Below are 48,476 nucleotides of genomic sequence, written 5' to 3'. Positions count from 1 at the left end.
TGTTCCCCCTCACGGGGCGGCGGGGGGGGGGGCCGGCGGGGGCCGGGGGGGTTTGGGGTTTTGGTTGGCTCCGGGGTGTTGTATCCGAACGAAACCGCGCCATGCCGGATCGCCGCCCGGACTCCGCCTCGGCTCGACCGCCCTCATGAAACAGGCCTTAAGCTGGACCGGTGACCGACCGCCTCGACGCCGAAACGCTGGCCTTCGCGCACCGGATGTTCGACCTGGCCCGGGCCGGCGCCACCGAGGAGTTGGCCGCGCAGCTCGACGCCGGCCTGCCCGTCAACCTCACCAACGACAAGGGCGACACGCTGCTGATCCTGGCGGCGTACCATGCTCACCCGGACACGGTGGCCGCCCTGCTCGGTCGCGGCGCCGACCACTCCCGGGCCAACGACCGCGGCCAGACCGCGCTGGCCGCCGCGGTCTTCCGCAGCAGCACCGAGGCGGTCCGTGCGCTCCTCGCCGCCGGCGCCGACCCGGCCCACGGCACTCCGTCGGCCCTGGAGACCGCGACGTTCTTCGACCTGCCGGAGATGGTGGAGCTGCTGCGCGCCGGCTGACACCGACGCCGACATGCCGGTATACAGGGTCGGTGGAAGATCCGCTGCCCGAGCAGATGCGCGCCGCCAGCATTTCGCTGTTGGCCGCGCTCGACCCCGCCGTCCGCGAGAGCGCCGTGCACCCGTTCGACGACGAGTCGGCCCGACGCTGGTTGGAATACCGGCCCCGCCCCCGTCCCGGCGTCTGCCTCGCCGAGCTCGACATCGCCGGCCGCAAGGCCGCGCACCGGCTGCTGGCCACCGCGCTCAGCCCCTCGGCGTACGCGCAGGCGATGGCGATCATCTCGCTGGAGGAGGTGCTGGACCGGGCCGAGGACTGGCAACGCGGACGGCACAGCGGTGACTACTGGGTGGCCGTCTTCGGCGATCCGGCGCGCGACGACCGCTGGGCGTGGCGGTTGGAAGGACACCACCTGTCGGTGAACATGACAGTGGTGGACGACCAGGTCTCCCCCGCGCCGATCTTCTTCGGCGCCAACCCGGCCACGGTCCGGTACGCGGGCCGTCCGGTCTCCCGCCCCCTCGGTGTCGAGGAGGACCTGGCGCGGGCACTGCTCGACGCGCTGGGGCCGGCCGAGCGGGGCGCAGCGATCATCGCCGACGAGGCTCCGGCGGACATCATCAGCGCCACCCGTGGGCGGGTCGACGGCCCGCTGGAACCTCTCGGCGTGTCGGCCGCCCGCCTGGGGCCGACCGGCCGCGCGGTGCTCGACCAGGTGGTCGCGGTCTACCTGGACCGGCTGCCACCCGAACTGGCCGTGCGGGAGGCGGCGCGCGTCGAGGGCGGCCAGTTGCACTTCGCCTGGGCCGGCCCGACGACACCCGGCCGGCGGCACTACTACCGGGTGCAGGGCGACGACCTGCTCATCGAGTACGACAGCACCAGCGCCGACGGCAACCACGCGCACACCGTGCTGCGCCGCCCCGCCAGCGACTTCGGCGCCGACATCCTGGCCACCCACCACCAAACCCACGAACACTGAGCCCGGGCGCACGGTGCGCGCCCAGATCGGCACCGGGGGTCAGGGGCGGGTCGCCTCGACGAGGAAGCGCTGGGCGTGCGCCACGAAGGGGCCCTCGCTGGTTATGCGGCGATGCAGGGTGTGCAGTTGTGCGCGGTAGCGGTCGACGGTGAACCCGGGCACCGTCCAGATCACCTTGCGCAGAAACCACACCACCGCCCCGACGTCGGCGAAGGTCGCGCGCAGGGTGGCCCGACGCAGGTCGACCACCCGCAGGCCAGCGGCCTCGGCAGCGGCAACCGCGTGCTCGGGGTGCCGCTGCGTCGGCGGCGGCAGCGGGCCGAGGATCGCCTCACTCAACTCCCGCATGGTGCCCGCCCCGATCTGCTGGGACAGGAACGTGCCGCCGGGTCGCAGCACCCGCGCCGTCTGCGCCCAGTCGGTACGCACCGGGTGCCGGCTGACCACGAGATCGAAGGAGGCGTCGCGAAACGGCAACGGCCCGTCCTGGGCGACCGCCACCACAGTGGCACCCACCCGGCGAAGCGTCCGCCGGGCGACCCGCACGTTCGGCGGCCAGCCCTCGGTCGCCGCCAGCAACCTCGGTGGGCGCGGCACCTCGGCGAGCACCTCCCCACCGCCGGTGTCCACGTCCAGTGCCGCGTCGGCGCGAGCCATCCGGTCCGCGACCAGCCGGGCGTACCCCCACGGTGGACGCTGCTCGGTGGCCCGGCCGGCAAGCCAACCGAAACCCCAACCGTCGACCGGCGCGGCAGCACCCTGCGCGATCAACTCCTCGGCCTCATCCCTGGCGTTCACGGCGATCAGCCTCGCGGCCGGCAACGCCGCCGGCAACCCAATTGCCCACTGCCCGGCCGAGCGGGCCCGGTGGTCGCGGGCCACGTCTCCCGGTCGCGGAGATCGTGCGGGCGGCGCCGAGGTTCGGTACCGGTGTTGGCGGGTGCTGGCTGACCTCAGCCGAGCCCCAGGTTGTGCTCTTCGAGGGCGGCCTGGAGGATGCCGAGCGCCTTGGGGCCCATGCCGTGCAGCCTGGCCAGCTCCGAGCGGGGGACGCCGGCGAGTTGACGCAGCGTGGTGTAGCCGGCACCGTGCAGGGCTCGCGTCGCGGGCGCACCGATCTTTGGAAGTGTGTCCAGCGGCGAGGTCATCCGCGGATGATAGTGACAAGCTCCGACACTGCCGCCCCGATCCGGATCAGGGGCGTGGGCGGGGCATCTCCACAGTGGAGCCGGCGAGCGTGTCCAGGCCGCCGGCCTCGGCGCGGCCGGTGTCGAACTGGCGCATCAGCCGGGCGCCCAGGTGCACGCCGACCCCACCGACGGCCAGTGCGACCAGTTCGGTGATCAGGATCGCGGCGGACGCGCCACGCTGCGGGGAGTGCGCCCGGACCAGGCAGGTGAGCAGGAACATGGCGGCCATCACGGTGTTCACCAGGTTGAAGGCGACCGCCGTGCGGCGGGTGTGGTCACCCGGCACGTCCCACAGGTCGACCATCCCGGCCACCGCGGTCAGGGCGGCGGCGACGAGGGCGGCGACTGCCGTCCAGTAGCCGACCTCTCCCAGGAAGGCTGGCCCGCCGAGGACGTCGGTGAGGTCGAAGACGGCCGTGCTGACGAAGAGCCCGAGCGGGAACGTCACGAGCATCGGTTGGATGGGGTGGCCCTGCACGCGCAGCCGGCTCTGCATGGATCCTCCCCGGGTCGGCACACCTCACCTGACCCAGAGTGCTACCCGTGCCCGGTCACCGTGAAACGACGCCGCCCGTCTCCCACCAGCGGGGAGAACGGGCACCAGGCCGGGTGATCGACTCGGTTTCCAGAAAACCGGGTCATCCACGAGCCCCGGACACCCCGACTTCAGGAAACCCGAGTCGATCAACGGCCGGCCACCGCGCCGACCGGCCGAGCGGCCCGGTGATCAGGTGTCGCGCTGGCGGGAGACCGTGCGGACCAGTCGCTCGGCCACCTCCCGCAGCGGGATGTCCAACGACGACGCGGCGGCACGCAGCACCTCGAGGGCCTCGGCCGGCGGGCAGCCGCGCTGGGTCATGATCACGCCGATGGCCTGCCCCACCACACCGTCGTTCAGCAGCGAGGCGTCGCGTTCGCCGGCCAGCACGAACTGCCGGTTGCGGTCGCGGACGGCGGCCAGCAGCAGGCCGGCGTGTTCGGCGAGCAGCATCGCGGTCAGCTGGTGCTGCGGGGTCAGTACGTCCGGCGCACCGGCGTAGAGGTTGATCGCCCCGATCACCTGGTCGTCGATGTCGACCGGCGCGGAGATCACCCCGCGTACGCCGAGGTCGCGGGCGCGTGCCGTCCAGACCGGCCAGCGGGGCTCACCGGTCAGGTCGGCGGCGAGGATCATCTCGCGGCGGCGGATGGCGCTCATCGCCGGCGAGTCCGGCCCGTGTCGCAGGTCGTCCAGGCCGGCCAGCCGCTCGTCGGAGGCGGCCACGCCGGCCGGTTCGCCGGCGCGCAGCGCGGTGAACCCGCACCAGCGCACCCCGGCCACCGCGTCCCGGGTGACCCGGACCAGCGCCAGCAACGCCTCATCAAAATCGGTCAGGGCGATCAGGCCGGCGGTCAGCTCCCGCAACAGCGCGGCGGTTTCCAGGACGCCGAGTGACTGCACCACCGGTTCCCGCGTGTCGAGGTTCACCGGTCCGCAGCCTCCGTGCACTTTCGCGCTGCCCCAGCGGGCATCGTCACCTGTGTCATCGTCTGCCCTCTCCCGACGTAACCGACCAGCCCTACTACCCTGCGTGACCCGGGTCGAAACGGCGCAATCAGGGCCCCGGCCGCCGTGGACGCACGGTGACAGGGGCCCTGATTGTGCCAGGGTCAGCGCGAGGCGCCGCTGAGTCGTCGACCGATCGACGCGATCAACCGGTCGAGCTCGGAACCGAACGGGTTGTCGTGCACCAGGTACGTCCAGGTGGCGGTGGGCCGGACCAGGGTGCCGTCGTCGGGCTGCCAGTCCTCATCGAATTCGGTCTCGTTGAAGGTGGCGAGGGTGCGGGCCTCGATCTCCGGGATCAGGTCGTTGAACGCCGGCACGGCGGCCCGGTGGAACTCGTCAAGCGGGTCGAGCCGGCCCAGCGCGCGCAGGTGCACCCCCTCCCGGACCTCCGACAGCTCGGCCAGGTGCTCGGCCCACAGCCGGTCCAGGTGGTAGAGCGCGATCGACCGGGCCACCCGGGCCAGCAGGTCCTCGTCCATCTCGCTGGCCTTCTCCGGTGCCTTCTCCAGCAGCATCACCGCGGCCACGTCGCTGGTCAGCAGCCGCTCCCGGCGGGCGGCGAGAGCCTTGCGCTGCTGCTCGATCACCACGCTGTAGCGCCAGGTGTTGCGGTGGATCTCGTGGTTGACGCCCTCGGCGACCCGCTGGGCGTGCTCCACCGCGTAGTCCACCTGCTCGTCGGTGACCAGGCCGTCGGCGTTCATCCGTGGCGACGGGGGCACCGAGTCGGCGGCGTGCCGGACGACCAGGTCGTCCTCCAGGCTGACGAGGAAGACGGAGCCACCCGGGTCGCCCTGCCGGCCGGCCCGGCCCCGCAGCTGGTCGTCCACCCGACGGCTGTCGTGCCGGCCGCTGCCGATCACGTAGAGCCCGCCCAGCTCGGCGACGCGCTCCTGGTCGCTCTGGTCGCTGCCGCCGAGCCGGATGTCGACGCCCCGGCCGGCCATCTGGGTGGAGACGGTCACCGCGCCGTACGCGCCGGCCTCGGCGATGATCGCCGCTTCCTCGTCGTCGTTCTTGGCGTTGAGCACCACGCAGGGCACCCCGGCGGCGTTGAGCCCGGCGGCCAGCCCCTCGGACTCCTTGACGTCCAGCGTGCCGATCAGCATCGGCCGCCCCTTGGCGTGCCAGCGCTGGATCTCGTCGATCAGCGCCTCGTCCCGCTCGGCCCGGGTGGCGTAGATCCGGTCCGGCTCGTCCTCGCGGATGCACGGGGTGTTCGGTGGGATCACCGCGACCTCGAGGCCGAAGAACTCCCGCAGCTGATCACCGACCAGCACCGCGGTGGCGGTCATCCCGCAGACCTTCGGGTAGAGCGCGATGTACGCCTGCACGGCGATCGTGCCGAGCACCTCACCCTCGGCGGTGGCGTCCAGGCCCTCCTTGGCCTCGACCGCCGCCTGGAGCCCGTCCGGCCAGCGGCGGCGCTGGGCCACCCGGCCGCGCATCTCGTCGACCAGCTCGACCGAGCCGTCCCGGACGATGTAATCCACGTCCCGATTGAGCAGGGCGTGCGCGTGCAGCGCCACGTGCACCGCGGAGAGCTGCGTGACGTGCTCCTCGTCGTACAGGTCGATGCCGAGCTTGGCCTCGACGGCGGCCAGGCCGGCGGACGTGAACGCCACGCTGCGCCCGTCCTCGGCGACCGTGTAGTGCTTGCCCTTGCGCAGGCCACGGACCAGCGCGGCGGCGGCGTGCACCGGATCCTGCTCGCCCGGCACGGCGCCGGCGAGGACCATCGGCACCCGAGCCTCGTCGATCATGATCGAGTCGGCCTCGTCGACGATCGCGGTGGCCAGCTCGGGCTGCACCCGGTCTTCCACGTCGGTGACCAACTGGTCGCGCAGGTAGTCGAAGCCCGCCTCGCTCACCGAGACGTAGGTGACGTCGCAGGCGTACGCCTCGCGCCGCTCCTGCGGGGTGGATGCCTCGTTGACCCAGCCGACGGTCAGGCCGAGCAGGGTGTAGACCGGCTCCATCCACTGGGCGTCGCGGCGGGCCAGGTAGTCGTTGATGGTGAGCACGTGCACCGGCCCGTTGCCGAGCCGGACGTGCCCGTACGCGGCGATAGTGGCGGTCAGCGTCTTGCCCTCACCGGTGGCCATCTCGGCGACCTTGCCGGAGAGCAGCGACATCGCGCCGATCAGCTGCACGTCGTACGGCCGCTGGTCGAGGCCACGGCGGGCGGCCTCACGGCCGACGGCGCAGATCTCCTCGTAGCCCACGGCGGCACCCGCGGCCTCGGTCAACTCGGCGTCGTCGAGCGCGGCGAGATCGTCCGCACGCGCCTCGATCGCCGGCAAAAGCTTCTCCAGCGGAGCAAGATCCACGGTCGAGCCGGGGCGCTGGAGGAAGCGCCGGAACTTGCTCTTGAACCGTTGCGACACACCCATGAGCGGCAACGGTACGCGATTCCGGCCGGCTTGCGCGGCCCGGCCGCCGGCAAGTCGACACCGAGCGGACTGAGCAGGCCGACCCCCGACGGAGGGAGCAGGTCGACCGCGAACGGCGACGGTCAGCCGACCAGCAGTTGGTGGCTGGCGAGCTCCCGGTAGAGCGGGTCGGTGGCGGTCAACTCGGTATGGGTGCCCACGGCCACCACCCGGCCGCCGTCGAGGACGACGATCTGGTCGGCGTCGACAACCGTGGCGAGCCGGTGCGCCACGATCAACAGGGTGCGGCGGACGGCCACCGCGTCGATGGCGCGGCGCAGCGCGGCCTCGTTGCGCGAGTCGAGGTTGCTTGTCGGTTCGTCGAGCAGCAGCACCGGCGGGCCGGCCAGCAGCGCGCGGGCGATGGCCAGCCGCTGCCGCTCACCCCCGGAGAGCAGCACCCCACCCTCGCCCACCTGCACGTCCAGGCCCTGCGGGGCGCGCTGCGCCAGGTGGCCCAGGTTGACCTCGTCGAGGACCTCGCGCAGCCGGTCGTCGGTGGCGTCCGGCGTGGTGATCAGCAGGTTCTCCCGCAGCGTGCCGGCCAGCACCGGGGCCTCCTGCTCGACGTAGCCGAGCCGGGCCCGCAGCACGTCGCGGGGCACGGCCCGCACGTCGTGGCCGTCGACGCGGATCGCCCCCGCGCCCACCTCGTAGAAGCGCTCGACCAGGGCGAGCAGCGTCGACTTGCCGGCGCCCGAGGGGCCGACCAACGCGGTACGCGTCCCGGCGGCCACGGCGAAGCTGACCTCGTGCAGCACCGGCTCACCGCCGGGGTAGCCGAAGCTCACCCGGTCGAACTCGATCATCGGGGTGGGCCGTCGCGGGGTCGTCGGCGCGGCGGCGGGCGCCGGCGGGTCGTCCGCGCCCTCGGCGGGCACGGCGAGGATCTCCTCGATCCGCTGGAGGGCACCCAGACCGGACTGCAACTGGGTGTACGCCCGCAGCACCTGACCCAGTGGCAGCGCCAGGAGGAACAGGTACATGACGAAGGCGACCAGGTCACCGACGGAGATCGCCCCGGCGGCGACCCGCGCCCCACCGATGCCGAGCACCAGCAGGAACGCGCCCTGCACGGTGATCGAGCCGATCGGGCCGACGAGTGACTGCACCCGGGCCACCCGCAGCCCCGCCTCGTAGGCCTGCCGGGCGCTGCCGGTGACGGTCTGCGTCTCCCGGGTCTCGGCGCGGCTGGCCCGGATGGTCCGGGCCGCCGAGATGGCCCGTTCCACCGCCGAGGTCATCTCGCCGATCCGCTCCTGGGCGGCTCGGGCCAACGCCCGGACCCGGCGGGCGAAGGTGGCGGCGAAGCCGAGCCCCAGCGCCACCCCCAGCAGGGTGACGCCGAACAGCAGCGGGTCGAGCAGCACCATGGCGGTGCCGGCGCCGACCACCGTCACCGCCCCGGTCACCGTCTCGAAGAGCCCGGAGGTGACGACCGCTCGCAACAGGGTGGTGTCCGAGCCCACCCGGGAGAGCAGGTCACCGGTACGCCGGCGGTCGTACTCGGCGATGGGCAGCCGCAGCAGGTGCCCGGCGAGCCGACGCCGGGTGCCCAGCACCAACCCTTCGGCGGTGCGTTGCAGCAGGTAGTCGCGGAGCCCACCGATGACCGCTCCGAGCACCACGAGGGTCACCAGCACCGCCACCAGGTCGGCCACCGGGTCGTCGGTGCCGATCCGGTCGAGCACCGACCGGGTGAGCAGCGGCTGTGCCAGCGACGCCGCCGCGCCGACCAGCGACAGCACGCCCACCACGACAAGGGTGCCGGTGTGCTCCCGCAGGTACGGCAGCAGCGCGCCCAGACCGACCGGCCGGCCCGCGCTGCTGTCGCCGGTCGGCCGGTCCGTCGAGGCGCTGTCGGTCGGGGGGTGCGCCGAGGTGCTGTCGGCCGACCCGCGCGTGGAGGTGCTCATGCCGGGAACGGTAGTCCGCCCCGTCATCCCGGCGGGCGCGCTCGGGTGCCGCGGGTCAGGCGGACAGCACCACCTGTTGCTCCTGGCGGCGACGGTCCGCCAGATCGGTGAGCAGGGTGGGCGCCTCGTCGAACGGCACCACCGCCGAGACGACGTGCTTGCGGATCACGTCCCCGTAGGCCCGCAGCAGGTCGACGGTTTCCGCGGAGAGCCGCTCGCGGTCCCAGGTGGGCGCGAGCCCGCGCGGCACCCGGCCGATCTGCGCGCAGCGCAGCGACAGCCCGTTGTGGTGGAACTCCTCACCGAGCCGGACCGCGTCCGCGCCGCCCTGGTAGAAGGCGAGGTCGATGACGGTGCCCTGGGGCCGCAGCAGCCGCAGCGCGAGCTGCAACGCCCACGCCTGCCCCCGGCACTGGAACACCACGTCGGCGCCCCGGTCACCGGCGCTGTGCGCCCAGCGGGTCTTGAGCACGACCGCCGGATCGTCCGCGTCCGGGTCGAGGGTTTCCAGGCCGAGCGCCTCGGCGACGTGGCGGCGCTGCGGGGTGGGGTCGAGCACCACCACCGAGGCAGCGCCGTTGCGCTGGGCGAACAGCGCCGTCAGCAGCGCCACCACGCCCGCGCCGACCACGGCGACCCGTCGGCCGCGGACGCCGTCGCCGAGCGTGCGGACGTCGACGCCGTGCAGGTCGGCGGCGGCGTGCAGCAGACCGTTGGCGCAGATCGGGCCCATGTGCGCCACGTAGACGCCGAGCAGCGGATCCAGGTCGTCGGGCAGCGGCACGAACCGCTCGGCGACCGGGTCGGCCAGCCAGCCGGTGCGGTGCCCGTACGTCATCGCACCGACAGTGCCCACCGCGACGGCCGGGGTCTCGCTCTCCACCACCCGGCCGACCTGCATGTAACCCAGCCGGGTCACCGGGTACGGCGTGCTCGCCGCGCCCGGCTGGAACAGCCCCAGGTCGGCGTTCCAGGTGACGTTGAGGTAGGGGTTGGTGCCCTTGACGTAGCTCAGCTCGGTGCCGGCCGAGACGCCGCTGAACAGTGTCTCGACCCGGAACGTGCCGGGGCGCAGCGGGGCGGCGTCCTGCTCCGCCAGCTCCACCCGGCCCGGACCGGTGACCACCACGACCTTCTCACGCATCGACTGTCACCCCCGCGCTGAGCACCGCCGGCGCGGTGGGGGTGGCGAGCCGTACTGTCGCGCCGGTGCGGGCCGAGTCGGCCACCGCGAGGGCCAGCCGTTGGGTCGCGAGGGCCTCGGCGTACGGGACGCGGACGTCGTCGCCGACGCCGCGTACGGCGTCGACGAAGGCGCGGTCCACCGCCACCCGGGCGGCTTCCGGGTCGGCGGGGATGTGTCGTTCACCGTCGGCGTCGCGGATCGTCAGGCCGTCCTCGGTGAGCGCGAGGGCCAGCCCGTCGGCGAGGATCTCCACGCCGGCGCGGTGCTTCCAGCCGAGCACGCAGGCGGCGCTGAGCGTGCCGACCGCGCCGTCGGCGAAGCGCAGGGCGGCGGTCGTCACCGAGTCGATGTCGGCGCCGTCGACCGGCGGCGGTGTGCCGTTGCCGTACGCGGTGACCTCGGTCACCTCCCCGGCCAGCACCCGGATCAGGTCCAGCACGTGGGCGGCCTGCTCGACCACCGGGCCGCCGGAGCGGTCCCGCCGCGACCACCACGCCACCGGGGGCACCTTGTCCAGCCAGGCGCCGCTGACCATCCGCACCGGACGGTCGGCGAGCAGCTCGCGGGCCTCGTCGAGCACCGTCAGGTAACGCCAGTGGTGGCCGACGGCGGTGCGCAGCCCGCTGCGGGCGACCAGGTCGGCGATCCGTTCGGCGGTGTGCAGGTCGACCGCGACGGGCTTCTCCACGAACATCGGCACCCCGGCGTCGAGCACTGCCTCCTCGGCCGGGCCGTGCGCGAACGGCGGCACGCAGACGTAGACCGCGTCCGGGCCGCTGGCCAGCAGCTCGGCGACGTCGGCGCAGGATCGCGCGCCGTGCTGCGCGGCAAGCGCCGATGCCGCCTCCGGTGTGACGTCGGTGACGGCGACCACCTCCACGTCGTCGAAGGAGGCCAGCACCCGGGCATGGCGTTGTGCCACCCCACCCGCTCCGACCAGACCGACCCGGCATACACGCATCCGACACCCCTTCACCGACGTTTCTTGTGCGATGGGAGCAGTCCCCTGGGGTGCGCGCAATCAAACGTTCATCCTCCGGGAACGCGCAAGCGTCACCCTTGTGATCAAGCTGTTGCCAAGAAAGCGGTTAGAGCGTGCTGGCGAATGGGAACAACCAAATTCGGTTTTTCCACGCACGAACGGAGGGGTGCCCGTGCGGGATCTGACAACGAGCGTGTCACCGGTGGTGGAGGCGTGGGCCACGTACCGGACGACGTCGGCCGGTGACTGGCCGGCACGTCGACTGATGCGGGCCAAGGGATCGACCAGGGTCAGTGTGGTGCTGCCGGCCCGCAACGAGGAGGCCACCGTCGGCGCGATCGTGTCGACAATCCGGGAGCACCTGATGGATCGGGTCGCCCTGGTCGACGAGCTGATCGTGGTGGATTCGCGGTCGACCGACCGCACCGCGCAGGTGGCAAGCGCCGCCGGGGCGGAGGTGGTCTGCCAGGACGAGATGACCCGTGGGCTGCCCCGGCTGACCGGTAAGGGTGACGCGCTCTGGGCCGGCCTGGCCGCCGCCGAGGGTGACGTGGTGGCGTTCATCGATGCCGACCTGCGGGAGTTTCGCCCGCACTTCGTGAGCGGGCTGCTCGGTCCACTGCTGACCGACCCCTCTGTCGATTTCGTGAAGGGCTTCTACCACCGGCCCCTGGTGGGCGCCGCCAGCGTGGAGCAGGACGGCGGCGGCCGGGTGACCGAGCTGATGGCCCGCCCACTGCTCAACCTGTTCTGGCCCGAGCTGGCCGGCTTCGTGCAGCCGCTCGCCGGCGAGTACGCGGGCCGCCGGGACGTGTTGGCCCAGGTGCCGTTCGTCTCCGGGTACGGGGTGGAGACGGCCATGATGATCGATCTACTCGACCTGGTCGGCCTGGATGCGATGGCGCAGGTCGACCTCGGTGAGCGCAAGCACCGCCACCAGGACACGGCGGCCCTCGGCCGGATGTCCGCCCAGATCATGTTGACCGCCTGGTCCCGGTTGCAGCGACGCGGGTGGGCGGCCCCCGGGCTGGCGCCGGAGGCGTTGTTGACCCAGTTCCGTCGGGGCGGTTCCGACACGCTGCCCAACCTCGACCGCGAGATCGTGGTCAGCGACGTGTCCATCGAGGAACGCCCGCCGCTGGCCGAGCTGCGCCACCGGGTGCCCCGCCGTCGGGTGGCCGCCGCGTGAGTCTCACCGTGCTGATGAACGCCGGCCCGTGGTTGTCCGTGCCGCCGCCCGGTTACGGCGGTATCGAGAACGTGATCGCCACGCTGGTGCCGGAGCTGCGGCGACTCGGTGTGCGGGTGGTGCTCGCCTCGGTGGGCAGCAGCACCCTGCCGGTGGACGAACAGGTGTCGGTCTTCGCCGACGGGCAGTTCGCCGCGTTGCAGCGGCCGTACAACCAGGTTTGCGGGATCGCCCAGGCGCACCTGGCCGGGGTGGTTCGTGAGCTGCACGCCCGCGACGACATCGACCTGGTGCACGACCACGTGGAGGCGGTCGGGCTGGCCACTCTCGCCGCGATGGGCCCGGCCGGGCCGCCGACCCTGCACACCCTGCACTGGGACCTGGCCAAGCACCCGGCGCTCTACGGCGGTCTGGACGGCGGCGACCGGGTGCGGGTCAACGGTGTCTCCGCGTCGCAGTTGGCCCGAGCCCCACTGGCGTTGCGAGAACACTCGGTGGGGCACGTGCACCTGTCCACCCCGCTGGCCGTCGACGCCGACCGGCGGCCGATGCCGGCCAAGGGCGAGCACCTGCTGATCCTGGGTCGGATCAACCCGGGCAAGGGGCAGGACGTGGGCGCCCGTCTCGCCCACCGCGTCGGCTTTCCGCTGGTCCTGGCGGGCCCGGTGGGCCCGTATCATCGGCCGGCCGATCTCGCCGCGGCCGGCGACGAGGCCCGGCAGAACCCGGACGTGCGGTTCTTCCTCGACGAGGTGGCGCCGCACGTCGATGGCGACCTGGTCCGCTGGATCGGCACCGTGGCCGGTCAGGAGCGCGACGACCTGCTCGCCAGCGCCCGCGCGTCGCTGTTCCCGCTGCGGTGGGAGGAGCCGGGCGGGACGGCGGTCGTGGAGTCGCTGGCCCTGGGCACACCGGTGGTGGCCACCGCCCGGGGCTGCCTACCGGAGTTGATCGAGCACGGCCGCACCGGCTTGCTCACCACCGACGAGGATGAGCTGGCTGACCTCGTACTCGGAGCCGAGGTGCTCGACCCCGACGAGTGCCGGCGGGTGGCCGCGCAGCGCTTCACCCCCGCGGTGATGGCACGGCGTTACCTGGAGCTGTACGAGCGGGTCCGGCACCTGGCCAGCGAGCCGAGGCTGCTCCCGGCCTGACCGGCGGCCCGGCACGGCGGTTTGGGGGTGGCGGCAGCGGGTAGCCCCGCAGCCTCATGCCCGCCGCGCAGCGAGGAGCCGGTGATGGTCGGACCGATGGCGCACTCCCGGGCGCGCCCCAACCCGGCCGACGGCAAGCCGCCGGTACGCCGTGCGGCGGCCTCGGTGGGGGTGCTGTTCCTGCTGATCGGCGCGCTCGGCTTCGTGCCGGGGATCACCAGCGGCACGGACGCCCTGCGGTTCGCCGGGCACGGCTCGGGGGCGTACCTGTTCGGCGTCTTCCAGGTGTCGGTGCTGCACAACCTGGTGCACCTGGCGTTCGGGGTGGCCGGTCTGGTGCTGTCCCGGACGGTCCGGGGCGCCCGGACGTTCCTGATCGGCGGCGGTGCCATCTACCTGGTGTTGTGGCTCTACGGGCTGGCGGTCGACCACGACACCGGGGCGAACGTCCTCCCGGTCAACGACGCGGACGGCTGGCTGCACCTGGGCCTCGGCCTGGGCATGATCGCGCTGGGTGTCCGCACCGGCCGTCCCCGTCGGTGACCCTGCCGTCGCGGGCCGTGACCTACGTCGCCCCGCCGCCGGCCCCGGTTTGGCGCGGCAGGGGCTCGGGTAGTTGGCAGATCCCGACCCAGTAGCGAATCGAGGGCCCGAGATGTCCAGCCGGATCACCTGCGACGTGCGCTCCACGGCACCGGTGGCGGTCGTCCGGCTCCGCGGCGCACTGGACCTGGGCACCATGCGGTCGGTGCATGAGGCGCTCAACAACGCTCTCGTCGAACAGACCGAGGCGCTGGTGGTCGATCTGACCGAGGTCGACGTCCGGGACCGGCTGGCGCTGTCGGTGTTCGCCGCGACCGCCCGGCGGGCCGAGGAGTGGCCGGCCGTGCCGGTGGTGCTGTGTTCCCCGTCGCCGGTCGCCGCGCGGTGGCTGGCCGAGACGGCCGCCTGCCGGGTGGTTCCGGTGTCTCCGGACTGCGCCGAAGCGACACGGGTGGCCGGTGCGATGGCCACGTTGCGGATGCGGGCCCGGCTGGAGCCGGTGGCCGGGGCCTGCCGGCGTGCCCGGGAGTTGGTCACCGAGGCGTGCGCGCGGTGGAATCTGCCCGACGCGTCCGGCCCGGCCGCGCTGGTGCTCAGCGAACTGGTCGGCAACGTGGTCCGGCACGCCGGCACGCCGATGCAGGTGACGGTGACCCTGCGCCGGCCCTACCTGCACCTGGCGGTGGTGGACGGCAGCCGCGCCCAGGCCCGGCCCGGCGAAACGGACCTGCGCGCCGAGGGTGGGCGGGGTCTGCTGCTGGTACGCGAGCTGACCCAGCGCTGGGGCAGCGTGCCGGCCGGTCAGGGCAAGGCCGTCTGGGCGATGCTGCCGGCGACGTGAGCGTTCGAGGTGCCTGCACCGGTACCGGCGATCTGACCGAAATTACCGCTCTGGCCTGGTTACATGGTGGGAAGGTCGGGTAGGCACGCCCGTCCTTTCTGCCGTCACGACGGGGTGAGCAGCCATGCCCAAGCGGGTAACCACGGAACCCGGTCGCGATCGGGGCCCGGCGATCCTGGCACCGGCCCGCTTCGGGGGGTTCCCCGGAGCGGTACGAGCACCGGTCCCCGGCAGCTCGTTGATCAAGTTTCTCGCGACGACCGACCACAAACAGATCGGCCTGCTGTACCTGCTGACCTCCTTCGCGTTCTTCCTGCTGGCGGGGTTGCAGGCGATGCTGATGCGGGCCGAGCTGGCCCGCCCGGGGTTGCAGTTCCTCTCCTCGGAGCAGTACAACCAGCTCTTCACCTCGCACGGCGCGGTGATGCTGCTGCTGTTCGCCACGCCGGCGGCGTTCGGGTTCGCCAACTTCATCGTGCCGATCCAGATCGGCGCACCGGACGTGTCGTTCCCCCGGCTCAACGCGCTGGCCTACTGGCTCTACCTGTTCGGCGGGCTGATGGTGGTCGCCGGCTTCCTCACCCCGCAGGGGTCGGCCGACTTCGGCTGGACCGCCTACACCCCGCTGAGCAGCGTCGAGAACTCCCCCGGGGTGGGCGCGAACATGTGGGTGCTCGGCCTGGTGCTCTCCGGGCTCGGCACCATCCTGGGCGCGGTCAACCTGATCACCACGATCCTCACCCTGCGCGCGCCCGGCATGACCATGTTCCGGATGCCGATCTTCACCTGGAACATGCTGTTCACCAGCGTGCTGGTGATCCTGGTCTTCCCGCTGCTGGCCGCCGCGCTCCTGGCGCTGTCCGCCGACCGTCTGCTCAACGCGCACGTGTACGACGCGGTCACCGGCGGCCCGATGCTCTGGCAACACCTGTTCTGGTTCTTCGGTCACCCCGAGGTGTACATCATCGCGTTGCCGTTCTTCGGCATCATCACCGAGATCATTCCGGTCTTCTCCCGCAAGCCGCTGTTCGGCTACACCGGGATCGTGCTGGCCACCGTGGCGATCACCGTGCTGTCCATGACGGTCTGGGCGCACCACATGTTCGCCACCGGCCAGGTGCTGCTGCCGTTCTTCAGCATCCTGAGTTACCTGATCGCCGTGCCCACCGGTGTGAAGTTCTTCAACTGGATCGGCACCATGTGGAAGGGGCAGCTCACCTTCGAGACGCCGATGCTGTTCGCCATCGGCTTCCTGGTCACGTTCCTGCTCGGCGGCCTCACCGGGGTGCTGCTGGCCAGCCCGCCGGTCGACTGGCACACCCACGACACCTACTTCGTGGTGGCGCACTTCCACTACGTGGTGTTCGGCACCGTGGTCTTCGCCCTCTTCGGCGGCTACTACTTCTGGTGGCCCAAGATGACCGGGCGGCTGCTCGACGAGCGGCTCGGCAAGGCGCACTTCTGGACCATGTTCATCGGCTTCCACGGCACCTTCCTGGTGCACCACTGGCTGGGCGCCGAGGGCATGCCCCGGCGGTACGCCGACTACCTGCCCAGCGACGGATTCACCACGCTCAACACCGTCTCCAGCATCTTCGCGTTCATCCTCGGCCTGTCCACGTTGTTCTTCATCTACAACGCCTGGAAGTCCTGGCGGTACGGCGCGGTGGTGACGGTGGACGACCCGTGGGGCTTCGGCAACTCCCTCGAATGGGCCACCAGTTGCCCGCCGCCGCTGCGCAACTTCGACCGGATGCCCCGGATCCGCTCCGAGCGCCCCGCCTTCGACCTGAAGTACGGCCCGCTCGTCGCCGACCTGGGCCGGGACCTGCCGCAGCGCACCACCAAGCCGCCGCAGCACTTCGCCGAGGAGTTGCGGATGGAGCACCACACTCCGGAGTCGCCGGCCGCCGAGGGCGCGCACGGCGCCCGGGACGCGACCGACTACCAGCCGGCGCCACGCTCGGGTGCCCGGCCGGTGGATGTGCCGGAGCCCGAGGGCGTCCGCCGGCCGAGCTTCGAGCAGAGCGACGCGCCCAAGGACGCCGAGGACGCGCCGAAGCCGCACGAACGCTGGCGGCACCCGCACAGCGACGGCAACCCCGAAGAGCACTGACCGGGGTACGCGCACAGCAGGGCCGGCACCCATGGTGGGGTGCCGGCCCTTCGCTCGTCCGAGTGGTCAGTCCCGGGCGGGGGCCAGGCCGGCGGCGGTGAGCGAGCGGCGTACCGCGGGCTGGACCCGGGTCAGCCGCAGCGGCACGCCGGTCCGCTCGGCCGCGTCCCGTCCCGCCATCAGCGCGGCGATCCCACCGGCGTCGAACCCACCCGCGCCCACCAGGTCGACGACCACCTCGCTGGGCTGACCGGTGACCGCCTCCAGCATGGCCCGGCGCAACTGGTCCGCGCCGTCGCGGTCGATCTCGCCGCCGACCTCGACCACCACCCGGTCGCCGTTCTGCTTCACCGAGATCCGGGTCTTGCCCGGGTCGGGTTCGGCGGCACCGTTCTGCCAGGGCGGCGGCGCGTCGGCGAGCATCGCCTGACGCAGCCAGGTCAGCGCCCGCGACAGCAGCCGGGACACGTGCATCTGCGAGATGCCGAACCGGGCGGCGATCTCGGCCTGGGTCTGGTTGCCGTAGAAGCGCATCGCCAGGATGCGCCGCTCGCGCCAGGGCAGTCGGTGCAGCAGACCGCTCACCGTGACCCGGTCGTCGACCGACTCCAGGGCATTGTCCGACTCGCCGACCAGGTCACCGAACTCCGCGGAGCTCTCACCGCCCACCGGGGCGTTGAGGGAGGCCGGGCTGTAGCCGGCCGCCGACTCCAGCGCGGCGAGGATCTCCTCCTCCGGGGTCTCCAGGCGGGCCGACAGCTCGGCCACCGACGGCGCCCGGGACAGTTCGCTGGTCAGCGCGGCGGTGGCCTGCCCGACCTCGAGGATCAGGTCCCGCAGCCGGCGGGGTACGTGTACGCCCCAGGTGCGGTCCCGGAAATGCCGTTTGATCTCCCCCACGATGGTGATCGCGGCGTACGCGGTGAACGAGCCCCGCTCCGGGTCATACCGGTCGACGGCGTTGACCAGCCCCAACCGGGCGACCTGTTCCAGGTCCTCCAGCGGCTCCCCGCGACCCCGGTACCGCCGGGCCAGCCGCCCGGCGAACGGCAGCGCGAAGCGCACCAGGTCGTCGCGGGCCTCCCCCCGCCGCTCCGGCGGGAGCCCGGCGATCCGGGCCGCGTACGCCAGTGCCGCCGCGTCGAGATCCTCCAGACCCCGCTCGGTGGGTGGTGGTGTGGTCGTGGTCGTGCTCGTCTGTCCGAACATCCGCGCCTCCCTCAGGAAGGTCCCCCGCCCGGATCGGGAAACCGGTCGTGCGCGTGGTCGAGCCACGCACCGGGCCGGAAAAGTGGGTCAGTGACTGGGATGCCAGCGGGCGACACCGCCTCTACGCGGCGCAATCAGGCCGTCGCAGCCAGCGATGTTCCCGCTCCGTAGGTACTCAATCACGGGACCCCGGGTTCGCGAGGAAGTTTCGGCGTGCTCCGCCTCAGGAGACCAACAACCCCTGGTGGCCGCCGCTGTCCCGGAGCACGGCCAACGCCTCGGCGGCCCCCAGCAGGGGCGGGGCGGGCAGGTCGTACGGCTGGGCACGCAACACCTCGGTGGCCCGGCGGGTGGGCACCGAGGTGACCGGGTAGCCCCGGGCGGAGGTGCGGTCCAACGCCCGACGCCGCCGCCCGAAGCCGGCCACCGCCAGCCACTGCGGCAGCCCCGCCAGGGCCGGTGACCGCATCCCGGGCGGCTCGGGCAGCACGTCCACCGAACTGAACGCCTCGCTGCCGGCCAACCACCACTCGGCCTCGTCGACGCTGCGCCGGGTGGCGTTCTCACACCAGTACGGCACCAGCCCCGCCCGCACCACCTGCCACGGGTCGAGCAGCCGGCCGCACTCCACCACCAACCGGTCACCGGTCTTGCCGGCAGCGCGCAGCCACCGCCGGTACAGGTCGGCCACGCCCGCGCTCAGCGCCGCCGGCCGGGGCACCAGCACCCGGTGCAGCGGGTGCTCGTGCCGTGCGCACCAGTCCCGCACCGCCGGCTCGAAGCCCGGGTCGACGCCGTGTTCGGCGTACCCCGACGGTATGGACACCCCCGGTGGCTCCCAGCGGGCCGCGTCACCGCCGACGGAGCGCAGCACCTGCCGCAGCGCGTGGCTGTCCGGGTGGAAGTCGACCGGGTCCAGCCCGCTGGCCGGGCAGCCGACCTGGAAGCTGTGGCCGGGACCGCCCTCCAGCACCGGCCAGGTACGCGCGTCGCGAACCAGCAGCACCGGGGCACCCGGGACCAGTCGGTCGGCCAGAAACTGCGCGTACGCGGCCGGTAGGGCCGTCCACGCGGCGGCCAGCGACACGGTGGCCCCGGTCAGCGGGCCGCGGCTGGCCGGGCAGTGCACCTGGCGCAGGTGCAGGTCGGCGTTGCCGGCGAGCAGTCGCACGGCGAGCGCCGCACCGTGCTCCAGTGCGTCCGTCGGGCGGTCCACCGCGCCGCCGGACCAGTGCACTGTCATCTCGAAGCCGGCCGGCAACCACGGCACGCCGAGAGCCACCGCGAGGTGTGCCGCCGCGCCGTGCGGTGAGCCGATCAGCACCCCGGGGTAGCGCCGGCGGGGGTACTGGTCGACGAACCAGCGGGCCACCCGGGCGGCGTCCACCTCGTCGGTCTGGGCCACGGTGAGCGCGACCCGACCGGCGACGCGGGTGACCGCGGCGCGGCGTACCGGCTCCGGGGCGTCCGGGAACCGCGACGTCGGCCCGGTGTGCCCGAGGTCGGCGCAGTCCACCCCGCGCAGGGCCCGGGCGGTGGCGGCGACCAGCACCCGGGCGGCGCTGCCCGCGGCCACGACCCGGTCGCCGGCGAGACCGGCGCCATCGGCCGTGAGCCCCTTGTGCACCTTGTGCACCGGCCCCACCTTGCCTCTTTCGCTCACCACGCGGCCCGGCTTCCCGTCCCGATGGGGTTCAAACGGGGCATCACCCACCCGGCAGCACATTCCGCTGGTCGGCGGGGTGCGCCGGTCATCACCGCCGTTCGGCGACGATCGGCCGAGGACGGCGGGAGGGGGTCGACCCCGGTTTCGCCGGCCGCAGGAAGGGCACTTCCGGTGCCATGCGCACCGACGACACCAGCGAACCAGCCGCCACCACGATCACCCCGTACGAGGACGGACCGCTGCTGGTCCGCGGCGACTTCGCGCTTGTCACGCCGGACGGCGAGCACATCGACGCGCGCCGGGGCACCGTGGCGCTGTGCCGGTGCGGCAAGTCGGCGCTCAAGCCGTTCTGCGACGGCACCCACAAGGCGATCAACTTCCAGGCCGGCACCACCCGCGAGGGCTGACCGCCGCGTCGCCCCGTCGCCCCGAGTCGCGCAGCGAGAGCACGCGGACGGGCCGCACCAAGGGCAAGTGCCTCCTTTGCTCTGCACCCGCCCATGCACCAGTTACGGAACGTGCGTGCCCGCCAGTCACTGACCGTGTGTGGCGCGCGGGCGGGTGCAGAGCAAAGGATGGGGACAGCGCCGGGCACACCCACCCGACGACCCGGCGGCAACAGCGAGGGGCCAACGGCCAGCCGCCAACGGTCAGCCGCCGACGGTTTGGCGGCCGACAGCCGGCCCCGCCCGCCTGGGCGTGCTCCGCCGCTTGCCGAGGTGACGGACCCCTCGGACTCAGACGAGCGCGGGCGGGGCCGGCGGGGCCACCGCGGGCAACGCGACAAGCGACACCTTGGGCGGCAGGGCCGGCGGGACGGGTGTCCGCAGCGAGCTGCGGCCGGCGGCCCAGCTGTCCAGCAGGTGAGCGGCGAACAGCCGGTCCACCGCGAGCCCGGCCGCCGCACCGAAGAGCACGTCGGGGGCGAGAGCCGGTTCGGCGCGGACCAGGCCGCCGCACATGTCGTGCGCGGCGATCTGCTCGTGCACCGCGTCGGCCTCGACGTGCTCGTCGTAGAAGCGGGTGGCCACCTCGTCGAGGCCGAGCCGGCGCAGCCCGTTGCCGTAGCGACGGTTGGGCAGCGAGGAGGTCATCTCGAACGCGGCCAGGTGCCCGAGCAGCGCGCCGCGCCACCGCCGGTGCAGCCCGAACAACGACATCAGGTTGTTCGTCGCCAGGGTCACCGCTGGTGCCGCGTCCAGGTGGGCGCCGTAGGAGGTGTCCAGGCCCAGCCGTTGCAGGGTGCGCCGGAACAACTCGGCGTGCATCCGGTCCAGCCGGCCGTTGCCGTACTCGTCGGTCTGGATCTCCACGAGCGCGGCCTTGGCCGGCCCACCGAGGCGCGGCAGGGCCCAGCTGTGCGGGTCCGCCTCGCGTAGGTGGTAGACGGAGCGGTGGGCGACGAACTCGCGGAACTGGCTGAGATCGGCGCGTCGTTGCAGCGTCGCGGCCAGCGGCGGCCCGTCGTCGGCCGCGACCAGTTCCGCCAGGCCGGCCGCCACCCCGGCGGCCGGCACCGACGGTGCGCCGACCAGACGGCGCAGCGCCGCCTCGAAGGGCCGTTCGGCTTCGGCGCGCAGCGCGAGCAGCGTCGGCTGCCACTCCCACGCCTCGTCCACCCCGCGCCAGCCCCGGTAGTGCAGCTCGTAGCAGACGAACAGGGTGAGCTGAAGGTCCTCGTCCGTGATCGGGTCGGCCGGATCGAGGTCGGCGCCGAGACCAGCCGGCAGGTCGTGCGGCGGGCGCCGGAGGGCGTCGAGCACCGCTGCGGAGAGCGGGCCACGCGATCGTGGCAGTGTCGCGGGACCGTAGCGGCGGTCAACCTGCTCGGACATGGGACCTCCAGCGTCGTCGGGCCGCTACTGATGCCCTGGCCCAGGGCAGCTAAACGAGGTCTTCGGCGTTCGCGGTGACCTCCACCTGCTCCCGGACCCTGCGGGCCGGAGCGCCGTCGGCGTACAGGCCACGCAGGTCCGCGAAAGCCGGCTCCGGCGGCGCCAGCGACACCGCCGGGTCGACGACCGCCTCCAGTACGCAGGGACGGTCCGCGGCGAGGGCCTCGTCCCAGGCCGCGCCGACCAACTCCGGGCGGTCCACCCGCACACCGTGCAGCCCGAGCAGGCGGGCCCACCCGGCGTACGGCACGTCGGGGCGGCGGTTGCCCGGGTCGGACGACGGCTCCCGCCCGCCACCGGTGCCGCTCTGGTCCCGGTTGTTGAGCACCAGCACCACCAGCCGAGGGTCACGCCAGCTCTGCCAGTGGTGGGACACGGTGATCAGCTCGGCGAGCCCGTTGAGCTGCATCGCCCCGTCGCCGAGCAGCGCGATCACCGGCTGGTCGGGCGCGGCGAGCTTGGCGGCCACCGCGTACGGCAGCGCGCAGCCCATCGAGCCGAGAGTGCCACAGAGCTGCGCGTTCACCCCGGACGGCAGCACGAGGTGCCGGGCGTACCAGTAGAGGACCGAACCGACGTCGACAGCGACCGCCGCGGTGCCCGGCAGTCGGGCGGACAGTTCCTGGAGTACGAGCTGCGGGTTGACCGGGTCGGCGGGCGCGGCCACCCGCTCGGCGGCGACCTCCCGCCACCGGTCCACCGAGCTTTCCACTGTGGCGCGCCACCGCTGTTCGGGTCGGCCGCGCAGCCGGGTCAGCAACGCCCGCAGCGTCTCGGCGGCGTCGCCGACCAGCGGCACGTCGGCCGGGTAGCGGGTGCCGATCCGCCGGCCGTCGATGTCGATCTGCACGGTGCGGGCCTGCTCCGGCATCGGGAAGTAGCCGGTCCACGGGTCGTTGGTGCCGACCATCAGCAGCGTGTCGCAGCCGCCCATCAGCTCGGCCGCGGCCGCGGTGCCGACCTCGCCGAGCACCCCTGTGTGAAACGGCAACCGCTCGTCGAGCACCGGTTTGCCCAGCAGTGACGTGGCCACCCCGGCACCGAGCCGGTCGGCCACCTCGATGATCTCGGCGGCGGCGTCCCGCCCGCCCTGACCCACCAGGATCGCGACGCGCTGACCGCCAGCGAGCAGTTGCGCGGCGGCGTCGAGGTCCGCCTCGTGCGGCAGCACCCGGGCCAGCGGCTCACCGGGGGTGGCCGAGACCACCCCCGCGACGTACGTCTGCACGTCGGGCACCAGGGTTTCCTGCAACTGCCGGGGCAACACGACACAGGTCGGGCTGCGCGTCGCCGCCGCCGTCCGGAACGCCTGGTCCAGCAGGGCGGCCACGTCCTCGGGGTTGCGCCCGTAGCGGACGAACTGGTTGCACACGTCGCCGAAGAGCCGACTCAACCCGATCTCCTGGTGCGCGGCCCCGAGCGGCCCGGAGATGTCCTCCCCGACGATCGCCACCACCGGTTTGCTGTCCAGCTTGGCGTCGTAGAGGCCGTTGAGCAGCTGCACGGCGCTGGGCCCCTGGGTGGCGAGGCAGACCCCGATGCCGCCGGTGAACTTGGCGTGCCCGGTGGCCATGAACGAGGCGGTCTCCTCGTGCCGGGCCGGCACGAACGCCGGCTCGCCGCCGGAGCGGTCCAACGCCTCGATCAGCGGGGTGATCGCCTCGCCCGGGTAGCCGAAGGCGCGGGGCACCCGCCAGGCCAGGAGTCGTTCCACAACGAGATCTGCCACCCGGCGCTCAGCCATTGCCGCGCCCCGGTGTGCTGGGGTCGACGTAGCGCAGCACCGCGCCCACCCCGTCGGTGAGGTCGGGTGCCTCGTCCGCGCCCAGCACGGTCAGTGCCGCGTCGGTGCCGACGAGCGCGCGGACCAGCGCCGCGTCGGCGCGTACCCGTCGCGGGTCGGCCACCGACATGGCGGCCAGCTGCCCCGGGTCGACGGCGATCTCGGTGGGTTGCGCGCCGATCCACAGCTCACCGTCGGCCGACGGATCGTCCACGATCAGCATGGTGTCCACCTGGTTGCGTTGCAGGGCCGAGACGACAGCGTCGAGGCCGCCGCCCACGTCCTCCTGTACGCCGAACCTGTCCAGCGCGGCGCTGATCCGCTGGTCGGCGATCTCCGCGATGGTCTGCACGGTGAGGTCGTCAAGCATCGTCTGGTCGGCGCCCCCGGCCCGCGACCCGGCATCGGTACGGACCACCAGGTCCTGCCAGCGCTCCGGCATCTGGGCGGCGATCATTCCGGTGGCCCGGACGTCACCGGCGACCACCACCACGTCCGCGCCGACCCGGTCGGCCAGCTCCACCGTCGCGGCGGTGACGTCACCGGCGTTCTGGTGCCAGGCCTCCATGGCCGCCCGCTGGTAGCGCGACTGGGACCAGCCGCCGGGCTTCGTCCGCCGCAGCGGGTACTCGTCCCGGCCGGCGACGTGCGCCCGCCGGGGCACCCCGCCGGCGCTGACCGCCATCGCGTCGGCGCCCAGCCGGTCGGCGACCACACGCACCCACGCCACCTGTTCGCCCCGTTGGGCGAGCAGCGGCATCACGTGCGGCAGTGGCGCGAAACTGGCCAGGTCGCGCAGTGGTGGCGCGGACAGGTACTCGGAGAGCACCACCCGACCGTGGCTGGCGAAGACGGCCAGGCCGTAGTCGCCGACCATCGGGTCGTGTCCACGGATCACCCGGTCCAACGCGGCGATGCTCGCCTCGTCCGCGCCCTGTTCGGTCAGGCGACTCTGTAGGGCACGCCAGCGCAGGTCCAGCGCGGGATGGGCGTCCTCCGTGTCGGCGGAGGCGTCCAGGTACACCGAGCACCACGGCCCGGGACGGTCGTAGAGCGGGCGCAGGAAGGACAGCTGCATGCTCGACCCCTTTCCAGCTCGGCCCCCCGCTTACCCTCCTCGCCCGGGATGTCACCTCGCGGCCGTGAGCCCGTGACCAGGTTTCATTCACGTCGTTCAACTCAGGACGTCGATACCATCTGTGCACACAAGCGGACTCTCGGTGGTGGGAATGGACAGCGGACTCGAAACCCGACGGATCGTGCATCCGACCGAAAGGATCGTCACCGGGCGGCTGATCCGCCTGCTCGACGGCTACACCCGGGAGATACGCGTCGGTCAGCCCGTGCTGGTGGCGGTGCTCGCCGCGGCGGCGATCGCCCGGTTGCCCGCCCTGCTGCTGCGCGCGCTGTTCTCCTTCGGCGGTGGCGGCACCCGCCGGCGGTGGAAGGAGCTGAAGAAGGGGCCGGAATACCTGGTCGTCCCGGTGCGCCTGCGCAACACCGCGGGCCAGCTCTGCGAGGTGGAGTTGCACGGGCACCTGCCGCAGAGCGCCCTGCACCCGGCGGACCAGGTGCAGCTCACCCTGCGCCCGCAACGCGACCCGGAGCTGCCGCCGCGCATCGAGCGGATCGTCAACCTCACCACCGGGCAGTTGCTCACTCCCCGCACCGCGACGCTCTGGTCGCACCTCGGGCCGCCGCTGCTGTTGCAGGCGTTCCTCGGCTTGTTGCTGCTCGCCGGTGTCACGGCCTGCTCCGCACTCACCTGACCGCTCAGGCAGGCGTCCCGGTCAGCCGACCGGGGCGGGCTCCCCCGCCGGTTGGCGGGTCAGCCGACCGGGGCCGGCTCGCGGGCCGGTCGGCGGTCGACGCCGAGCATGCCCCGGCGACGAGCCCAGCGCTCGTAGACCACTGTGGCGAACGGCGGCACGGCACTGACCAGGGCGACCGCCGTGGCCAGCAGGCTCCACCGGTGCAGCCGGGCCACGGCCAGCGTCAGCACGACGTACGCGACGAACAGGCCGCCGTGGATCGGCCCGAAGATCTTGACTCCCAGCTCGTTGCCGGGCGGGCCGTACTTGACCAGCATGCCGACCAGCAGGGCCAGCCAGGAGCAGGCCTCAGCGATCGCCGCCGCGACGAACAGCCGGGTCACCTTCTCGCGCATCCGCACGCCACCACCTCTCGACCGGCATGCTATCGGGCCCCTCTGACTGGGCTATCAGGGTGGTCATCTGGGTAGGAGAGGGCCATTGGGTGTTCCCCCGGCCCGACGAGGACGTGCGAGGTGAGGGGGAACCAGCGGTGACAGGGTGGTGACGATGGGCGAGGACGTCGGCGTACGAACCTTCAGTCGAGAAGATCGGGCCCGCTATCGCGACAAGGTCCGCCGCTGTCTGGATGTCTTCGCCGAGATGCTGCGCGAGTCGCGTTTCGACGTCGACCGGCCGATGACCGGCGTGGAGATCGAGCTGAACCTGGTCGACGAGGCGTCGAACCCGGCGATGCGCAACGCCGACGTGCTGGCGGCCATCGCCGATCCGAGCTTCCAGACCGAGTTGGGCCAGTTCAACGTCGAGATCAACGTGCCGCCGCGCCGACTGACCGGCACCGGCACCGCCGACTTCGAGGAGTACGTGCGGGCCAGCCTGAACGCCGCCGAGGTGAAGGCGCGGGCGATCGGCGCGCACATGGTCATGATCGGGATCCTGCCGACGCTGCGTCCCGAGCACCTGACCGCCGAGACGCTCTCGGCCAACCCCCGCTACAAGCTGCTCAACGAGCAGATCTTCGCGGCGCGCGGTGAGGACCTGCCGATCGCCATCAGCGGGGTGGAACGCCTGGCGGTCACCGCCGACACGATCACCCCGGAGGCGGCCTGCACCAGCACCCAGTTCCATTTGCAGGTCAGCCCGGCCCAGTTCGCCGACTACTGGAACGCCGCCCAGGCGATCGCCGGCATCCAGGTCGCCGTCGGTGCGAACTCGCCGCTGTTCTTCGGCCGGGAGCTGTGGCGCGAGACCCGCATCCCGCTGTTCCAGCAGGCCACCGACACCCGGTCGGAAGAGATCAAGGCCCAGGGGGTACGCCCCAGAGTCTGGTTCGGCGAACGCTGGATCACCAGTGTGTTCGACCTGTTCGAGGAGAACGTGCGCTATTTTCCGGCGCTGTTGCCGGTCTGCGACCCGGAGGACCCGACGCAGACCCTCGCGGCCGGTGAGGTGCCCAACCTCGCCGAGCTGCGCCTGCACAACGGCACCGTCTACCGGTGGAACCGCCCGGTGTACGACGTGTCCCGCGGTCGCCCGCATCTCCGTGTGGAAAACCGGGTGCTGCCCGCCGGCCCGACAGTGCTGGACACCATCGCCAACGGCGCGTTCTACTTCGGACTGGTGCGTGCCCTTGCCGAATCCGACAGGCCACTGTGGTCGCAGATGTCGTTCAGCGCCGCCGAGGAGAACTTCACCAACTGCGCCCGGCACGGCATCGACGCGCAGGTCTTCTGGCCCGGCCTCGGCTATCTGCCCGTCACCGAGCTGGTGCTGCGCCGGCTGCTGCCGATGGCACACCACGGGCTGGACCGGTGGGGGCTCGACCCGGGCGAACGCGACAGGTTGCTCGGCATCATCGAGCAGCGCTGCCTGACCAGCCGCAACGGCGCGACCTGGCAGGTGGAGACGCTGCACCGACTGGAGTCCGCCGACCACCTGGACCGGCCGGCGGCGCTGCGGGAGGTGGTCCGCCACTATGTGGACCTGATGCACAGCAACCGGCCGGTGCACGAGTGGCCGATCCCGTAGGCGCCCCGGCTGGCCCGATCGGCGCGGGGTTCAGCCTCGCGGGGTGGGCACACCGAAGAGGTCGATGATGCCGCCGGGCAGCTGGGCGAGCAGGTCGTTACGCTCGTCGTCGTCGAGCGCCTCGGCGACGGTACGCAACACCGCCTGGGCGTGTTGACGCACGTGGTCGGCGTTCGCGACCTGTTCGCGGTCCCCGACGTTCTTCAGGAACTCGCCGACGTCCCACCGGCGGCCCTGCGGATTGCGGGTGACGGACCCGTTCAGCCGTTCCGGTAGCTGTGCCGCCAGGTGGTCGGCCTCCTGTCCGGCGAGCCGTTCGCCGAGCACCGACAGGACGGCCTGGACGGACCGCACGGCCTCGTTCTCACCGAGGCCCGCTCGCTGTCGTACCGTGGCGATCATCTGCTCGTACTCCATGCTCGGCTCCTTCGGTTTCCTCGACCCGCCGTGCGGCCGGTCTGCGGACGAACGGGGCGAGTTCCCAGGCTCCCCGGCCACAAACGGGGTCACGGGCCGATCCGGACTTCCCGCCATCGGCGGGCGGGGCCGCACGAAACCTGCCAGTCACGGCACTCGGGTCGCCAGTGCCCCCGGGGTCGGGCCGTGCCGTGCGGGAAGCCCGCCGGGCACCGCGCGTCCGTCGGGTGCGGACCATCCCTTGTGGACCCCGCCTGGCGTCGATGACTGTCGTAGGCTGTGGCGGCTCGCACATCGTCAGACGAGGGGATGCCGATGGCCACGTCAGCAACAGACCCAGCTTCGCCCCGGGGGCCCGCGCTGGCGCCCCTGTCCCGTCGACACATGCTGCGGATGGGAGCGGCGGCGGCCGGTGGCGCGGTGCTCGTTGGCGGGTTGGAGACCGGGGCCGCGCAGGCCGCACCGGGTGCGAAGCGCGTGCTGCGGGCACCGGCGCTGGCGCCCGGCGATCGGGTCCGGGTCGTGTCGCCCGGCAGCACCCCCGACCCCACGAACATGGCCCGTGGCATCGAGATCCTGCGGAGCTGGGGCCTGGAGGTCGAGCTGGGCACGCACGTCTTCGCCACGTACGGCTATCTGGCCGGCACCGACGCGCAGCGGCTGGCCGACCTCAACGCCGCCCTCAACGATCCAGGGATCCGTGCGGTCTTCGCCGCCCGTGGCGGTTACGGCACCCAGCGGATCGTCGATGGCATCGACGTGTCCGGTGTTCGCCGGGATCCCCGGGTGGTCGTCGGTTTCAGCGACATCACCAGCATCCACGGCAAGCTCTGGCGCGAGGCGGGCCTGGTCACCTTCTACGGTCCGATGGTCAACTGGAGCGACGACCGCACCGGCCCTGATTCGGCCGAGGCGCTGCGCCGGGCGGTGATGACCACCGCACCCGTGACGATCACCCGGGACCCGGCCGAGACGGCGGCACCGGTGCTGGTGCCGGGGCGCGCATCTGGCCCGCTGCTCGGCGGCTGCCTCACCCTGCTCTCCACCTCCCTGGGTGCGGGTGACATCCCGAAGTTCGACGACGCCATCCTGTTCTTCGAGGACGTCGACGAAGCTCCGTACAGCATCGACATGATGCTGACCGAGCTGCGCCGGGTGGGCGTGTTGTCCAGGGTCGCCGGGGTGGCCATCGGCCAGATCACCAACAGCGTCGGCGAACCCGGCGAGTGGGATGCGGCGGCGGTGCTGAAGGACCGCCTGTCCGACCTTGGCGTGCCGGTCCTGGGCGGGCTACGGCTGGGGCATGGCAACGGGCAGCTCACCGTTCCGCTGGGTGCGCGGGCCACGATCGACGCCGAGGCGGGGACCCTGACGGTGCAGCCGGGAGTTCGCCCGCGCTAGCCTCCCGTGGCCGCGTCCCACGGGAGCGGGTCGTCGCGCAGCCGGCTGTAGAGGTATGCGTCGCGCCACTGGCCGGCCCGAAACTCACTGGCCCGCACGACGCCCTCCAACTGGAAGCCGGCCTTCTCCAGCGCCCGCTGCTCGGCGATGTTCTCCGGGTGGGTGCCGGCCTGGATGCGCTGCGCCGGCGTGTGCTGGAACAGGTAGTCGCAGAGCAACGCCTGCGCCCGCCAGCCGATCCCCCGCCCGCGCCAGGGCGGCAGGAGAAAGATGCCGATCTCCCAGTACGACGCCCGCCCGGCGTAACGCCCAGAGATGTAGCTGACGAGGCCTGCGGCTGCCCGCTCCTGCTCGACCTCGACGATGAGCCGCCCGTCGTCCTCGCCGAGGTAGCCGTCGACGGCGAACCGCCGAGCCGGCGCCCCAGCGTCGCGGAAGCCGGCCCAGTCCAACCCGATCAGGCCGGGCTCGGTGCAGAGCCGCCGAAACATCGCCAGGTCGGGCTCGGCAACCGGTCGCAGCCGAACGGTGAGATCGGCCGTCACCGGCACCGAGGTTCCACCGTGATCCATGCCGACACGCTAGCCGCCGACCCCAAACACGGCGCGATCCGGCTTGATCATCACGAGTTCATTGACATCGGGATGTTCCCGTCGACTGGATGCCCCGACATCAAGAAAACCGAGTTGATCACCGCGGTCGTCCCGGCAGCTGGCAGCGTGGCGTCGGTCAGACTGTGAGCAGCACCTTCGTACAGTCGTCCTGCTTCTTCTGGAAGATCTTGTAGCCCTTGGGGGCGTCGCGCAGCGGCATCCGGTGGCTGACGATGAAACTCGGGTCGATCTCGCCGCGCTGGATGCGTTCCAGCAGCGGCCGGGTGTAGCGCTGGACGTGGCACTGACCGGTCCGCATGACCAGTGAGCGGTTCATGAACGCGCCCATCGGGAACTTGTCGACGAAGCCGCCGTACGCGCCGACGACCGAGACCACCCCGCCCGAGCGGCAGGCGAGGATCGCCTGGCGCAGGGCGAACGGCCGTTCCGTCTCGACCCGGGCGACCTGCTTCGCCCGGTCGTAGGCGTACATGGCGGCGTTGCCGTGGTGGCCTTCCAGACCGACCGCGTCGACGCACGCGTCGGGCCCCCGGCCGGCGGTCATCTCGTTCAGGGTGTCCAGCACGTCCGCCTGCTCGTAGTTGATCGTCTCGGCGCCGATGTGCTCCTCGGCCAGCCGCAACCGGTACGCGAACCGGTCGATGACGATCACCCGCTCCGCGCCGAGCAGCCGTGCGCTGGCGGCGGCGAACAGCCCCACCGGGCCGGCGCCCCAGACCGCGATCACCTGGCCGGGTTTGATGTCGCACATCTCGGCGCCCATGTAGCCGGTCGGGAACACGTCGGCGAGCATGACCGCCTGGTCGTCGCGGACCTCGTCGGGCACCTTGAGCGGGCCGATGTCGGCGAACGGCACCCGGGCGTACTCGGCCTGACCGCCGGCGTAGCCGCCGAGCAGGTGGGAGTAGCCGAAGATGCCGCCCGGCGAGTGGCCCATGATCTTCTCGGCGATGCCGGCGTTCGGGTTGGAGTTCTCGCAGACCGAGTAGAGGCCGCGTTGGCAGGACGAGCAGTGCCCGCAGGCGATCGGGAAGGGCACCACCACCCGGTCGCCGGGTTTGAGGTTGCGCACCTGTGGGCCCACCTCGACCACCTCGCCCATGAACTCGTGGCCGAGGATGTCGCCTCTGCGCATCGCGGGGATGTAGCCGTGGTAGAGGTGCAGGTCCGAGCCGCAGATCGCGGTGGTGCTGATCCGGACGATCGCGTCCCGGGCGTTCATGATCTTGGGGTCGGGCACGTCGATCACCTTGACGCTGTCGGTGCCCATCCAGGCGGTGGCCTTCATTGTCGGTCCCTTTCGGATGCGTGGGCGGTCAGCGGCGCGGCGTCGGCAGCGGCTGGGCGGGACGCTGCATGGCCTGCTGGCGTACGGAGATGCCGTTGGGGCTGCCCTCGGAGCGGACCACCTCGCCGGTCTCCAGCACCTGCTTGAAGCGGCGCAGGTCGTCACGGACCTGCTGCTCGGGCTCCTCGCCGAAGAGCTTCGCCACCACCCGCCCGAGCGCGCCGGCCGGCGGGGCGTACCGCAGCTCGACCCGGACCTCGGTGCCCCGGTCACCGGGTGCGGGCACGAACCGGACCCGCCCGGCGTTGGGCACCCGGGTGCCCGGCAGCGATCGCCAGGTGATCGACTTGTTCGGCTGGTCGTCGATGATCTCGGCGTCCCACTCGACGCGGTGACCGGCCGGGCCACGGGCGATCCAGTGCGAGCGGCGCAGGTCGTCGGCGCGTACGGACTCCAGGTGTGCCATGAACCGGGGCAGGTTCTCCATGTCCCGCCAGAACCGGTACGCCTCGGCGGGTGAGCGGTTGACGGTCACGGCGATCTCCATCCGGATCATCCGGGCCCGGGCTCGTTGGGCCCGCCCGATCCGTACGGCGCAGAGCACGTCGACGGCGGTGATGCCGGCGACCGCGAGGGTGCTCAGCGCGACCCGGCGGCGGCGTTCACCGTCGCGGTCGGCGAGGGCCCGCCCGAGCAGGGTCAGGTCCATGGCGTCGCCGGCCACCCGGCTCCAGGCCCAGCCGGCGGGGCGGCGCCCACTGAGCAGGCCGCCGGCGCTGCCCAACTCCCGGAGGCCGACGGCCGGCAGCACGGCCCGCGCGGACGGGGAGTCGTCCACCCCGGTCAGTCGCGCCACGGGTCCGGGCGCGACCAGGGCGCCCACGCCCAGCGCCAGGCTCAGCAGGCCCAGGGTGCTCGGCAGCGTCGCCGGCACCGGCCCGTCCAACTCGGGCAGGAGCACGGTGTCGATCCGGGTCATGCCTGGTCCCTTCCGGTGGAGGTGACAGCCGGCGGAGCGGCAGTGGTGGTGGTTCCGCACCCGTGACGGTATGTGGTGGACGTGCGGTATGCGCCCGGTTCGGGGCAGAACGTCCGATGCGGCAATGGGGGCATGAACGCCTACGGCACCGGTCAACATCGCGACATTGTCCGATTTGGATCACCCGAGACCGTTACCTTCGGCCCAACCCGCCGCGCCGCCGGAAGGACACCGCCATGAGCCAGGCCCTCCTGCGCCACCTGACCGCCAGCGTCACCGTCGCACTGCTCGTCGTGCCGGCCGCCGCGCCGGCTGCCGCGCGTACCCCCGGGTCGGCGACGCCCGCGCCCGGCGTCGTCCGCACCGTCGTGCGGGACGCGACGACCGGCGCACCGGTGCCCCGGGCCTGCGCCGCGCTCGTCCCGGTGGAGGCCGCGGCCCTGGCGGCGGTGACCCTCGGCGAGGACCAGCTCGGCCGGTACGCGGGCTGCGCCGACGAGCAGGGCGTCCTGGTGGCCTCCGACGTCGTCCCCGGGACGTACCGGCTGCTGGTGCGCCCGTACGACACGACGGCGCACGGCTGGCAGTGGGTCGGCCGGCACGGCGGCACCGGTGACCGCGAGCGGGCCCACCAGGTGCGCGTGCGGGCCGGCGTGGTGACCAGCCTGCCGGACGTCCGGCTCGACCCGCCCGGCACCGTCGTGGGGGTGGTGACCGACGCCGCGACTGGCGCACCGGTCCCCCGCGCCCGGGTGATGGTGGTGCCCTACGTGCCGGATCCGAAGTACGGCGACCACGGCCCGACCACCGACGAGGACGGCCGCTACACGATCGCCGGTCTCGGCCCGTACGACTGGCCGGTGCAGTTCGCCGCGGCCGGGCTGGCGACCGTGTGGTCCGGTGGGGTGGGCAGTCGGCAGCAGGCGCGGCCGGTGCGGGTCCGCGCCCAGCAGACGGCGACCCTGAATCAGGCGCTGCCCGCCGGGACGCCGCTCAGTGGGAGCGTGCGGGTCGACGAGCTGCTCACCTACGCCCAGGTGATCGCGTTCGACGCGGCCACCGGGGACCTGGCCGGCGTGGCGGACGTGGGCACCGGCTACACCCTGCGCCTGCTCCCCGGGCAGCGGGTGCGGCTGCGCTGCGACTGCGCGTACGCCCCGCCGTCGTGGCACCGGGACGCGGCCGACTTCGACACCGCGACCCCCGTCCGGGTCCGACGCGCGCCGGTCGTGGTGGACTTCGACCTCCGGTAGCGGCGTGATGACGCGACCACCTGGAGCCGCCTTCGCGCACAAAACCCCGAAGAAGGAGTCCGCCCGGAGTTAACACCGAGCCGCACCGGGTAGCCGGCAGGCGTTTCTACCAGCGCCCGGGGAGGTGGGATGACGGCGACCAGCGCGTTCTTCGAGCGGCTGACGGTCGCCGGCCAGGATCCGCGGTTCGACAAGGTGTGCGGCAGCGTGCGGTTCGACATCCGCGACGGTGCCCAGCTGGAGCAGTGGCTCCTGGTAATCGATCATGGCCGGATGCGGGTGACCCGGAGCGCCGACCCCGCCACCACGGTCATCATGGTGTCCGCGCAGGTCGCGGAGGCGATGGCGCGCGGTGAGGTGAACGGCCTGGCGGCGATCACCCGGGGCGAGATCATGGTCGACGGGGACCTTGGCCTGGCCCTGCGCATCGGGCGGCTGTTCCCGCGGGCGCCCGGGCCGCTACAGAGCGGCGACCGGGCCAGTGGGACGTGACAGGTGAGGGACATCCCGGGCACCGTCTCGTGTATCGACGGGAACACCTTCATGGTGTCCGACGCCAGCGGCGACGTGGAGTCGTCCCCCGCCACGCCGGTCGGGCTGTTCGCCGCCGACACCCGCTTCCTGTCCCGTTGGATGCTGTTCGTCAACGGCGAGTGCATGACCGCGCTGTCGGTGGACGACAGCCAGTACTACGAGGTCACGTTCTTCGTGGTGCCGGGCGCGGCGGTGGACTACGTGCAGGCCGACGTGTCGGCCATCCGGCGCAGGCGCATCGGTCCGGACCTCACCGAATCGCTGACGATCTTCAACTACGGCGAACGGGACATGGACCTCGACATCCGGTTGGAGGTGGCCGCCGACTTCGCCGACATCTTCGAGATCAAGTTCGACATCGGTGACAAGACCGGCACCCATTACACCCACGTGAGCCCGGACGAGTTGCGCATGGGCTACCGGCGCGGCACCTACCGACGTGAGGTCGTCGTGTCGGCGAGTGAGCCCGCCGAGTTCGACCCGGACGGCCTGCGGTTCACGATCCACCTGGCCCCCGGTGAACAGTGGTCGACGCGGTTGCAGGTCGCCATGTTGGCGCTGCGTCCGGACGGCGTCGACCTGCGCTCGGCGCTGCGGGCCCTGCGGCCCGACGACTCCACACTGCCCACCAGCCTGCGGGCCTGGGTCGCGGCGGCACCGACCCTGGACACCGAGAGCGCCGCGCTCCAACAGGTGTACCACCGCAGCCTGGTGGACCTGGCGGCGTTGCGCTTCGCCCCGCTCTCGCTCAGCGGCGCGGCCGTACCCGCCGCCGGGTTGCCCTGGTTCATGACCCTGTTCGGCCGCGACAGCCTGCTGACCTGCCTACAGACCCTGCCCGTCACCCCGTCGTTGACCCCGCCGACGCTACGGATCCTCGCCTCGTTGCAGGGTGCCCGCACCGACGACGTGCTGGAGGAGGACCCCGGCCGGATCCTGCACGAGCTGCGCTACGGGGAGTCGGCCGCGTTCGAGGAACAGCCGCACTCCCCCTACTACGGCACCGTGGACGCCTCACCGCTGTTCGTGGTGCTGCTCGACGAGTACGAACGGTGGAGCGGCGACACCGCGCTGGTCATGGAGTTGGAGCAGGAGGCCCGCGCCGCCCTGGCGTGGATCGACAGGTACGCGGACCTGACGTCCACCGGCTACATCTGGTACGAGCGACGCAACCACGCCACCGGCCTGGAGAACCAGTGCTGGAAGGACTCCTGGGACAGCATCTCCTACGCCGACGGAAGGCTGCCGGGCTTCCCGAGGGCCACCTGCGAAACCCAGGGGTACGCCTACGACGCCAAGATCCGCGGGGCCCGGCTGGCCCGTACCGTCTGGGGTGACCCGGATTTCGCCGACCGGCTGGAGCGGGAGGCGGCGGCGCTGTACGACAGGTTCAACCGGGACTTCTGGCTGGCCGACCGCGGCTACTACGCCCTGGCGCTCGACCACGACGGCACCCCCGTCGACAGCCTGTCGTCCAACATCGGGCACCTGCTGTGGAGCGGCATCGTGCCGCCGGAGCGGGCCTCGCAGGTCGTCGACCACCTGATGGGTCGGGCGCTGTTCTCCGGTTGGGGTGTGCGGACCCTCGCCGAGGGCCAGAGCCGCTACAACCCCCTCGGCTACCACAACGGCACGGTCTGGCCGTTCGACAACTCGTTCATCGCCTGGGGCCTGCGCCGTTACGGGTTCGCCAGCGAGGCGGCCCGCATCGCCGAGAGCATCCTGTCCGCCGCGACCTACTTCCAGGGCCGCCTCCCCGAGGCGTTCGGCGGGTTCGACCGCAACACCACCCGCTACCCGGTCCGGTATCCCACCGCCGGCAGCCCGCAGGCGTGGTCCAGCGGCGCGTCGATGCTGCTGATCCGTACCATGCTGGGCCTCAACCCGCACGAGGACCACCTGGCCGTGGATCCCGCGCTGCCATCCATCTTCGGACGGGTCGCGCTGCTGGACGTCCCCGGCCGCTGGGGCAAGGCCGACGCCTTCGCCCGGCACCGCCCCGACCAACGTTGATGATCGAAGCAATTTTTATCTGCAAAAACTGTAATCACCCCATCGCCGGGGACACGCACCCCCGCACTTAACGAAGTCTTAAGGTTGCACTGCCGAAAAACTGTTATCCGGCACGGACATGACGGTGACCAGGAAACCCCCCGAGCACCCTCCTTAATTCTTCTTCCGCGAGTTGTTGCCAACCCTCGGCACGCCCATAATTCCTTTCGTCAAAAGCTTTGTCGCCGACGCAAAGGACAACACTGGTAATGCGGACTCCCCCCGCGCATGTCGCACCGGCGGACCGGGCGCGACAGCGTCGCCGCCGCACCCGCGTGACGCTCGCCGCCGCCGTCGTGGCCGCACTGGGCGCCAGCGGCATCTACATCGCCGGCGCCCAGGCCGAAGAGGTCGCCGTGCCCGGCCGGGTCCAGGCCGAGGCCTTCGCGGCACACTCCGGGGCACAGACCGAGGGCACCGGCGACGCCGACGGCGGCCGGAACGTCGGCTGGCTGGCCAACGGCGACTGGCTGCGCTACGACGGCGTGTCGATCACCGGCGCCAGCCTCACGGCCCGGGTGTCCTCGCACAACGCCACCGGCGGCACCGTCGAGCTGCACCTCGCCGCGCCGGACGGTCAACTGCTTGCCGCCTTCCCGATCGCGCAGACCGGCGGCTGGCAGAAGTGGACGACAGTCACGGCGACGGCGTCCGGCGTGCCGGCCGGCCCGCAGACCGTCTTCGCCGTCATGCAGAGCACCTCGCCGTCGGACTTCGTGAACCTGAACTGGTTCACGTTCGGCCCCACGGCGGGCCCGACGCCGAGCGCGCCGGCGACGCCCACCACCCCGTCCGCGCCGAAGCCCACCCCGTCGGCGTCCGCCTCCACGTCCGTCCCGCCGAACGCGCCGGCAGCCGGCTGGGTTCCGGTCGACCAGGCGCGGTGGAGCAGGGAGCTGGCCGCCTTCGACGCCCTCACCCCGAAGGCGGTGACGCCGGGGACCACCCGGGTTCCCGAGTTCCACACCGACTGCGAGGTGGCCAACTCGGCGCCGGACGACCCGATCGTCGTGCCCGCCCTGCCGGGCGCCTCGCACATGCACACCTTCTTCGGTCCGAAGATCGACGCGTTCACCACGACCGACAAGCTGCTCTCCGCGACGACCAACTGCAACGCCCCGGGTGACAACAGCGCCTACTGGACCCCGGAGTTGCGCAAGGACGGTCAGCCGGTCCCGATCAAGAGCATGCGCGTCTACTACGGCTCGCGGGTCAAGGACCCGTCGACGGTGAAGCCCTTCCCCCCGGGCCTGCGGGTCGTCGAAGGCGACGCCAAGCGGCAGGTGGACACCCCGAAGAACGCCGGTAGCAATCAGTTCTGGTGCGCCGGCAGCGCCGAGATCGGCCGCAGCGCCGACGGCAACTGGCCGGTCTGCGCCCCGGGCGGCAACCTGATCTTCCAACTGGTGTTCAAGGACTGCTGGGACGGCAAGAACATCGACTCGCCCGACCACAAGTCGCACATGGGCGACCCGGTGAACGGTGTCTGCACCGGGAAGTACCCGGTGGCCGTGCCGGACCTGTCCTTCATGGTCAACTACCAGTCGCTGGGCGGTGACGGTCTCGCGCTCTCCTCCGGCAAACCGTCGTCCATGCACGGCGACTTCATGAACGCCTGGGAACCGGCACGCCTCGGCGCCCTGGTGAAGTCCTGCCTCAACCAGAACGCCAAGTGCGGCACCGAGGTCACCTTCGCCGGCGGCTGACCACCCCGTTCGCCGAACGGCTCCCTCGCCCGGGCGAGGGAGCCGTTCGCGTCGCCCACCGACCGCCACACCACGCGTGGCTCCCCTCGCGCAAGACCCGGCGGGGTGGCGCAGACAACACACCTTCGTGGACGACTGCTGGTAGGAAGTAGCGAGTCGCCTCACCTCAGGGAGATCATCGTGGCACGTTCCCCCCTGTCCCGTCGTTCGCTGCTGGCCGCCGGTGGCGCCGCCGCCGTCGCGCTCGGTGCGGCAGCGAACCCGTCCGCTGCCGCCGCCGCACCGGCGGACAACCCGGTCGGTACGCCGGCCGAGGCGCTTCGTCGGCTCCAGGCCGGCAACCGACGGTTCACCACCGGCCACGGGCGGCACCCGCACCAGGGCCTCACCGACCTGCACCGACTGGCCGCCGGCCAGCACCCGTTCGCCATCACCGTCGGCTGCGCGGACTCCCGGGTAGCGCCGGAGGTGCTCTTCGACCAGGGGCTCGGCGACCTGTTCGACAACCGGGTGGCCGGCAACATCGTCGACGACCTGCTGCTGGGCAGCGTCGAGTTCGCCGTGCAGGAGTTCGGCAGCCTGCTGATCGTCGTCCTCGGCCACGAACGCTGCGGCGCGATCACCGCCACCATCGACGCCATCCACAGTGGCGGTGCCGCACCCGGGCACATCGGCACCATCGTGGCCGCCCTGCGTCCGATCGTCGAGCCGGTGCTGGACCAGCCCGGCGACCCGGTGGAGAACGCGGTCCGCGCCAACATAGCCGCCCAGGTGGCCGCGCTCCCGGCACGCAGCACGCTCATCGCCGAGAAGGTGCGCCAGGGCGCGTTGCGGGTCGTCGGCGCCCGTTACGACCTGGACAGCGGGCGGGCTTCCCTGGTGGCCTGACGGCCGGCGGTCCCGTCAGCGCGGCAGCCGGGTACGCAGGTAGTAGGACCAGCCCGCCAGCGGCAACGCGATCGCCCACGCCAGCAGCAGCGGGAGGCCGAAGGGCGGAGCCCAGCACCGTCGGCGTCAGCGGCACCCACTGCGGCACCCGGCGTCCGCGCAGCCACGGCACCCAACGGGGAAGGTCACGCCCCACTCGCTGATCAGCCCCAACGCCAGGATTCCACCGAGGCCGGCGAGGAGGCACAGCAGGCCCAGATAGAACGCGCCGGCCGGCAGGCCCACGAATCCCCCCGCGGAGGGAACCGCCTCCCCGTACGCGGGAGCGCCGCCGGGTGGGTGCTGCGCGCCTGGACCCACCGAGAGAGCCAGGCCTTAGGGTGCAGCCATGGTTGATCGGCGCCAGGTGATGAACTTCCGCGTCCGGGCCCAACAGCTCGACCGGGACCACGGGACGCTCGCCGACACCGCCGTCCTGGATCTGGGCGTGCAGAACACCGGCCCGGACGGCGCCCGGTGGGCGCTGGCGGTACGCGGGGTCGACGTGACGACGCTGTCCGACACGGAGGTGATCCTGCTGTGGACCGTACGCGGCGCACCCCACCTCTACCGCCGGGCCGATGTCGCGAAGGTGGTGGCGGCGGTCGAACCCTTCTCCGACGCCGACGCGGGCAAGCGCATCTACGACGCGTCCAAGCCGTTGAAGGCGGCCGGCATCGGCAACCTCGCGGCCCTCGACGAGGTGGCCGCCCGGATGCGAGCCATCGTCACCACGCCGACGGTCAAGGGAGACGTCTCCGGCCGCCTGGCCACGATGCTGCCCGAGCCGTACCTGCGGTTCTGCCGGCCGTGCGACGCCACGCACGTCTACGAGATGCCTTTCCGCCTCGCCGCCGCGCGGGCCGGGCTGGAGTTGCAGCTCGACTCCTCACCTCCGGTCCTGCGGCGCATCGCCGGGTTCCGGAAGGCGGCCGCACCGGGTGACCGGTTCGACCTCATCCGCGCCTACCTTCGCCTGCTCGGCCCGGCCACCCCGAAACACGTCGCCGACTATCTCGACGCCCCCGTGAAGGACGTGAAGGGGCGCTGGCCCGACGACGTGATCGAGGTGCCGGTCGACGGTGAGGTGCGCTCGCTGCTGGCCGCCGACGAGCAGGCACTGGCCTCGGCCGACGACGCGGGGACCCGGCTGCTCGGCCCGTTCGACCTGTTCCTCCAGGCCAAGGACCGGGCGACGCTGGTGCCGGACACCTCCCAGGCCAAGGAGCTGTGGCCGGTGCTGGGTCGCCCCGGCGCCGTCCTGGTCGACGGCGACCTGGTCGGCACCTGGCGTCCCCGCAAGGCCGGCCGCGCGTTCACTGTCGCCGTCCAGCCCTGGCACCGGTTGTCCGCCGCCACCCGCACGGCCGTCACCGCGCAGGCCGAACGCCTCGCCGCGCACCGCCGCGTTCCCCTCGCCGGCGTCGACTTCGGCAGCTAGGCGTGTGTCAAAGCCCCTGGCCGGCTACTCCACCGTCCAGGCGATGACGGGAGGGTGGACCCGAGCGCACACCGGGCCGCCGTCCGCGTCGGTCAGGCCGACCCGGCCGACCAGGACCCCGCTGCCCTCGGACCGCCGACGTCGAGCATCGCGTCGACCTCCCGACTGGACACCTCGAAGCCCCAGGTCGCCGTCGCCGCGTCGGCCGGCACCTGGCCGACCACGTCGGCCTTGCGCTGCATCCCCACGTGCACGTTGCCGAGCCGCAGCGCGTCGGCCTGCGCACCGGCACGCCGCCCGGGGAGGTCGCTGCCGTCGATCCGAATCCGCATGCCCGCGACTCCAGGGGCTGGGTCAGTGGTCGCGATCCGTCGAGTCCGACGCAGGCAGGTTCGCCCGGTCGTAGGCCGCCTGCGCCGCCGACACGTCGCCGAGGTGGGTGATCGACCACTCCTCCAGCGCGCGCAGCGGCCCCCGCAGGGTGCGGCCCGCCTCGGTGAGCGCGTACTCCACGCGGACCGGGACCTCCGGGTAGACGGTGCGGCGCACGAGACCGTCGCGTTCGAGCCCGCGGAGGGTCTGGGTGAGCATCTTCTGCGACACGCCCTCGACGCGGCGGCGCACCTCGGAGAAGCGGACACTGCCGTCCCAGAGGGCGCCCACGACGAGCACCGTCCACCGGTCGCCGATGCGATCCAGGATGTGGCGAGTCGGGCAGTCCGCGCGGTAGGGGCTGCCCCGCAGCACCGACTCGGCCCCGGGGGTGGTTACCACAAAGTGCCTTCTTCCCGTTGGAGAGTTGCACTCGTACGGTAATCGCAGCGCGTCGCCCGACGCCACCCAATCTCCTGGAAGGGCACCTCGTGTCTCGCATCACCGTCATCGGCGGCACCGGCTACGCCGGTTCGGCAATCGTCGCGGAGGCCGCCACTCGTGGTCACCAGGTCACCTCGCTGAGCCGCTCGGCCCCCACGACGCCCGTCCCGAACGCGACATACCGCCACGGCGACGCCACCGACGAGGCGACCCTCTCGGCGGCCGTCGAAGGCGCGGACGTCGTCGTGGCCGCACTCGCCCCACGCGGCCCGCTGGCCGCAACCTTCCGCGACGTCTACCGGGCCGTCGCCCGTCTGGCCGACGCCGCCGGGGTACCCCTGTTCGTCGTCGGCGGCTACTCGTCGCTGCGCCCCGCGCCCGGTGCGGACCGCTTCGTCGCCGACCTCAGCCAGGTCCCGGCGGAACTCCACGACGAGATCCGCGCCGGGGCGGCGCTCATCATCGAGGACCTCCCGGCCACGCCCGCGACCCTCGACTGGGTCTTCGTGAGCCCGGCGCTCCGCTTCGGCGCGTGGATGCCCAGCGAGCGACTCGGCCGTTACCGGCTCGGCGACGACGTCGCGATCGCGCCCGAGGACGGCGGCGCGATCTCCGCCGCGGACTACGCGCTCGGGTTCGTCGACCTCATCGAGAAGGGCGACCACCACCGGGCTCAGGTCAACCTCGGCAACTGAGGCCCCGGTCAGCAGCAGCCGTCCGCCCCCGGCAGCGGGAACGCCAGATCTCCCGCTGCCGGCGGGCACGGCGTGGAACACTGCGAAGTGCCCTCGGTCGGTGTGCCCCCTGCTGACGCGGCGACGGGAGGCGCGTCGGCGTCCCGCGCGCGGAAGGGGCGGGCATGCAACCAACCTGGCTCCTGACGCTCTCCTGGGTCTCGCTCGCGTTCGGGTTCGCCAGCTGCGCGATCGTCGTCGCGGACACCTATCTGCGCGGACACCGTCAGCCGGTCCGGATCATGGAGATCGTCTGGCTGGTGACGGTCCTCTACGTCGGCCCGGCAGCCGTCCGCCTCTACTGGGACTGGGGCAGGCCGGAGGCGTTCGCCCAGAGGCGGCGGGAGGGCCAGCCGCGAAGGCCCCGCCGGGGCCTCGTCGTCACCCAGGTGTCCCGCTGCGGCGCCCACTGCGCCCTCGGTTTCGTCATCGCCGAGGTCGCCCTGTACGCCGTCAGGTCCGACCCGGCTCAGGAGACCCTGTGGGTCGACTACGTCGGGGACTACCTGGCGGCGGTGGCGATAGCCGTCCTCTTCCGGTACGTCGGCGCGACCGGTCGCAGCGTCCGGAAGATCGGGCACGCGCTGTCCACGGTCGCGAGGGTCGAACTGCTGACCATCACCGCCTTCGAGGTGACGCTGTTCGTGTGGCTGACGCTCGCGCATCGCGTGGTCTTTCCCGAGCCACCCCTGCGACCCGACAGCCCCCTCTTCTGGTTCGCGGGCCAGTTGGGGCTGATCGCCGGTTTCGTCGCGGCGTGGCCCACCGCCTCCTGGCAGTTCGGCCGGGGGTGGAGACTCGAACCGCGCCGACTCCCCTTCGACTGAACGAATCGTCGCCAGCCGCGCATTCGTGTCCGCGCGCGCCCGCGCCCGGTGATCGACTCGGCTTTTCGGGAACCCGAGTCGATCAGCGCAAGCCCGCACAGCTGACGACCTCCGGCGGTCACCACCGTATGGTCGTCGCGGGTGACCCGCCGGAGACGAGGGGGAACGATGATGGATGCCCTGGTGCGACGCCTGGCGACCGCGGTGGCCGCACTGTCGGTCCTGGTGTCGTTGGCGGCGTGCGGCACCGACGACGCACCCGAGGCGCGCACCACACCGAGCCCCGAGATGACGCCGACGCTGTCCCCGACGCCGGCCGCCGCGCAGGAGTTCCAGCGGTTGGAGCAGGCGTTCGGCGCGCGCCTGGGGGTCTACGCCGTCGACACGGGCACCGGCCGCACTCTGGCACACCGCCCTGACGAACGATTCGCGTACGCCTCGACGTGGAAGGCGTTGGCCGCCGCCGAAGTGCTCGACGACACCACGGACGCCGAGCTGGACCGGGTGGTGCGCTACTCGGCGGAGGAGTTGGTGGCCCACTCCCCGGTCACCGAGAAGCACGTCGCCGCGGGCCTGAGCCTGCGTGCCCTCGCCGACGCCGCAGTGCGCTACAGCGACAACACCGCCGGCAACCTGCTGCTGCGTCACCTCGGCGGCCCGCAGGGCTTCGAGACGAAGCTACGCGCCCGCGGCGACACGGTCACCGACGCCGCCCGCTACGAGACCGCGCTCAACGAGGCGACGCCCGGCGACCGGCGGGACACCAGCACCGCGCGGGCCCTGGCGGGTGACCTGCGCGCGTACACCCTGGGGGATGCCCTGACGCCCGCGGACCGCGACGTCCTGCGCGGTTGGCTGCGCGACAACACCACCGGGGCGGCGCTGATCCGCGCGGGTGTGCCCGCCGGCTGGGTGGTCGGTGACAAGACCGGGACCGGAGGGTACGGCACCCGCAACGACATCGCCGTGCTCTGGCCGCCCGACCGCGCCCCGATCGTGCTCGCCGTGCTGTCCAGCCGCTCCACGAAGGGCGCCACCCCCGACGACGCCCTTCTCGCGCAGGCCACCAGGGTGGTCGTCGCCCACCTCTGAGCGGCTGCGGGTCGCCGGGGGTGGCCACGTCGTGCCGGTGCGGGGGCCGCGCGTGCCTATTCGGTGCCGTCGGCCGGCAGACGCTCGGGCAGCCCGAGGCGCGGGAACTGGTCGTCGTGGAAGGTGACGATCTCGGTGATCGCACCGCCGGTGACGCGCAGGACGTCGAGGGTCAACGGCAGGTACGCGCCCTCCTCCGCGCGCCACAGGTAGAAGGCGACGGCCGGCTGCCGGTTCACCGAGGTCGGGACCCCGCGCAGGCCCCGCATGCCCTCGAACCCGTCCTCGACCCAACCGGACACCACCGCGTCGCGCCCGACGGACAGACCCGGCGTGGGCGGCATCGAGCAGCGGACGTCGTCGCGCAGCATCGCGGCGAGCACGTCGACGTCCGTGGCCACTGCGGCGTCGGTGAAGGGGCGCACCAACTCCCGCGTACCGGCGTCGCCCTCCCCGCCGGTCCAGTCCTGCCGCTCGGCCGGCAGGTGCTCCCGCATCCCGGCACGGGCCCGCTGCAACGCGCTGTTGACCGAGTTCACGGAGTCGCCGAGAAGCTCCGCGACGTCCTTCGCCGGCCACCCGAGCACGTCGCGCAGGATCAGCGCGGCCCGGGGGCGCGGCGCGAGGTGCTGAACCGCGATGACGTACGCCAACTCGATCGTCTCCCGCGCGACGGCGAGCGCCTCCGGCTCGTCCGCGCCACCCGCCGGCAGCTCGTCGAGCAACCGATCCGGGTACGGCTGCAACCACCGCACCTCACCTCCGGTCGCGGGCCCCGGGCGGCGCTTGGCGAGCAGGTCCAGGCAGGCGTTCGTGGCGATCCGGTACAACCAGGCCCGCACCGACGACCGCCCCGCGAAGGTCTCCCGCCGCCGCCACGCCCGCAGCAACGTCTCCTGCACCGCGTCCTCGGCGTCCTCGAACGACCCGAGCATCCGGTAGCAGTGCACGTGCAGCTCCCGCCGGTGCCGGTCCGCCAACCCCGCGAACGTCAGCTCGTCGACCTCGCCCAACCCGTCCAGCCGGGTGTCCGCACTCATCACGTCATCCTTCCGCCTCGTCACGTCCCTGGGTATGACGGGCGCGGGCGCGAAAACTCATCACCGGCGTCGGTCCCCTCCCGGCCCGACCCCGGCCGTTGCGCGGCGGTGGCACCATCGGTGCGGTGAACGTTCGTCGGCTGGCGGCCATCGACATGTACGGGAGCCGGGGCACCACCCGTCGACGCCTGATCATCCTGGCCGAGTTCCTCGTCGGCGTGGTCGTCATGGTGACGTGGGGTGTCTGGCTGCTGGGGTCGGCGCACGGCCTCGGCAGCCGAGCGCTGGGGCTGTGGCTGACCGGTGCGGGCCTCAACTACGCCCCGCTGTCCGCGTACGCGATCGCGCTGATGCGCCCCGGCGCCCTCGACGCCGAACTGGCCGGCGCGTCCATCGACGGTGAGCTGCGCCGGTACACGGTCCTTCAGCTGTGGGTGTTCATCCCGCTCTCGCTCGTCGTGCTCGCCAGCCGCGACGTGCTCGCCGGGCAGCGGGCACGCGGATGACGGCCATCGCCCCACTCTGAGCAGAGCGCACCCCCCGTCGAGCGGTGCCGTGCGATACGGTCAGCTCGTGGTTCCGGTGGAGGCGGTCGCGGCTTCGTACGCCCGGTGGATCACGCCTCCGCTGCCGTTGTACGGCAACGACCACGAACGGTCCGACTTCGCTCCCTGATCCGCGCTGGCAGTTGCCCGTGGATCCGTTCGATTCCTTCCATCGCGCCGGGAGCGATGTCTCATGTCCTCATCCGGTATCCGGGTGGTCCTGCGTGCCCCGCAGGTGCTCTGGGTCCTGCTCGCCGCCCAGGTGGGTCGGCTGCCGTCGGCCTCCGGGCCGCTCGCTCTCCTGCTGTTCGCGCGGGAGTCGTTCAGCCTGGCCACGGCCGGGTTGCTCGTCGCCGCGTACACCGCCGGGGTGGCGGTGGGTACGCCGCTGCTCGCCCGGGCGGTGGACCGTTGGCGTCAGCCGCCGGTGCTGGGCATCGCGGCGGTGATGTCCGGCGTCGGGTTCGGCTTCGTGGCCACCGGTGCCTTCGGCGCGACAGGTGCCGCCGTCGGTGCCGTGGTCGCCGGGCTCGGCGCTCCCCCGCTGGAGGCGTGCCTTCGCTCGCTGTGGCCGGATCTGCTGCCCCCGGCGGCGGTGCCGGCCGCGTACGCGCTGGATGTCGCCGTACAGGAGGTGATTTTCGTGGTGGGCCCGCTCACGACGCTCCTCGCGGTGGCGCTCGGCGGGCCGGTCGCCGGGTTGGTCGTGGCCGCGCTGCTCCAGCTCGCCGGGACCGCCGCGTTCGTCCGTGCTCCCGCCGTGCGGGCCTGGCGGGGGGTTGCGGCGGCACGGCACTGGGCAGGCCCGCTGCGGGTGCCCCGGTTCGCGGCGCTGCTGGCCGGGGTGGTCGGCACGGGGATGGCGGTCGGCGGCATCGCGGTGGCGGTCACCGCCTACGCGGAGGAGGCCGGCGACCGGCACCTGGCCGGCTGGCTGCTCGCCGCGCAGGCAACCGGTGCGCTGATCGGCGGCCTGCTCTACACCCGGGCCGGGCCCGCCGGAGCGCGGCGGCTGCCGCTGCTCACCGCCGGGCTGACCCTCGGCTTCGTGCCGCTGCTGCTGACACCGCGCCCCACCCTGATGGCGGTGTTGCTGGCGGTCAGCGGTCTGGCCCTCCCGCCGGCGCTCACCGCCATCTTCCTGCTGGTGGATCAGCTCGCGGCGCCGGGCACCGTGGCCGAGGCGTTCGCCTGGGTCGCCACCGCGTTCACCATCGGCAGCGCCGCCGGCTCGGCGGTCACCGGTCTGGTCGTGGCGCACGGCGTCCGCCACGGCCTGACCCTCGCCCCCGTCGCCGCGCTGCTCAGCACCATCATCATGGTGGCCGTCGCCAGAAACACCGCCGACCACCACGATCCCCGTCTACCGCAACAGCACTGAGACCATCGTGATCAGAGGGTCACACTGACTCCGACCGCCTTGCACGCGGCGCTGAGGTCCTTGCCGGCCTTCAGGAAGGCCGGGTTGTCGGCAGCGGACCCCGGGTCGGCAGCCGCCGCGGCCTTGGCCGCCTCGGCGCCGAACGGCTTGAGGGCCGTGGCCACCTTGCTGTCTCCGCCAGCCGCGGCCAAGGCGGTGGCCTTCGTCCCCAACTCGGTCAGGATCTTCCGGAAGTCCGCCGCCGTCGGCTCACCGGCCGTGACGATCTTCAACAGCTCGGCCCTCATCTCGTCGCTGGCCTTCTTCACCGACGTGCAGAGTTCCTTGTCGCTCGTGGCGCCGGTAGCGGCCGACGACGCCGGTGCGGCGGTGGGGGAAGCCGCCGCTGAGGTCGCGGCGGCGGATGTGCTGGCAGACGGCGTCGAGCCGGCGTTTTTCGCCGGTTCCGCGTCACCGCAGGCGGTCAGCGCGGTGGTGGCGGCAAGGATCAACAGCACGGAAGCAATTCGAGAGTGATTCACGGACGCGGACACTAATCGACGAGTACGACATGATCAATTCGCGCGGGACGATTCCGGCCATCACCGCACTTTTGCCAGTGGCGGGCCACGGTCCCGGCACGCCGGAGGTTTGGCCGAGGACAACTTCGAGCACAACCACGCTCCGAAGGGCACCGAGAATCAAGGGGGTACGCGATGCGGCGTCGGCAGGCAATTGGCGCACTTGTCATGCTCACGTTCTTCGTCCTGCTCATCGCGGCACAGTTCGCCTGGCCGGAGGTGTCACCACCCCTCCGGTACGTGAGCGGCGGATTGATCGCCCTTGGTCTGCTCGTCATTGCCGTGGGCCTCCTGCGACGGGCACAACGGCGCAGCTCTCCACCATCTCGTAGGTGACTTCGCGGGTTCCTTGGCAACGTCGTGCAGGGCCAGCCCCACCTACGCGCGGGTGGGCGCCTGCCGTCGGCGGCGCCGCTTGAGCAGCTCACTGATGACGACTCGAAGCGCGCCCAGTGTGAGCGCCAGCCCGCCGGCCGCCGGCAGAAACTCCAGACCGCCTCGGGTCACCCACAACCGGCCCTCCATCGGGGCATCCGGCGAATAGATCACCTTGACCCTGTCACCGTCGCGGCCGAGGGAGCCGCTGGGGGTGACCCGGAAGCTGGTGGCGACCTGCCGTCCGTCGGCGATCGTGTACTGGAACTCGTACCACGTCCCCTTGCGCTTCTCGTGCCGGGCCGAGGGATGGGAACCGGTCAGGGTGCCCGTCGTCGTCACTTCCCGCGGTGAGCCCCGGTCGTCCCAGACGAAGGTGAGGCCGATACCGGTCGCCACGATTCCGACCAGGACGACCGTCAGTGCGGCTCGGAGCGTCGAGACACCCGAGGTGTCGCCGCGGAAGTCAGACATGGCCGAGACGATAACCATGGGCCGCCACAAACGACTGGTGGGCCGGCGCGACATGAGATGGCCAGCAGGCCGTGGGTGGTCTACCGTGGCCCGCCGTGCTCCCAAACGAACAGATAATCGGACAGGCCCTGGACCGGATCGAGGCAGGGTACGTCTTTCCCGGGAAGGTCGCGGACATCGACGCCGCGATCCGGCGTCGTCTCGCGGCGGGCGAGTACGCCGACCTGGACGGACCAGCGCTCTGCGCGACGGTGACCGCGCACCTTCAGCAGGTGTGCCCGGACAGGCATCTGCGGTTGCTGTGGTCCGACCAGCCGCAGTCGCTGGATCCAGCGGACGCCGACGGTGGGCGGGCCGCGTTCCTGGCGCTGCTCCGGGCGGAGAACCAGGGCATCCGCCGGGTCGAGCACCTGGCCGGCAACGTCGGGCTGATCGACGTGCGGCGCATCGCGTACGCCGACGAGGGCGCCGCCGCGATCGGCGCGGCCATGCAACTGGTCGCCCTCAGCGCCGCGCTCATCCTCGACCTGCGCGCCTGCTCCGGCGGAGCACCCGAGGGCGCCGCGATGTGGTGCAGCTACTTCTTCCGCGACGACCAGGTGCACCTCAACGACTTCTACGAACGGTCCACCGGCGCCACCCGCCAGTTCTGGACGACCGCGCACCTTCCCGCGCCGCGCTACCCGGACCGCCCGGTCCACGTACTCACCAGCGCGATGACGTTCTCCGGCGGCGAGGACGTGGCGTACACCCTTCAGGCGCACGGCCGGGCTGTCGTCGTCGGTGAGACGACACGTGGCGGCGCGCATCCGACGGCCCGCCACCCGGTCACCGACCACATCCTCGTGACAGTGCCGACAGCCCGGACCATCAACAGCGTCACCGGCACCAACTGGGAAGGCGTCGGTGTGCTCCCCGACGTGCCCGTCCCGGCAGACCAGGCACTCGACACGGCACTGAGGACCATCTCGGGCGCGTAGACGGACAGGCGCGGCGGCGGCCGGTGCCGCCGCCGCGCCCCAC

47 protein-coding genes and 1 pseudogene are annotated in these 48,476 nt (G+C 72.4%); 25 read left to right on the top strand and 23 right to left on the bottom strand.

The features are described from left to right. Positions 1-170: 170 nt before the first annotated feature. Both AB0A95_RS30450 and AB0A95_RS30445 read left to right on the top strand, forming a co-directional pair. On the top strand, positions 171-563 hold the full coding sequence (locus AB0A95_RS30450; RefSeq protein ID WP_357559168.1) for an ankyrin repeat domain-containing protein: 393 nt from the start codon (positions 171-173) through the stop codon (positions 561-563). A gap of 32 nt (positions 564-595) precedes the next feature. Next, a complete protein-coding gene (locus AB0A95_RS30445; protein ID WP_357559167.1) occupies positions 596-1,546 on the top strand; it encodes a DUF3500 domain-containing protein in 951 nt (316 codons plus the stop codon). A 39-nt stretch (positions 1,547-1,585) separates the two neighbouring features. Here the strand turns inward: AB0A95_RS30445 and AB0A95_RS30440 are convergent, their stop codons facing one another. The 8 genes from AB0A95_RS30440 to AB0A95_RS30405 all read right to left on the bottom strand — a co-directional run bounded on the left by AB0A95_RS30440 (position 1,586) and on the right by AB0A95_RS30405 (position 10,780). After that, entirely contained in the window at positions 1,586-2,344 is a 759-nt protein-coding gene (locus AB0A95_RS30440; RefSeq protein ID WP_357559166.1) for a class I SAM-dependent methyltransferase, read from the bottom strand. A 155-nt stretch (positions 2,345-2,499) separates the two neighbouring features. Then, complete coding sequence (locus AB0A95_RS30435) at positions 2,500-2,694, bottom strand: helix-hairpin-helix domain-containing protein (RefSeq protein ID WP_357559165.1); 195 nt, start codon at positions 2,692-2,694, stop codon at positions 2,500-2,502. 46 nt (positions 2,695-2,740) lie between these two features. Further along, positions 2,741-3,232, bottom strand: a complete 492-nt coding sequence (locus AB0A95_RS30430) for a DUF2231 domain-containing protein (RefSeq protein WP_357559164.1) — start codon at positions 3,230-3,232, stop codon at positions 2,741-2,743. 231 nt (positions 3,233-3,463) lie between these two features. Beyond that, complete coding sequence (locus AB0A95_RS30425; protein WP_357559163.1) at positions 3,464-4,204, bottom strand: GAF and ANTAR domain-containing protein; 741 nt, start codon at positions 4,202-4,204, stop codon at positions 3,464-3,466. A gap of 182 nt (positions 4,205-4,386) precedes the next feature. Further along, entirely contained in the window at positions 4,387-6,678 is a 2,292-nt protein-coding gene (secA2, locus tag AB0A95_RS30420) for an accessory Sec system translocase SecA2 (RefSeq protein WP_357559162.1), read from the bottom strand. Positions 6,679-6,800: 122 nt separating this feature from the next. After that, complete coding sequence (locus AB0A95_RS30415; RefSeq protein WP_357559161.1) at positions 6,801-8,633, bottom strand: ABC transporter ATP-binding protein; 1,833 nt, start codon at positions 8,631-8,633, stop codon at positions 6,801-6,803. Positions 8,634-8,688: 55 nt separating this feature from the next. After that, complete coding sequence (locus AB0A95_RS30410; protein ID WP_357559160.1) at positions 8,689-9,777, bottom strand: zinc-binding dehydrogenase; 1,089 nt, start codon at positions 9,775-9,777, stop codon at positions 8,689-8,691. After that, positions 9,770-10,780, bottom strand: coding sequence for a Gfo/Idh/MocA family oxidoreductase (locus tag AB0A95_RS30405; protein WP_357559159.1), 1,011 nt, complete (start codon positions 10,778-10,780; stop codon positions 9,770-9,772). Before AB0A95_RS30405 ends, AB0A95_RS30410 begins: the two co-directional genes overlap by 8 nt. Before the next feature lie 226 nt (positions 10,781-11,006). Between AB0A95_RS30405 and AB0A95_RS30400 the strand changes: the two genes are divergently transcribed. From AB0A95_RS30400 to ctaD, 5 genes are all read left to right on the top strand, one after another. After that, a complete protein-coding gene (locus AB0A95_RS30400) occupies positions 11,007-11,990 on the top strand; it encodes a glucosyl-3-phosphoglycerate synthase (RefSeq protein WP_357559172.1) in 984 nt (327 codons plus the stop codon). After that, positions 11,987-13,144, top strand: a complete 1,158-nt coding sequence (locus AB0A95_RS30395) for a glycosyltransferase (RefSeq protein ID WP_357559158.1) — start codon at positions 11,987-11,989, stop codon at positions 13,142-13,144. The genes AB0A95_RS30400 and AB0A95_RS30395 overlap by 4 nt, the downstream gene beginning before the upstream one ends. A 96-nt stretch (positions 13,145-13,240) precedes the next feature. Then, a complete protein-coding gene (locus AB0A95_RS30390) occupies positions 13,241-13,687 on the top strand; it encodes a DUF4383 domain-containing protein (RefSeq protein ID WP_357559171.1) in 447 nt (148 codons plus the stop codon). Positions 13,688-13,799: 112 nt separating this feature from the next. Then, positions 13,800-14,528: an STAS domain-containing protein gene (locus AB0A95_RS30385; RefSeq protein ID WP_357559157.1), complete on the top strand. Its 729-nt coding sequence runs from the start codon at positions 13,800-13,802 to the stop codon at positions 14,526-14,528. Positions 14,529-14,652: 124 nt separating this feature from the next. Beyond that, complete coding sequence (ctaD, locus tag AB0A95_RS30380; protein ID WP_357559156.1) at positions 14,653-16,644, top strand: cytochrome c oxidase subunit I; 1,992 nt, start codon at positions 14,653-14,655, stop codon at positions 16,642-16,644. A gap of 66 nt (positions 16,645-16,710) precedes the next feature. Here the strand turns inward: ctaD and AB0A95_RS30375 are convergent, their stop codons facing one another. Both AB0A95_RS30375 and AB0A95_RS30370 read right to left on the bottom strand, forming a co-directional pair. Next, entirely contained in the window at positions 16,711-17,853 is a 1,143-nt protein-coding gene (locus AB0A95_RS30375; protein ID WP_357559155.1) for a SigB/SigF/SigG family RNA polymerase sigma factor, read from the bottom strand. A 223-nt stretch (positions 17,854-18,076) separates the two neighbouring features. After that, positions 18,077-19,519: a hypothetical protein gene (locus AB0A95_RS30370; RefSeq protein ID WP_357559154.1), complete on the bottom strand. Its 1,443-nt coding sequence runs from the start codon at positions 19,517-19,519 to the stop codon at positions 18,077-18,079. A gap of 176 nt (positions 19,520-19,695) precedes the next feature. Between AB0A95_RS30370 and AB0A95_RS30365 the strand changes: the two genes are divergently transcribed. Further along, the gene (locus AB0A95_RS30365; protein ID WP_357559153.1) at positions 19,696-19,926 is read left to right on the top strand and encodes a CDGSH iron-sulfur domain-containing protein; all 231 of its coding nucleotides are present in this window, start codon (positions 19,696-19,698) and stop codon (positions 19,924-19,926) included. A 330-nt stretch (positions 19,927-20,256) separates the two neighbouring features. On the opposite strand, the gene AB0A95_RS30360 is transcribed toward AB0A95_RS30365, so the two are convergent. Genes AB0A95_RS30360 through AB0A95_RS30350 form a run of 3 tightly spaced genes read right to left on the bottom strand, consistent with a single transcriptional unit; the run spans position 20,257 to position 24,275 of the window. Next, the gene (locus AB0A95_RS30360) at positions 20,257-21,354 is read right to left on the bottom strand and encodes an iron-containing redox enzyme family protein (protein ID WP_357559152.1); all 1,098 of its coding nucleotides are present in this window, start codon (positions 21,352-21,354) and stop codon (positions 20,257-20,259) included. A gap of 49 nt (positions 21,355-21,403) precedes the next feature. Continuing rightward, positions 21,404-23,143, bottom strand: coding sequence for a thiamine pyrophosphate-binding protein (locus AB0A95_RS30355; protein ID WP_357559151.1), 1,740 nt, complete (start codon positions 23,141-23,143; stop codon positions 21,404-21,406). Positions 23,144-23,150: 7 nt separating this feature from the next. Continuing rightward, the gene (locus AB0A95_RS30350) at positions 23,151-24,275 is read right to left on the bottom strand and encodes a Vms1/Ankzf1 family peptidyl-tRNA hydrolase (RefSeq protein ID WP_357559150.1); all 1,125 of its coding nucleotides are present in this window, start codon (positions 24,273-24,275) and stop codon (positions 23,151-23,153) included. Between the two features lie 142 nt (positions 24,276-24,417). Between AB0A95_RS30350 and AB0A95_RS30345 the strand changes: the two genes are divergently transcribed. Next, the gene (locus tag AB0A95_RS30345) at positions 24,418-24,966 is read left to right on the top strand and encodes a hypothetical protein (RefSeq protein ID WP_357559149.1); all 549 of its coding nucleotides are present in this window, start codon (positions 24,418-24,420) and stop codon (positions 24,964-24,966) included. 59 nt (positions 24,967-25,025) lie between these two features. Here AB0A95_RS30345 and AB0A95_RS30340 read toward each other — a convergent pair whose 3' ends face one another. Beyond that, complete coding sequence (locus AB0A95_RS30340; protein WP_357559170.1) at positions 25,026-25,364, bottom strand: DUF3817 domain-containing protein; 339 nt, start codon at positions 25,362-25,364, stop codon at positions 25,026-25,028. Between the two features lie 154 nt (positions 25,365-25,518). Here AB0A95_RS30340 and AB0A95_RS30335 point away from each other — a divergent pair, with 154 nt between their 5' ends. Next, on the top strand, positions 25,519-26,997 hold the full coding sequence (locus AB0A95_RS30335) for a glutamate--cysteine ligase (protein ID WP_357559148.1): 1,479 nt from the start codon (positions 25,519-25,521) through the stop codon (positions 26,995-26,997). Positions 26,998-27,027: 30 nt separating this feature from the next. Here the strand turns inward: AB0A95_RS30335 and AB0A95_RS30330 are convergent, their stop codons facing one another. Then, a complete protein-coding gene (locus AB0A95_RS30330; protein WP_357559147.1) occupies positions 27,028-27,414 on the bottom strand; it encodes a DUF2267 domain-containing protein in 387 nt (128 codons plus the stop codon). Positions 27,415-27,798: 384 nt separating this feature from the next. Here AB0A95_RS30330 and AB0A95_RS30325 point away from each other — a divergent pair, with 384 nt between their 5' ends. Beyond that, on the top strand, positions 27,799-28,815 hold the full coding sequence (locus AB0A95_RS30325) for an LD-carboxypeptidase (RefSeq protein WP_357559146.1): 1,017 nt from the start codon (positions 27,799-27,801) through the stop codon (positions 28,813-28,815). Here AB0A95_RS30325 and AB0A95_RS30320 read toward each other — a convergent pair. Beyond that, complete coding sequence (locus tag AB0A95_RS30320) at positions 28,812-29,387, bottom strand: GNAT family protein (RefSeq protein WP_357559145.1); 576 nt, start codon at positions 29,385-29,387, stop codon at positions 28,812-28,814. The genes AB0A95_RS30325 and AB0A95_RS30320 overlap by 4 nt on opposite strands. Between AB0A95_RS30320 and AB0A95_RS30315 the strand changes: the two genes are divergently transcribed. Then, a complete protein-coding gene (locus tag AB0A95_RS30315) occupies positions 29,379-29,555 on the top strand; it encodes a hypothetical protein (RefSeq protein ID WP_357559144.1) in 177 nt (58 codons plus the stop codon). The genes AB0A95_RS30320 and AB0A95_RS30315 overlap by 9 nt on opposite strands. On the opposite strand, the gene AB0A95_RS30310 is transcribed toward AB0A95_RS30315, so the two are convergent. After that, on the bottom strand, positions 29,545-30,717 hold the full coding sequence (locus AB0A95_RS30310) for a zinc-dependent alcohol dehydrogenase (protein ID WP_357559143.1): 1,173 nt from the start codon (positions 30,715-30,717) through the stop codon (positions 29,545-29,547). The two genes, AB0A95_RS30315 and AB0A95_RS30310, sit on opposite strands and share 11 nt — an antisense overlap. Positions 30,718-30,745: 28 nt before the next feature. Continuing rightward, complete coding sequence (locus AB0A95_RS30305) at positions 30,746-31,696, bottom strand: SRPBCC family protein (protein ID WP_357559142.1); 951 nt, start codon at positions 31,694-31,696, stop codon at positions 30,746-30,748. Between the two features lie 236 nt (positions 31,697-31,932). On the opposite strand from AB0A95_RS30305, the gene AB0A95_RS30300 reads away from it, so the two are divergent. From AB0A95_RS30300 to AB0A95_RS30275, 6 genes are all read left to right on the top strand, one after another. Next, positions 31,933-32,949, top strand: a complete 1,017-nt coding sequence (locus tag AB0A95_RS30300; protein WP_357559141.1) for a carboxypeptidase-like regulatory domain-containing protein — start codon at positions 31,933-31,935, stop codon at positions 32,947-32,949. A gap of 129 nt (positions 32,950-33,078) precedes the next feature. Next, on the top strand, positions 33,079-33,441 hold the full coding sequence (locus tag AB0A95_RS30295; protein ID WP_357559140.1) for an SCP2 sterol-binding domain-containing protein: 363 nt from the start codon (positions 33,079-33,081) through the stop codon (positions 33,439-33,441). Positions 33,442-33,453: 12 nt separating this feature from the next. Continuing rightward, a complete protein-coding gene (locus AB0A95_RS30290) occupies positions 33,454-35,496 on the top strand; it encodes a glycogen debranching N-terminal domain-containing protein (RefSeq protein WP_357559169.1) in 2,043 nt (680 codons plus the stop codon). 248 nt (positions 35,497-35,744) lie between these two features. Next, complete coding sequence (locus AB0A95_RS30285) at positions 35,745-37,241, top strand: DUF1996 domain-containing protein (RefSeq protein WP_357559139.1); 1,497 nt, start codon at positions 35,745-35,747, stop codon at positions 37,239-37,241. A gap of 180 nt (positions 37,242-37,421) precedes the next feature. Further along, positions 37,422-38,129 (top strand): carbonic anhydrase, encoded by a 708-nt coding sequence (locus AB0A95_RS30280; RefSeq protein WP_357559138.1) that lies wholly within the window; start codon positions 37,422-37,424, stop codon positions 38,127-38,129. A 388-nt stretch (positions 38,130-38,517) separates the two neighbouring features. After that, positions 38,518-39,609: a winged helix DNA-binding domain-containing protein gene (locus tag AB0A95_RS30275; RefSeq protein ID WP_357559137.1), complete on the top strand. Its 1,092-nt coding sequence runs from the start codon at positions 38,518-38,520 to the stop codon at positions 39,607-39,609. A 24-nt stretch (positions 39,610-39,633) separates the two neighbouring features. On the opposite strand, the pseudogene AB0A95_RS30270 reads toward AB0A95_RS30275, so the two are convergent. Beyond that, positions 39,634-39,941, bottom strand: a pseudogene (locus AB0A95_RS30270) (DUF5990 family protein). A gap of 22 nt (positions 39,942-39,963) precedes the next feature. Then, positions 39,964-40,383, bottom strand: a complete 420-nt coding sequence (locus AB0A95_RS30265) for a helix-turn-helix domain-containing protein (protein ID WP_357559136.1) — start codon at positions 40,381-40,383, stop codon at positions 39,964-39,966. A gap of 89 nt (positions 40,384-40,472) precedes the next feature. Here AB0A95_RS30265 and AB0A95_RS30260 point away from each other — a divergent pair, with 89 nt between their 5' ends. From AB0A95_RS30260 to bla, 3 genes are all read left to right on the top strand, one after another. Then, positions 40,473-41,120, top strand: a complete 648-nt coding sequence (locus AB0A95_RS30260; protein ID WP_357559135.1) for an NAD(P)H-binding protein — start codon at positions 40,473-40,475, stop codon at positions 41,118-41,120. Positions 41,121-41,284: 164 nt separating this feature from the next. After that, complete coding sequence (locus AB0A95_RS30255; RefSeq protein ID WP_357559134.1) at positions 41,285-41,986, top strand: DUF4396 domain-containing protein; 702 nt, start codon at positions 41,285-41,287, stop codon at positions 41,984-41,986. Positions 41,987-42,154: 168 nt separating this feature from the next. Further along, positions 42,155-43,078 carry a class A beta-lactamase gene (gene bla / locus AB0A95_RS30250; RefSeq protein WP_357559133.1) on the top strand — a complete coding sequence of 308 codons (924 nt, stop codon included), beginning with the start codon at positions 42,155-42,157 and terminating at the stop codon, positions 43,076-43,078. 56 nt (positions 43,079-43,134) lie between these two features. Here bla and AB0A95_RS30245 read toward each other — a convergent pair whose 3' ends face one another. Beyond that, positions 43,135-44,118: an RNA polymerase subunit sigma-70 gene (locus AB0A95_RS30245; protein WP_357559132.1), complete on the bottom strand. Its 984-nt coding sequence runs from the start codon at positions 44,116-44,118 to the stop codon at positions 43,135-43,137. A 125-nt stretch (positions 44,119-44,243) separates the two neighbouring features. Here AB0A95_RS30245 and AB0A95_RS30240 point away from each other — a divergent pair, with 125 nt between their 5' ends. Then, on the top strand, positions 44,244-44,624 hold the full coding sequence (locus AB0A95_RS30240; RefSeq protein ID WP_357559131.1) for a hypothetical protein: 381 nt from the start codon (positions 44,244-44,246) through the stop codon (positions 44,622-44,624). 232 nt (positions 44,625-44,856) lie between these two features. Beyond that, positions 44,857-46,044: an MFS transporter gene (locus AB0A95_RS30235; protein WP_357559130.1), complete on the top strand. Its 1,188-nt coding sequence runs from the start codon at positions 44,857-44,859 to the stop codon at positions 46,042-46,044. Between the two features lie 11 nt (positions 46,045-46,055). Here AB0A95_RS30235 and AB0A95_RS30230 read toward each other — a convergent pair whose 3' ends face one another. Continuing rightward, positions 46,056-46,316: a hypothetical protein gene (locus AB0A95_RS30230; RefSeq protein ID WP_357559129.1), complete on the bottom strand. Its 261-nt coding sequence runs from the start codon at positions 46,314-46,316 to the stop codon at positions 46,056-46,058. Between AB0A95_RS30230 and AB0A95_RS30225 the strand changes: the two genes are divergently transcribed. Next, positions 46,303-46,560, top strand: coding sequence for a hypothetical protein (locus AB0A95_RS30225; protein WP_357559128.1), 258 nt, complete (start codon positions 46,303-46,305; stop codon positions 46,558-46,560). The two genes, AB0A95_RS30230 and AB0A95_RS30225, sit on opposite strands and share 14 nt — an antisense overlap. Before the next feature lie 422 nt (positions 46,561-46,982). Here AB0A95_RS30225 and AB0A95_RS30220 read toward each other — a convergent pair whose 3' ends face one another. Beyond that, positions 46,983-47,453, bottom strand: a complete 471-nt coding sequence (locus AB0A95_RS30220; protein WP_357559127.1) for a DUF3592 domain-containing protein — start codon at positions 47,451-47,453, stop codon at positions 46,983-46,985. A gap of 95 nt (positions 47,454-47,548) precedes the next feature. On the opposite strand from AB0A95_RS30220, the gene AB0A95_RS30215 reads away from it, so the two are divergent. Next, positions 47,549-48,433 carry a S41 family peptidase gene (locus AB0A95_RS30215; protein ID WP_357559126.1) on the top strand — a complete coding sequence of 295 codons (885 nt, stop codon included), beginning with the start codon at positions 47,549-47,551 and terminating at the stop codon, positions 48,431-48,433. Positions 48,434-48,476 lie beyond the last annotated feature (43 nt).

Source organism: Micromonospora sp. NPDC049230 (assembly GCF_040647875.1).
GTDB lineage: Bacteria > Actinomycetota > Actinomycetes > Mycobacteriales > Micromonosporaceae > Micromonospora.
This window is presented reverse-complemented; position numbering and strand designations above follow the sequence as displayed.

Excerpts from the sequence above, each read along its gene's own strand:
- AB0A95_RS30435 (WP_357559165.1), bottom strand. The coding sequence starts at position 2,694 with ATGACCTCGCCGCTGGACACACTTCCAAAGATCGGTGCGCCCGCGACG.
- AB0A95_RS30430 (WP_357559164.1), bottom strand. The coding sequence starts at position 3,232 with ATGCAGAGCCGGCTGCGCGTGCAGGGCCACCCCATCCAACCGATGCTC.
- secA2 (WP_357559162.1), bottom strand. The coding sequence starts at position 6,678 with ATGGGTGTGTCGCAACGGTTCAAGAGCAAGTTCCGGCGCTTCCTCCAG.
- AB0A95_RS30415 (WP_357559161.1), bottom strand. The coding sequence starts at position 8,633 with ATGAGCACCTCCACGCGCGGGTCGGCCGACAGCACCTCGGCGCACCCC.
- AB0A95_RS30410 (WP_357559160.1), bottom strand. The coding sequence starts at position 9,777 with ATGCGTGAGAAGGTCGTGGTGGTCACCGGTCCGGGCCGGGTGGAGCTG.
- AB0A95_RS30405 (WP_357559159.1), bottom strand. The coding sequence starts at position 10,780 with ATGCGTGTATGCCGGGTCGGTCTGGTCGGAGCGGGTGGGGTGGCACAA.
- AB0A95_RS30390 (WP_357559171.1), top strand. The coding sequence starts at position 13,241 with ATGGCGCACTCCCGGGCGCGCCCCAACCCGGCCGACGGCAAGCCGCCG.
- AB0A95_RS30385 (WP_357559157.1), top strand. The coding sequence starts at position 13,800 with ATGTCCAGCCGGATCACCTGCGACGTGCGCTCCACGGCACCGGTGGCG.
- ctaD (WP_357559156.1), top strand. The coding sequence starts at position 14,653 with ATGCCCAAGCGGGTAACCACGGAACCCGGTCGCGATCGGGGCCCGGCG.
- AB0A95_RS30375 (WP_357559155.1), bottom strand. The coding sequence starts at position 17,853 with ATGTTCGGACAGACGAGCACGACCACGACCACACCACCACCCACCGAG.
- AB0A95_RS30365 (WP_357559153.1), top strand. The coding sequence starts at position 19,696 with ATGCGCACCGACGACACCAGCGAACCAGCCGCCACCACGATCACCCCG.
- AB0A95_RS30360 (WP_357559152.1), bottom strand. The coding sequence starts at position 21,354 with ATGTCCGAGCAGGTTGACCGCCGCTACGGTCCCGCGACACTGCCACGA.
- AB0A95_RS30350 (WP_357559150.1), bottom strand. The coding sequence starts at position 24,275 with ATGCAGCTGTCCTTCCTGCGCCCGCTCTACGACCGTCCCGGGCCGTGG.
- AB0A95_RS30340 (WP_357559170.1), bottom strand. The coding sequence starts at position 25,364 with ATGCGCGAGAAGGTGACCCGGCTGTTCGTCGCGGCGGCGATCGCTGAG.
- AB0A95_RS30335 (WP_357559148.1), top strand. The coding sequence starts at position 25,519 with ATGGGCGAGGACGTCGGCGTACGAACCTTCAGTCGAGAAGATCGGGCC.
- AB0A95_RS30330 (WP_357559147.1), bottom strand. The coding sequence starts at position 27,414 with ATGGAGTACGAGCAGATGATCGCCACGGTACGACAGCGAGCGGGCCTC.
- AB0A95_RS30325 (WP_357559146.1), top strand. The coding sequence starts at position 27,799 with ATGCTGCGGATGGGAGCGGCGGCGGCCGGTGGCGCGGTGCTCGTTGGC.
- AB0A95_RS30320 (WP_357559145.1), bottom strand. The coding sequence starts at position 29,387 with ATGGATCACGGTGGAACCTCGGTGCCGGTGACGGCCGATCTCACCGTT.
- AB0A95_RS30310 (WP_357559143.1), bottom strand. The coding sequence starts at position 30,717 with ATGAAGGCCACCGCCTGGATGGGCACCGACAGCGTCAAGGTGATCGAC.
- AB0A95_RS30305 (WP_357559142.1), bottom strand. The coding sequence starts at position 31,696 with ATGACCCGGATCGACACCGTGCTCCTGCCCGAGTTGGACGGGCCGGTG.
- AB0A95_RS30300 (WP_357559141.1), top strand. The coding sequence starts at position 31,933 with ATGAGCCAGGCCCTCCTGCGCCACCTGACCGCCAGCGTCACCGTCGCA.
- AB0A95_RS30295 (WP_357559140.1), top strand. The coding sequence starts at position 33,079 with ATGACGGCGACCAGCGCGTTCTTCGAGCGGCTGACGGTCGCCGGCCAG.
- AB0A95_RS30285 (WP_357559139.1), top strand. The coding sequence starts at position 35,745 with ATGCGGACTCCCCCCGCGCATGTCGCACCGGCGGACCGGGCGCGACAG.
- AB0A95_RS30275 (WP_357559137.1), top strand. The coding sequence starts at position 38,518 with ATGGTTGATCGGCGCCAGGTGATGAACTTCCGCGTCCGGGCCCAACAG.
- AB0A95_RS30255 (WP_357559134.1), top strand. The coding sequence starts at position 41,285 with ATGCAACCAACCTGGCTCCTGACGCTCTCCTGGGTCTCGCTCGCGTTC.
- bla (WP_357559133.1), top strand. The coding sequence starts at position 42,155 with ATGATGGATGCCCTGGTGCGACGCCTGGCGACCGCGGTGGCCGCACTG.
- AB0A95_RS30245 (WP_357559132.1), bottom strand. The coding sequence starts at position 44,118 with ATGAGTGCGGACACCCGGCTGGACGGGTTGGGCGAGGTCGACGAGCTG.
- AB0A95_RS30235 (WP_357559130.1), top strand. The coding sequence starts at position 44,857 with ATGTCCTCATCCGGTATCCGGGTGGTCCTGCGTGCCCCGCAGGTGCTC.
- AB0A95_RS30220 (WP_357559127.1), bottom strand. The coding sequence starts at position 47,453 with ATGTCTGACTTCCGCGGCGACACCTCGGGTGTCTCGACGCTCCGAGCC.